The organism is Rhizobium sp. ZK1, assembly GCF_047782645.1.
Classification (GTDB): Bacteria; Pseudomonadota; Alphaproteobacteria; order Rhizobiales; family Rhizobiaceae; genus Rhizobium.
Genome location: NZ_CP180586.1, coordinates 2,605,257 through 2,662,200 on the forward strand (window position 1 = coordinate 2,605,257; position 56,944 = coordinate 2,662,200).

The window sequence follows — 56,944 nt, forward strand, 5'->3', positions numbered from 1 at the left end:
GCGGATCGTGCCGGTTGCCTGCGGCGTGACCGCGACGGAGCGGATCGCGTCGCCCGTGCCGATCGCGTTCAGCCGGTCGTTGACGACGCCCTGTACTACGGCCTGGGTGACGACGAGAACGGAAGCATTGCGCCCACCGCCGCCTTCGCCGTCGTTACGACGACCCTGCCCTTGCCCCTGGCCGCCCTGACCTTGGCCGCCGCCCTTCGCCTGATCGGCCGCTTCATCGGTCTTGGGAGCAATCCTGGAGACGAGGTTGTCAGGAATTCCGGCATTGCGCATCGCATCGCTCGCCTCGGGCACAAAGTATACCCACGCGGCAAAGCCGGCGATAATCACGACAACGCAAAGTAAAAACTGCTTCCAAAAGGGCATTCACGTCTCCGGAGGGACTCGAGGTTAGACCAGGGTCGGTCGAAAGAGGCGTTGCGGGACAACCAGTCCCGTCAGGTGCGACAATATCGCACCTTTCCCCGGCCGGCAGCAAGCGTAACCACCCGTCATTACAGAATTGTAATATCAGCAAAGATTGAAAATAACCCGCCCGCTCACTTTTACTTGAGCGATGCCAGGAAGCAGTTCCAGCGGAAATGTGCAGCGATTTTGCGCCCGAAACTCGCAAGAAAGGAGATAGTCCCTCCGGGTTCGAAGAATGCGGAAATCGCCTAGATACGCCTCTCCCGCCGCCACGTGCCGGGCGACACCCCGTGCAGCGCCGTGAAGACCCGTGTCAGGTGGCTCTGATCGGCAAAACCGCAGGCGACCGCGATCTCGGCGATGGAGGCCGTGCCGAGCAGCATCTGCCGCGCCTTCTCCGCCCGGTATTCCATGAGCCAGCGATGCGGCGTGCGGCCGGTCGATCTCTTGAAGGCGCGGATGAAATAGCTGGTCGACAACCCGCATTGCGCCGCGACATCAGATATCGTCGCCTCCCGCGCCGTCAGCGAGGCAAGGAACCCGGTCGCCATGTTGAGCTGACGCCCCGAAAGCCCGCTGCTGCGTTCGACCGGCAGATTGATCTTGCCATAACGCGTCACCAGATGCGCCTGCAGCGCCAGCAGGACATGATCGATGAAAAGAGCGCTCGCATGCGCTGGCTGGCTGAGCGCCGGCAGGAGTGCCATTGCGAGCCCTTGCACGACCGGATCAAGCTGACCCTGCCCGCAATCGAGCCCGTTAAAGCCGGAACGCCCCGCCTCGTAGCTGAAATCGGAAAGCCCCTGCCGGGTTATATTGAAACGCATATTGTCGAAGGAGGAGCGATGATGGCAGCGCCACTCCTCCCCGAGATCGGTGATCGCCAGCGCTCCCGCCGGATGGCCACCGTCGTGGATGAGCCTGCCGCGGCGCCAGAGGCGATGGTTGTCGAAGGGTTTCAGCTGCGCGATCACGCTGAAAGCCTCCGCCTGGGGAATCGGCCCGCTCTCGTCATGATCGGCGCTGTTGCTGCGCATGCGCACGATCGACACCGCACCGGCTTGAAGCAATGAAATCTGTGGCCGAGACGCCAATTCAATCACCCCCGTTTTCGAATTGCCTCCCGCTGTCCCAATGACATCATTTCCCCTGAAAATCCACTGGGAGAATTGAAACGGCAGCCCTGTCTCCGGGGTGCCGTCCGCTTTGGTCATGGTGCTTCGCAGATTCAGGCCGCTTCCTGGAACGCTTTCTCCAATGTTGCGACATCGAGCTTGACCATCTGCAGCATCGCCTCGGTCATCTTCTTCGCATTGCCCTTGCGCTGACCGCTCATCATCTCGGCCAGCGCCTTGGGCACGATCTGCCAGGAAAGACCCCAGCGATCCCTGAGCCAGCCGCAGTGTTCTGCCGTACCCCCGTTGCCAAGGAACCCATCCCAGATACGGTCGACCTCCGCCTGATCTTCGCAGATGACCTGTACGGAATAGGCATGGTTGAACGGTTCGAACGGCCCGGCCTTCATGGCCATGAAATTCTGGCCGCCAAGCTTGAACTCCACGATTTCGACACTGCCTGGAGGGCCGCTCGGCGTTTCTGCCGGCACGGTGGTGATGTCGCCGTTTGCGGAATTGGGCACAAGCGAAACGTAGAATTCCACCGCCTCGCGGGCGCCTTCGGCAAACCAGAGATGTGAAATGACCTTGACCATGAAACATCCTCCTTTTGGTCGTCGTTCATGGCTCTAGGACGCATGAGCCCCGACAATCCCGACAGGGCCGCGAAAAAAATCCCGGGTGCCTCTTTGGCTACTCCGACACCTTTCCGACCACCTCTGCGCCCCGAGGCAATTTTTGACAAAAGAGGGTAGAAACCGACAATCTGATTTGGCTTTTGCCAAGTAGGTTCGCCGTCGAATCGCGACCTCTCACTCGCGGGGAAGCGATGCACCACAAGCTTCTGCAGCGGCCGACTGACAGCCGATTCCTGCCTTCAAGGCCTCATGACCAGGGAGAACGATAATGTCCAAATATCTTGAAGTCCTCACGCCCCAGAACAGCCAGCTGATCTTCATCGACCAGCAGCCGCAGATGGCCTTCGGCGTACAGTCCATCGACCGCCAGACTTTGAAGAATAATGTCGTCGGCCTCGCCAAGGCCGCCAAGACCTTCAAGGTGCCGACCACCATCACCACGGTCGAAACCGAGGCCTTCTCCGGCAACACCTATCCGGAACTGCTCGCCGTCTTCCCCGAAAACACGATTCTCGAACGCTCCTCGATGAACTCCTGGGACGACCAGAACGTCCGCGACGCCCTGGCGAAGAATGCCGCCAACGGCCGCAAGAAAGTCGTCGTTTCAGGCCTCTGGACGGAGGTCTGCAACACCACCTTCGCGCTCTCCTGCATGCACGACACCGATTACGAGATCTACATGGTCGCCGATGCCTCGGGCGGCACGTCGGCCGATGCGCATAAATACGCCATGGATCGCATGGTCCAGGCCGGCTGCGTTCCCGTCACCTGGCAGCAGGTTCTGCTGGAATGGCAGCGCGACTGGGCACGCCGCGAAACCTATGACGCCGTCACCACCATCGTCAAGGAACATTCCGGCGCTTACGGCATGGGCGTCGACTACGCCTATACCCACGTCCACAAGGCGCCCGAACGTGTCAAGCATGGTGAGCGCATCGGCCCGAATCCGGCCAAGTAAACTTCATCGGCGGGAGCGGCTTCTCTGCCGCTTTCGCTTTCCTGCATGACGAAGTGAATAGAGCCCAAATGAAAATCTATCTCCTCTCCCTTGGAGCCGGCCTTCTCGTTGGCATTGTCTACAGCCTGCTGAACGTCCGTTCGCCGGCCCCACCGGTCGTGGCGCTTGTCGGCCTGCTTGGCATTCTGGTCGGCGAGCAGGTCATCCCATTCGCGAAGACCTTGATCAACAAGGAGCCTGCGGCCGTCTCGTGGCTGAACCAGATAAAGCCGCACATGTTCGGCCACCTGCCGAAAGGCAGCGCACCTTCCGACGCAAAGCCTTCTGACAAGGTCTGATACCCGCTTTCGCTCGAGGACGAAGACTATGGAAAACGCAACTGCCGACCTCATCCTGCATCATGGCCTGATCACCACGCTCGACCGCTCCAATCCGACAGCCAGCGCCGTCGCCGTCAAAGACGGCAGGTTCCTCGCCGTCGGCCACGATGCCGAGATCATGGCGCTCAAGGGGCCGAATACGAAGGTGGTCGACCTCAAGGGCAAGCGCGTCCTTCCCGGCCTCATCGACAACCACACGCACGTCATCCGCGGCGGCCTGAACTTCAACATGGAATTACGCTGGGATGGCGTTCGCTCGCTCGCCGACGCGATGGACATGCTGAAACGCCAGGTGGCGGCAACACCTGCGCCGCAATGGGTTCGTGTCGTCGGCGGCTTTACCGAGCACCAGTTTGCGGAAAAGCGCCTGCCGACGATCGAAGAGATCAACGCGGTCGCGCCGGATACCCCTGTCTTCATCCTGCATCTTTATGACCGCGCCCTTCTGAATGGCGCCGCCCTTCGCGCCGTCGGTTATACCAAGGACACCCCGAACCCACCCGGCGGCGAGATCACCCGAGATGCAAACGGCAATCCGACTGGCCTGCTGCTTGCCAAACCGAATGCCGGCATCCTCTATTCGACGCTCGCGAAGGGTCCGAAACTGCCCTTCGATTACCAGGTCAATTCCACCCGCCATTTCATGCGCGAACTGAACCGTCTGGGTATTACCGGCGTCATTGACGCAGGCGGCGGCTTCCAGAACTATCCCGACGATTACGCCGTCATCCAGAAGCTCGCCGACGAAGGCCAGATGACCGTGCGTCTCGCCTACAATCTCTTCACCCAGAAGCCGAAGCAGGAGAAGGAAGACTTCCTCAACTGGACCGCTTCGGTGAAATACAAGCAGGGCAACGACTATTTCCGCCACAATGGCGCTGGCGAAATGCTGGTCTTTTCCGCTGCCGATTTCGAGGACTTCCGACAACCGCGCCCCGACATGCCACCGGAAATGGAAGGCGAGCTGGAAGAGGTCGTGCGCGTGCTCGCCGAAAACCGCTGGCCCTGGCGTCTTCACGCCACCTATGACGAGACGATCAGCCGCGCGCTCGATGTGTTCGAAAAAGTCAATCAGGATATCCCGCTCGAAGGCCTCAACTGGTTCTTCGACCACGCCGAGACGATTTCCGAACGGTCGATCGACCGGATCGCAGCCCTTGGCGGCGGCATCGCCGTGCAGCATCGCATGGCCTATCAGGGCGAATATTTCGTCGAGCGCTATGGTGTGGGTGCGGCCGAAGCCACCCCGCCGGTCGCCCGCATGCTGGAAAAGGGCGTCAAGGTCTCCGCCGGCACCGATGCGACCCGCGTCGCCTCCTATAATCCCTGGGTGTCGCTCTCCTGGATGATCACGGGCCGCACTGTCGGCGGCATGGCAATCTATCCACGCGCCAACTGCCTCGACCGCGAGACGGCGCTGCGCATGTGGACCGAAAACGTCACCTGGTTCTCCAATGAAGAAGGTAAGAAGGGACGCATCGAGAAGGGCCAGTTCGCCGATCTCATCGTGCCGGACAAGGATTTCTTTGCCTGCGCCGAAGAGGAAATCTCGTTCCTCACCTCGGAGCTCACCATGGTCGGCGGCAGGATCGTCTATGGATCAGGCACTTTCGCCAGCCTCGATGAAAACCCGGTCCCACCCGCCATGCCGGACTGGTCGCCGGTGCGCAGCTTCAAAGGTTATGCCGCCTGGGGCGAACCAGAAGGTGCCGGCAAGAACTCGCTGCACCGCCGCCTGATCTCGTCCTGCGGCTGCGCCAATGATTGCAACGTCCACGGCCATGCCCACGCCAATGCCTGGGGCTCGCAGGCGCCGGTCTCCGATCTCAAGAGCTTTTGGGGCGCGCTCGGCTGCGCCTGCTGGGCCGTCTGAGGATCGATCCGATGCATGCCCTTGAAATCCGACTTGCGTCCCTCGCCCGTCCTCTCTTCGGCGCGCAGTGGATGCGCTTCATCGCCCATCTCGGCCTCTGCGCCGCCTATCTGCAGGGCGGCCTCAACAAGCTCACGGATTTTCCGGGCGCGATCGGCGAAATGACCCATTTCGGCCTGTCGCCCGCTCCGCTTTTCGCCGTGTTCGTCATCATCATGGAGCTTGTAGCCTCACTCATGATTCTCATCGGCCTTTTTCGATGGCTGGGCGCGCTCGCCCTCGGCGCCTTCACGCTGCTCGCCACCTTCCTCGCCCTGCGTTTCTGGGAATTACCCGTGGGAATGGAGCGCTTCATGGCTGCCAATTCCTTCTTCGAACATCTGGGCCTCGTCGGCGGCTTCCTGCTCGTCGCCTGGCTCGATCTCAGGGAAAAAGCATAAGGCAACCTGCACCAAAGCATCACTTCCGCTGACCCCTGCAAACATGTTTTCTGGCCGTGTCAGCACCACGGTGCAACCCATCCGCCTCAGGGCACAGATCCTCCCAACCCCAGCATAGGACAAATTCAATGCCGACGATCACCACCAAGGACGGAACGACGATCTATTATCAGGATTGGGGCAACGGTCAGCCGATCCTCTTCTCCCATGGTTGGCCTCTGTCGGGCGATGCCTGGGAAGTCCAGATGCTCTACTTTGCCCAGCAGGGCTACCGCGTTATCGCCCATGATCGCCGCGGACACGGCAAGTCCTCCCAGCCGTGGAACGGCAACAATATGGATCAGTATGCCGATGACCTCGCCGAACTCATCGAGAAGCTCGACCTCAAGAACCTCATCATGATCGGCCATTCCACCGGCGGCGGCGAAGTCGCCCATTATATCGGCCGCCATGGCACGAGCCGCGTCGCCAAGGTCGTGCTCGTCGGCGCCGTACCGCCGCTGATGCTGAAGACGCCTGAAAATCCCGAGGGCACGCCGATCGAGGTCTTCGACGGCATCCGCAAGGGCACGGCCGGCGACCGCTCGCAATTCTACCGCGACCTCACCATCCCCTTCTACGGCTTCAACCGCGACGGCGCCAAGGTCAACGAAGGCCTGCGCGAAACCTTCTGGCTGATGGGCATGGCCGGCGGCATCAAGGGCCATTACGATTGCATCCATGAATTCTCCGAGGTCGATTACAGCGAAGACCTCAGGAAGATCGACGTTCCGGCCCTGCTCATCCACGGCGATGCCGACCAGATCGTGCCGATCAAGGCAGCCGCCGAAAAGGGCATCAAACTTCTGAGGAACGGCACGCTGAAGGTTTATCCGGGTGCCCCGCACGGCCTCGCCCAGACGGAAGCCGACAAGTTCAACGCCGACGTCCTCGCCTTCATCAAGGCGTAAACCTCGAACGTACCGAATGAACGGCCGGCCAGGCCGCAGGAGATCGCATATGCTTCGTCTATCGTTAGCCCTTGTTGCCCTTCTCGGCTTGGCCGGCGCCCCGGCGCTGGCCGCCTCACCGCAATTCGGCGTCGGCGCGCAATATGACACGACCCATGTCTATGTCGCCCCCGGCGACGTGGACGCCTTTGCCAAGAGCTTCCTCGCCACCTTCGGCGGCACCAGCACCAAGCAGGTGACCGCAACGGTGACGCCGACGCCGAGCAGCACCACGTCGCAGCTTCTGCAGACGCCGGTTGGTACCGTCTCGCTCTTCGGCTTCAAGACGCCGATCCCCTACCCGTTCGGCGCCGAACGCACAGGCTATCTCGTCACCGATCTCGACAAGGCGGTCGCCGCGGCAAAGGCGGCCGGCGCCGATGTCATCGTCTCCGCTTTCCCGGATCCGATCGGCCGCGACGCCGTCATCCAGTGGCCGGGCGGCGTCAACATGCAGCTTTACTGGCATACAACCAAGCCAGACTATCCCGCCTTCACGACAGTCCCGGAAAACCGCGTCTACGTGTCGCCTGACCGTGTCGCAGCCTTCACCCACGCCTTCCTTGCCTTCTCGCATGGCAAACTCGTCTCCGACGATAAGAAGGCGCCTGGCGTCGAAATCGGCCTGCCGGACACGACATTCCATCGCCTGCGCATCGATTCCATCTTCGGCCGCATGACGGTGCTCGTCACCGATGGCCACCTGCCCTTCCCCTATGGCCGCGAGATGACGGGATATGAGACTGCCGATCTCGACGCGACGCTCCGGAAGGCTAGGAATAGCGGCGCCGAAATCCTCGTTGCGCCCTATCAATCCGGCGACCGCCGCGCCGCCATGGTGGAATTCCCGGGTGGCTATATTGCCGAAATCCACGCCGTCGCAGCAAAGTAACCAGACAAAACGATAAGAGGGAAAACGATGCGTCCAGCCCTGCCCGTACTTCTGAGCCTCACCGGCGGTTATGTCGATACAGCCGGTTTCCTGGCGCTCGGCGGCCTCTTCCCCGCCCATGTCACCGGCAACTTCGTGACATTGGGTGCGGCACTGACCCACGGCACGACGGGCATCATCGCCAAGCTTCTGGCGCTGCCGGTCTTCTGTCTGACGATCCTCCTGCTGCGCTACCTCACGCACAATGTGCCGCCCGGCGACGAGAAGGGCCTGCGCATCCTGCTCGTCATAAAGCTTCTCTTCCTGATTGCCGGCGGCGCCTGCGCCATCTGGCTTTCCCCCTTCGCCAATCCCGATGGACTGCCGCTGGTCGCAACCGGCATGCTGCTCGTCATCGCCATGGCGATCCAGAACGCCGCCCACCGCATCCATCTCGGCGCCTCACCGCCGAGCACGCTGATGACCGGCACTACGACGCAAATCATGATCGACCTAGCCGACCTCGCCCATGGCAGCGCCGGCGATCAGGCAAAGCCCGTAAAGAGCCGACTGTCGCATATGGTGGTCGCCGTCTTCGCCTTCGCGCTCGGCTGCGGCCTTGCCGCCCTGCTGTATGCCACGGTCGGCACCTGGTGCTTTGCGCTACCGCCGCTCTTTGCGCTGGTTTCGGTCTGCCTGGCTTTCGCCGGCCCGCAAACGACCTGAAGTATCCCGCGCAAAACGATGCAGCGGTTTTGCGATGACGACATGTGTCAAACAAGGACTTGAGGATAGCTGAGCCGCTGGGAATGAAAGCAGAACAACTTTCTGGTCTTTCCTTCCCGAATCACTACATTACGCGGCATGAGCAATAGTTTCGACGATATGCCCTTCTTCGATGAGGAACCGGGCGATGCGCCGCGCAAACCGCAACAGCCTGCAGCACCTGCCCCAAGGGCGCCGGCTGCCGGCGGCGGCATTGCCGCCCGCGCCATGGCGGCTCGTGATGGCACTCGCCCCGATTATCTCGCCGGCCTCAACCCGGAACAGCGCGAAGCGGTCGAGACGCTGGAAGGTCCCGTCCTTGTGCTTGCCGGCGCTGGCACCGGCAAGACCCGCGTTCTGACCACCCGTATCGCCCACATTCTTTCGACCGGACGCGCCTTCCCCTCGCAGATCCTCGCCGTGACCTTCACCAACAAGGCCGCTCGCGAAATGAAGGAGCGTATCGCGCTTCTCGTCGGCGGCGCCGTTGAAGGCATGCCCTGGCTCGGCACCTTCCACTCGATCGGCGTCAAGCTCCTGCGCCGCCATGCCGAACTCGTCGGCCTGCGCTCCGATTTCACCATCCTCGACACCGACGATGTGATCCGCCTCATCAAGCAGATCATCCAAGCCGAGGGGCTCGACGACAAGCGCTGGCCGGCCAAGCAGTTCGCCGGCATGATCGATACCTGGAAGAACAAGGGCCTCGGGCCGGCCGATATTCCCGAAGGAGATGCGCGCGCCTTCGCCAATGGCCGCGGCCGCGACCTCTACTTCGCCTATCAGAACCGCCTGTCGACGCTGAACGCCTGCGATTTCGGCGACCTCCTGATGCATCCGATCGCGATCTTCCGCAAACAGCCAGATCTCTTGAAGGAATATCACCAGAAGTTCCGCTACATTCTCGTCGACGAGTATCAGGACACCAACACCGCCCAATATATGTGGCTGCGGCTTCTCGCCCAGCGTGCCAAGGGCGAGCCGCAGAATGTCTGCTGCGTCGGCGACGACGACCAATCCATCTATGGCTGGCGCGGTGCGGAAGTGGACAATATCCTCCGCTTCGAAAAGGATTTTCCAGGCGCCAAGGTCATCAAGCTGGAGCGCAACTACCGCTCGACGGCCCATATCCTCGGTGCCGCCGCCCATCTCATCACCCATAATGAAGGCCGCCTCGGCAAGACGCTCTTCACCGACCGCTCCGATCCTGACGACGTGAAGGTGCAGGTCCATGCCTCCTGGGATTCCGAAGAAGAAGCGCGTGCCATCGGCGAGGAAATCGAGCGCCTGCAGCGCGGCGACGCCGACGGCAGGAAACATCTGCTGAACGACATGGCGATCCTCGTTCGCGCCTCCTTCCAGATGCGCGAATTCGAAGACCGCTTCGTCACGCTCGGCTTGAACTACCGCGTCATCGGCGGTCCGCGCTTCTACGAGCGCCTCGAAATCCGCGATGCCATGGCCTATTTCCGCCTCGTCGCCCAGCCAGCCGACGACCTCGCCTTCGAGCGCATCATCAATACGCCGAAGCGCGGCCTTGGCGATACGACGGTGCGCGCGCTTCACGATTATGCCCGCGCCCGCGACATTCCGATGCTGGCGGCCGCCGCCGACATGATCGAGACGGACGAGCTGAAGCCGAAGGCGCGCAAGGCCCTTTTCGACGTGATTCAATCTTTCCGCCGATGGCAGGAACTGCTTGAAAACACACCACATACCGAACTTGCCGAGCAGATCCTCGAAGAGTCCGGATATACCGACATGTGGAAGAACGACAAGAGCGCCGAAGCGCCGGGTCGCCTTGAAAACCTCAAGGAACTCATCCGTTCCATGGAAAGCTTCGAATCCATGCGCGGCTTCCTGGAGCACGTCTCGCTCGTCATGGATGCCGAGACCAACGAAAATCTCGACGCCGTCTCTATCATGACGCTGCACTCGGCCAAGGGCCTGGAATTCGACACTGTCTTCCTGCCCGGCTGGGAGGAAGGCCTCTTCCCACACCAGCGTTCCCTCGACGAATCCGGTCGCGCCGGCCTGGAGGAAGAACGCCGCCTCGCCTATGTCGGCATCACCCGCGCCAAGCACCGCTGCCACATCTGGTTCGTCTCCAACCGCCGCATCCACGGCCTGTGGCAATCGACCATTCCCTCGCGCTTCCTCGACGAACTGCCGGAAACCCATGTGGAAGTGGCCGAGATGGAGCAGAACTATGGCGGCTACGGCCGCGGCGGCGGTTACGGCCAGTCGCGATTCGACAAGGCCGATCCCTTCGCCAATTCCTATTCGACTCCAGGCTGGAAGCGCGCCCAGCAGAACAAGACCGACGCCACCCGCGACAACTGGGGCACCCGCTCCGGCCATGCGGTGGAGCGCATCGGCTACGGTGAAAGCGGCCCGCGCGGCCGCACGATCGAGGGCGAACTGGTGGCGAAATCCACCGCCACCGAACCCTCGCGCTTCGCCCTCGGCGACCGCGTCTTCCACATCAAATTCGGCAACGGCTCGATATCCGGCATCGAAGGCAACAAGCTGACGATCGACTTCGACCGCGCCGGCCAGAAGCGCGTGCTGGACGGGTTTGTGGAGCGGGTCTGACCGCTCCACTGCGTCGGTACCTTGTCCGGAATCACAGGCCCAGCAGCCCGCAGTTCTCCAGATGACAAAACGCCGCTTTGACCCGACTCGCAAACAGGCATAGCCCGGTCACTGCCCGCCCATGAAAGGCAGGCTTCACAAGACCTTCAGAGGAGGTTCAAGTGACCAGTGTTTCAGCTCTGGGCAGCACGCTGACCCAGTACAAAGCCCCCCTCAATCCCCTCGACAAGAACGGTGACGGCGTCGTCTCGGCAGACGAGCTCGCCGCTGCCTCCCAATCCTCAACGGCCAGTACCGCGGGCGATGATGGTTCGTCAGGCTCCGATATCGTCCAGAAGATCACAGCCGATATTCTGGCGCTCATGCTCTCACTCCAGAAGAGCGATGACAGCGATGGCCAGTCCGGCACCGATGACATCAGTGACGAGTCCAAGGGAGCGCTCTCTGCCCTGGATTCGAACGGCGACGGCAAGTTGACCACATCGGAAATTCTTGCCGCCGACCCGCAAAAGATTGCCGCCACCGGCGGTGACGATGATGACAGCGGCCTGATGGCCAAAGTCCTGACCGACATGCAGACCGCACTTCGCGCATACCAGACGACCTACGGCAGCTCGCCCGCTGCAAACGGCGAGAGCGACCAAACGGCCTGATGCAATGAGGCTCTGCCGGGGGAGCCTCGCTGAACAGGCCGCAAGCAACCTTCGCCGCAGGCACCATTCGTTCTGACCCACGGCAAGCTCCTCAGAACACCGAGCTTTCTTGTCGGCCTTTTCGACCGCGTGGATACCCTGTAAATGACCTGCAGCTAAAGGCATTCACTCCAGGCTTCACCCGATTTTCCGGCGAGACATCCGATGACGACCATACCAACACTCCAAACCGAGCGCCTGATCCTCCGGCCTCCTGCAATGGAAGACTGGCCGGACTACCACGCGCTGATGATATCCGATCGCGCCCGATATATGGGCGGCCCGCATTCGACCAAGGCCGCCTGGGGCATGTTCTGCCATGACGTCGCCCTATGGGAACTGATGGGTCACGGCGCCCTGATGATGGAGGACCGGGTTTCAGGACAATGCCTCGGCCAGGTCGGCATCAATCACGGCCCGCTGTTTCCCGAGAAAGAACTGGGCTGGCTTGTCTATCCGCAAGCCGAAGGCAAAGGTTACGCCTATGAGGCAGCCGTTGCCTTGCGCGACTGGGCCTTTACGGTTCGTGGCCTGAAGACGCTGGTGAGCTATATCGCTGCTCCCAATGTGAGGTCGATTCGGCTCGCCGAGCGGCTGGGCGCAGTGCCGGATGTAACGGCGGCGCGCCAGGATGGCGATTCCGACGATCTGGTCTTCAGGCATTCGGCTCCTTAGCGCATGCACAAATCCGAAGGAAAAACGCGAAATACTTGCCACTTTCGCGTATTACGCGAGCGCCATGGGAAAAATACGTTGATGCAGCCATCTGACACTCTCGATACGAGAAATAGCACTTGCGCCTTGCCCCCCGGAAATCCACTAGTTGATTGTGCTGGTATCGGTCGGCATTTTGCGGTGCGGTATGCGTAAGGGATAGCTTGATGAAGGCGTTGCTGCTGGTCGATATTCAGAATGGCTTCTGTCCCGGAGGCAACCTGCCGGTTCTGGATGGCCATGAGGTCGTTCCCGTCGCCAACAGCCTCATCGACAGCGGCAAATACGATCTCATCGTCGCCTCGCAGGACTGGCACCCGGCTGACCACGGCAGCTTCGCGTCCACCCATCCCGGCAAGACCCCTTTCGAGATGGGCGAACTTTCCGGCAAGCCGCAGATGTTGTGGCCGGATCACTGCGTGCAATACACGCGCGACGCCGAGCTGCACCCCGAGCTCCACTCTGCCCAAATCGACCTCATCCAGCAGAAGGGCGAAAACAAGAACGTCGACAGCTATTCCGCCTTCCGCGACAACGATCAGTATGCCCTGACAGGCTTGGCCGATTTCCTGATCGATCAAGGCGTCACCGAACTCGACGTCTGCGGGCTTGCGACCGATTATTGCGTAAAATTCTCTGCGCTCGACGCGCTGGAGCTGATCCCTGGCGTCAAGGTCCGCTTTGTCGAGGACGCAAGCCGCGGCATCACGCCCGACGGTGTCGCTGCAGCCATCGACGAGATGCGTGCAAAGGGAATCGATATCGTCAAGAGTGCCGATATTTTAAGCGGTTAAGCGGTCATCGCCGCCCTATTTCAGCAGATAAGCGTCGAATGTCTCATCGCTTCCGGCAGTCGGCCCGAAGCGTTTCAGCAGGCTCGTCGCATCCTTAAAAGCAGAAATATTCTCCGGTGTCAGAGACAATTCCCAGACGTAACTCTCGTGCACTGAGATCGGCGCGGCAACTTGGTCAAGCCGTTGCGAAAGAAGGATGACGACGGGCACACCCTCACTTTGCCGCAAATGGTTGGCGGTCTGCAGTATATCGGCAAGGCTGAGCGACAGGCGCGCGTTGCGGGTAAATCGTACTGTGTTGCCAAAACGCTCTTCGCGCATGAGATAGGTGTGATTGGAGATGTAATAGGGCAAAGATTCCACGAGGTAATCGGGATCCGCGATGATAATCGCATCCTTGAGATCGGCGCGCGATTGCATGAGTGCGCCGAAATCTTTGCTTCGGCTCAACGGTGTGTCGGCGATAATGGTTTGATAGACCTTTTCGAAACCGGATATGACCTGCAGCGACAGCAATATCAGGAAGCACAACTGCCCAATCCTTGTAATGCGGCCAGTTGCGTCGTCGCCAGCAATGCCCGGCATCCCGAGTCGGGAGCATGAAGTCAAGGCGGTTATCGCGATCATGAAGACCAGCCAGAGCGCCTGGTGCCTGTATCCGCCCGGATAGACGAAGGTAAAAAGCAGGCCGAGTCCGAGCAGCACAAGCCCCGAGGCGATCATCGCCGGCGGCCGCTCCGCCAGCCCCAACAGGCTGCCATAGAGGAGAACGGACATCAGCGACGCCAAAATGCCATAGAGAGCCGGGTGTGCATATATCAGATCCAAAACACAGGCGGGATAAAACGCCATAAAATTGGAGCCGGGTGCGACGACAGCGCGAAGAGCGAGCGAGACGAGATTCTGTCCGCCGAGATCGATCGTGGCGGCATCGTTGAATGTCGGATAGACCGTCAAGATGCATAGGATGACGCCGACCGTAGCAATGCCAGCACTCGTTGCAAAAGCCCGCCAGTTCGCTACCGCCGGCATTTGTCGCTCCTGAACGAGATCGAAAACCGGTAGGCGAAGAAACCGCCAATCAGGATGATTGAATGGACGTTGGTGCTCGCCAGCAAAGCAAACAACAGGCCGAGCAATAATCCGTTGCGCTTCCCCTTCTCCCAGCTCACCGCGATCAGGAAGACGAAGAGCATGCTGATGCCGTAATTTCGCGACATCGCCGCATATTCGAAAATCAAAAAGTTGCCGAACAATGCCAGCAACACTGTGGGAAGCGGAAGTTCCAGCCTGAAAACAAGAAGATAGCCGGAAATCGTCGCAATCGTCAGCGCGAGAATCTTCAGGATGACAGGCGAACCGACCACGCTGTAGCCGGCGCGCAACAGGATGTGCCAGAGGGCAGGATGTCCGTCGCCGCGTACATGGCGAAGCATGTCGAACAAGTTCTCGCCCTGAAGGGCAAACGACAATGCGCGAACCTCATCGCGCCACACGGCTTCGGACCAGCAAAGCGTTGACGCCAACGCAAACCAGACGACAAAGATCAGCGTCTTGCCGACTGTAGCTGAACGGGAACCATCGATATCAGAGAGAATTGCACCAACCAACGCGAAACCTGCTGTACGAAAGTGCTAGCACGATACCGTTGCGGCGATAATTTAGCGTTAAGTAAAGAGCAGACCCAAGCAGCCTTTGGCGACCTCTAAAATTTCTCCTCCCTCTCGAGAAGGTGAATGTCGTCGGCCACATCTTCCATCCTCTTCAGAAATGCGGCCCGCGCATCTCTGATGCCTCGATTGTAGAAGTACGGCCCGATCTTCTCGGCGAAAAAGTCGAGCAGGAATTCGGCCGGCAGCACGCCGATCGGGTCGAGTTCCCGATCGAAATATTGGCGGATGTGCGAAACGATCTCCGCCTTTTCTTCCTTCGTAAATTCGATCTTCTTCATTGTCTCCCTCACCTCGCCGGTGACGCAAACCGGTAACGCTTCAGCAAAATCGATTGGTGAATCAAGGAAATTCAATTGCCGCAGCGGGTGAGACACCATAGAGGGAAATTTCAATTCCAACAGGACCAATCCCATGAAACGCGCCGACTTTGTCGAAGGTTTGCGGGGCGGATTTGCCGTGGCGCTCGCTTCTGCTCCCTTTGGAGCGCTGTTTGGCGCCCTTGCTGCCGAGCAGGGCATGTCGCTCTCCGAACTCACCTTCATGAGCGCCACCGTCTATGCAGGCGCCAGCCAGTTGGTCGGCATTGAGCTCTTCGGCCATAATGTCCAGGCTTGGGTGATCGTTCTGTCCATCCTCGCCGTCAACTTCCGCCACGTGCTCTATTCGGCGGCGATCGCCCGCTACATCAGGCATTTCACGGCACTCCAGAAGTTCTTCACCTTCTTCCTTCTAGTCGATCCGCAATTTGCCGAAACCGTCAAGCGCGGCGAGGCAGGTCAGCCCGTCACCTTCACCTGGTATCTCGGCTTCGGCATCATCATCTACATTCCCTGGGTTCTCATCAGCCTGATCGGCGGCATGCTCGGCGCCTTGATCGGCGATCCGAAAATGATCGGCCTCGATATCCTCCTGCCGGCCTATTTCCTTGGCATCGTGCTCGGCTTCCGTAAACGCGACAATTTCCTGCCCGTGGCGCTGACGAGCGCTGTTGCCTCGGTCATCGCCTATCATTTCGTCGGCTCCCCCTGGCATGTGAGCCTTGGCGCTGCGGCCGGCATCATTCTTGCCGCGTTGATGCCTCTGCCTGCCGAGGAGCCGGATCTCGAAGCCGACGCCCTCAACACCGAAAATCACGAGGTCTGAGATGGAATTCGATCTCCACATGGCTCTCGTGATCCTGGCCGCCGCAGTCGCGACCTTTGCGACTCGCATCGGCGGCTACATCATGATTACCAAGATGAAACGCATCCCGCCCCGCATGGAAGCGGCGCTGAACGCCGTGCCGGCAGCGGTCCTCACGACGCTCGTCGCCCCCGCCTTCTTCATCGGCGGTTGGGATTCGAAACTGGCGCTCGCCGTCGCCCTCGTCATCGGCCTGCGCTTCTCGCACACCTGGATGCTCGTGGCCGCCTGGATCATCGTGATGATCTGGCGGCACACGATCGGTCTTTAAGTCAGACGCTCGATTCCAACCGCTCAGTATTCCAGCGGCAGCGTCGCATTCTCCAGCCATGCCTTGACGTCATGGTCGTGGATCAACGGCATCAGCGCCTCGCGTGTCTGGCGGTGGTATTCGTTGAACCAGTGCAGCTCGTCATGCGTCAGCAATTCGGGAATGACGATGCTGCGATCGATTGGGCAGAAGGTTAGCGTTTCAAAGCCGAGCATCGGCATATCGCCGCCTTCGATGGCTTCAGCCTCCCGCACATAGATCAGGTTTTCGATGCGGATGCCGAAATGACCCGGCCGGTAATAACCCGGCTCGTTGGAGAGGATCATGCCCGGCAGCAGTTCCTGTGTCGAAAGCCGCGAGATGCGCTGCGGCCCCTCGTGAACCGAGAGATAGGAGCCGACGCCATGACCCGTGCCATGTGCGAAATCGGCCCCTGCCCGCCACAACGCGATGCGCGCCAGCGGATCGAGGTCGCAGCCGCGCGTACCCTTGGGGAAGCGCGCCGTACTGATCTGGATCATGCCCTTCAACACCAGCGTGAAGAAGCGCTTGTGCTCTTCAGTGACGACGCCGATACCCACCGTGCGGGTGATGTCGGTCGTGCCGTTGGTGTATTGCGCGCCGGAATCAATCAGGAAGAGCTCGCCCGGCTGGATATGCCGGTCGGTCGCCGTCGTCACCCGATAGTGCATGATGGCCGCATGTTCGCCAGCACCCGAGATCGTGTCGAAGGAAATATCCTTCAGCGGGTTCTGCATGCTCTCGCCCAGCTTAGCACGAGCCGCTTCCAGCCGCTCGGCGGCACCGATCTCGGTAATCGTGCCGGGCTTGCTCTGAGAGAGCCAATAGAGGAATTCGACCATGGCAGCGCCATCCTGCAGATGCGCGGCCGCCGAACCGTTGATCTCGACGCTGTTTTTCACCGCCCGCGGCAGCTTTGCCGGATCAGTGCCCTCGACCACCTCGCCGCCCGCCTTGCGGATGATCTCGGCAAGCGCATAGGAGGCGATATCGGGATCGATGAGGATACGGCCGCCACCCCTGGCGACTTCGGCGAGCTTTTCGTCCAGCAGCGATGGCGCAAGCTGGCTGGCGATCTGCGCAAGATAAGCTTCCGGCTCGATGCCGGTCTTGCGCTTGTCGAGGAAAATCTCCGCCTTCCCGTCGGCATGGATGATGGCACGCGCCAGAGGATGCGGCGTATGCGGCACGTCGGCGCCGCGGATATTGAAGATCCAGGCGATGGAGGACGGATCGGCAATCAGCACCGCTTTGAGGTTCTTCTTGCCGAGATCGGCGGCGATCGTCGCGATCTTGTCCTTGGCGAGGATGCCGGCCTGCGCGACGTTCTGGATGACAACAGGCCCAAGCGGCTCTGCCGGGCGATCTGTCCACAGCTTGTCGAGCGGATTATGCGGCAGGAAGACGAGCGAACCGCCGATCTCGGAAAGCGCCTTTTCGAGCTTGCGCACCTCCGCACCCGAATGCAGCCAAGGATCGATGCCGAGTCGCAGCCCGTTCTTGCCATGCGCCGGCAGCCAGACATGCGGCGGCTCGTTGACGAGATCGCCGCCGGTAAAGACTGCGCCGTCCACCTGTTCGGCGAGCTGAGTCACGTAACGTCCGTCGACATAGACGATCGCTTCAGTCCGGGTGATCAGCGCGATGCCCGCCGAGCCGGTGAAGCCCGTCAGCCAGGACAGCCGCTCGGCACAGGCCGGCACATATTCGCCGTTGAATTCATCGGCGCGCGGCACGAGAAACGCATCGATGCCGAGCGCATCGAAACTGGCGCGCAGCACGGAAACCCGTTCCCTGCCGAACTGCGGCGTGGAGGTGACTTCGAAAGACTGGAACATGCTGAAAACCCGAATGAATGAGACGAATCCGGTTAATGGGATAGCGGCCATGTTAGCGAATTTTCAGTCATTGGGGAGAAAAAGCGACGCAAAGCGCCTGGAAGCTGCCAGCCGCCCATTAATTTGGCAGAAATGTGTCTCGATGTGGGAAACTGGCACGCTTCATGCATTGCGCGCATGGCTCCCATGAAACAAACCCTCTGCCGCCGCATGACGGAATAGCTATATACAGCGCATCGAACGGTTCGCGACGAACCACCAACAAAGGATTTTTTGAAATGACCGCCTCTCTCTCGCGCTTCGCTTACAGCAGCCCGGTACAGGCTGGCGAACGCCAGACTGTGCGTCATATCATCGGCGCCCGCCGCCCGCAGCATGAGGACAGCCTCAAGGTGCTTGCAGCCGGCCAGCGTTCCACGCGCCACAAGGGCGCACCGAGCTACGCATTCTGAGCTTAAAGCCTTTCCGATCCTCCTCCCTCCACCGGAAAGGCCTATCGGAATGCAGTAGAGCCCGCTCGAGCATCTCCTCCTCCTTCGAGCTCGCGGGCATGACCGGATTTAAACGCCGGTTTAAGGCGGTGTCACTGACACCGCCTTTTTTCTGCCTGTATTCCTGGGAAAACGCGCGTAGAAGAGATCAGGGACGATCCAGATGGATCGTCACCCAGCCGTTGCGCCAGATGGTACGCACATGGCGAAGCTTGGCGCCATTATAGGCGGCCAGCACCTTCCAGCGCTGCGAGGCGAGAATGCCGGACAGGATTACCGATCCGCCCGGCGCCAGATTGGTGACGAGCTGCGGCGCCATCTTGATCAGCGGCCGCGCCAGGATATTGGCAATGATCAGGTCGAACGGCCCATGCTCGGAAAAAGCCGTCGAGTGAAAGCCCGGTGCCGTCACAGTGCTGATGCCACTGGTGATGCCATTGCGGCGAACATTCTCGGCCGCGACGCGCACAGCGATCGGGTCAATATCAGTCGCGAGTACAGGAATATTGCGGAGCTTGCGAACGGCAATCGCCAATACGCCGCTGCCGGTTCCGAGGTCCAGCGCATTGCGCACCGTGCGGGCACGAAGCACCCGATCGATCACCTCCAGACAGCCAGCGGTCGTGCCGTGATGGCCGGTGCCGAAAGCCTGGCCGGCATCGATCTCGATGGCGATATCTCCTGATCGCACCTTGTCGCGGTCATGCGAGCCATGCACGAGGAAGCGCCCCGCCCTGACGGGCTTCAGCCCCTCCAGCGACTTGACCACCCAGTCCACATCAGGAATGACCTCGCGCAACAACGCAGCATCCGGAAATGTCTCCTTCAGCGCCTCCTCGATGCGAGGGCGCACCTCCGCCTCGTCCGCCGTCATCATGTAGACGGAGGCTTCCCAGATATCCTTCTTTTCGTCGACCTCGGTGGTGCCGATGGCAAAATCTTCTTCGCCGAAGACCTCGCTCAAGAGGTCGAGGATTTCCTCGGCCTGCTTTTCAGTCGTCGACACGTAAAGGCGGATTTCACTCACGATAGGCGATCTTTCAGGTTGCGTCGCCCGCTGCCGGTGTATGTGCTTTCAGCGGCCGGTCATCCCTTGGCGACGAGATTCTCAAGCTTCTTTATCGCCGTATCCGGATTTTCGCCATAGGAGATCGTTCCCGCAAAACGCCCGGCAGAATCAAGCAGGAAGACCGAGGCCGTGTGATCCATCGTATAGTCGCCGTTGGGATTGTTCTCGTCGACCGGCACCTTCTTGGCATAGACGCGGAAGCCCTTGATCACGTCGGCGATCTTGTCCGGCGGACCGGAAATGCCGGTGATGCGCTTGGAAACGTTGGAGACATATTGGTTCATGATCTCGGGCGTATCGCGCTCGGGATCGACGGTCACGAAATAGGCCTGCAGCTTGTTGCCCGAGGGATCGACCTTCTTCATCCAGCCGTTGAGCTCGAACAGCGTCGTGGGGCACACTTCGGGGCAATGCGTGAAGCCGAAGAACAAGGCGGTGGGCTTGCCCCGCAAAGCCTGCTCCGTGATCGGCTGGCCACTCTGCGATACCAGCGTGAACGGCACGCCGAACGGGCCCTCGGCCACCACATTCCGCGTGCGGCTCTGATCCAGAGTGAACCAGCCGAGAACGCCGGCAAGCGCGAGCACGACGACCCAGACGGCGATACGGAAATTCTTCATGGTATAATCCTTAATGGCTCGGGTGCCCCACCCGTCTCGTCCGCGTGATTATAGTCGCGATCGTGAGCACGCAATTCAAGAATGCGTTTTCTCACCCGTGATTAATTGTCCCAGCTTGATGAATGCCAAATGTGGGCAAACGTGCTGAGAAAAACACGTACAAAACGAATTATCGCGCCTTTCTAACGGCTTGCGGCAACCATCCCGAAGCAGTCCCAGGAAATACATCGTTAGGGAAGGCTTAATTGCGGATATCTATATTTAGTAATGCATACAGTGCTTCGGCACTGTTCCGACATGATGTCGGCCGGGGCATGAACCGGATCAGCATAAAAATTGAGGGAACTGAAAACCGCCTGGGGCGGAGGGTGGCTTTATGACAAATTCGACGGTTCGCAGAAACCTTTCGGTCGGCCAGCGGCTCTGGACGCTCGGCGGCGCTGCCTTCATCGGCTTCGGCTCGATGCTCGGTATCGGCTGGTACGAGAACATGCAGGTCGATATCAGCTTGCGCCGCGCCAGCGAAATCCAGCAGAGCATCGACAGCATCAACGACATGCGCGTCGCCGGCCTGACGCTGGTTCTCGCCGCAATGGACACGATCGTCGACAAGGACGAGAAGACCATCCAGCCCGAGCGCCTGAAAGTCATTGCCGACTCGCTCGCAACCCTTTCCGGCGGCTCGAAGGAAATGGGCATGATCGCTGAGGAGTTGAAGGCCGGCGACCTGCTGAAAAGCTACGATTCCGACGTCGGCGCGCTTCGCCAGGCCATCCAGGTGGACCTCAAGGCGCTTGTCGAACAGGGCGCGTCCGATGCCGAATTCGACAAGATCGACGATCGTATCGACTCTGAAGGCGAAAAGCTCGCCGCCACCCTCGACAAGTTCGCCAGTGACGGCACCGTCGTTGCCCGCGAGCGCATCGAAAGCGCCAACGAGACCTCCCACAGCTCGCTGGTCATCCAGATCGCGCTTGGCGTCATCGCCATCCTCACCATGGCTGCGCTGCAATATATCCATGGTGGCTCTATCCGCCGCGGCATCGTCACCGTGCGCGAAAGCATGCTGCGCATTCTGAATGGCGACCTGACGAGCAACGTCGCCGGCAAGGAACGCGGCGACGAGATCGGCGAAATGGCCCGCGCTGCCGAAAGCTTCCGTCTTGCCGCCATCGAAAAGATCGATCTGGAAACACGCACCGAGACCGACCGCCAGCGCAGCGATGCCGAGCGTCGCGAGCGCGAATCTGCCAAGCTTGCAGATGCGGAGGCGCTGAGCGCCGCCGTCACGGCTCTTGGACAGGGCCTCACCCGCCTTGCCAACGGCGATCTGACCGCAAGCATCGACCAGCCCTTCCGCGACGAATTGGAACGGCTGCGTCAGGACTTCAACCAGACGGCTCTGCGCTTGCGTCAGGCAATGGGCGATATCGCCCTGAACAGCACGTCCATCCAGGCAAACAGCAGCCAGATGCGCGCCGCCGCCGATGACCTCGCCAAGCGCACCGAGCAGCAGGCAGCCTCGCTGGAAGAGACCTCAGCGGCTCTGGACGAGATCACCTCCACCGTGCGTAACGCCACCAGCCGTGCCGAGGAAGTCGGCCAGATGGTCGCTCACACCCGCCAGAACACGGAGAAATCCGACGCCATCGTCGGCGATGCCATGGCCGCGATGGAGCGAATCGAAAACGCCTCGCGCGAAATCGGCACTATCATCAACGTCATCGACGAGATCGCTTTCCAGACGAATCTGCTGGCTCTGAACGCCGGTGTCGAAGCAGCGCGTGCCGGCGAAGCCGGCAAGGGTTTTGCGGTCGTCGCCCAGGAAGTGCGCGAACTGGCCGGCCGCGCAGCCGGAGCAGCCAAGGATATCAAGGCCTTGATCAGCAAATCCGGCACCGAAGTCAAAATCGGCGGCGAGTTGGTGACCGCTGCCGGCGAGGCTTTGCGCCAGATCGGCGAAGATGTTCTGCGCATCGACGGTCATGTTAAATCAATCGTAACCTCTGCGCGCGAACAATCGGTTGGACTGAACGAGATCAATACAGCCATCAGCCAGATGGATCAGGTGACGCAGAAGAATGCGGCCATGGTGGAAGAAACGAACGCCGCCAGCCACACTCTCGCAACCGATGCGGAAAACCTGACGCAGCTGGTACGGCAGTTCAATATCGGCGAGGGCATGAGCGCCCGTCAAACGCCGCGAGAAGCCTCCGCAGCCTCGCATCCGAAACCCTCACCCGCACGGAGCCTCATCGGCAAGGTCGCGGGCGCATTCACGGGCGGCGCAGCCGCCAGGACACTCTCCTCCTCTCCGGCCGGGGACAACTGGGAAGAATTCTGATCATGAACAACAACAACGCCATCAAGCAGTCGGGTGCCTATCTCGAAATCGTTTCGTTCCATCTGGGCGATCAGGAATTCTGCATCGACATCATGGCCATCCGCGAAATCCGCGGCTGGGCACCGGTGACGCCGATGCCGCATACCCCGCCCTACGTCCTCGGCCTCATCAACCTGCGCGGTGCGGTGATCCCGGTCATCGACATGGCCTGCCGCCTCGGCATGAAGATGACGGAACCGTCAGAGCGTTCCGCCATCATCGTCACCGACATCGCCGGCAAGCTGGTCGGCCTGCTGGTCGAACAGGTCTCCGACATGATGACCATCAAGAGCGAAGACCTTCAACCGGCGCCGGAAATCATCCCGGAAGCCCAGCGCGCCTTCTGCCGCGGCATTGTCGCGCTCGAAAAGACCATGGTCTGCTTCCTCAACCTCGATACGGTCATTGCCGACGAGCTGGCCCGCGAAGCTGCCTGATCTCTTGGTCTATCTGGAATTCGAAGGCCCGGCTCGTCCGGGCCTTTTCATTGCGGCTTCCCATTCTTCCAAACCACATCCTGCCCATAGAGCGGAATGGTCGAAATCGACATCTTCGCCGAACCATCCGTCACCTGTCGCGAATGGGCGAGATAAATCAGCGTATTGTTGGCCTTGTCGTAAATGCGATTGACCGCCAGCACCTTCCAGATGAGCGACATGCCCTGGCGGAAAACCTCGCTGCCATCCTTGGACAAATCGATATTGCCGATTTCAATCGGCCCCGTCTGACGGCAGGCGATGGAATTGTTGGATGGATCTTCGAACCAGTTGCCATTCTTGAACCGGTCGATCAGGCTGCGGTCGAAATAGGTGACATGGCAGGTGATGCCTTTCACCTCGGGGTCGGAGACCGCCTCGACGATGATGTCATTGCCGATCCAGTCGACCCCGACCTTGCCGACGACTTCAGCTGAGGTCGCGCCCGCGGAAGCCGCGAGGAATATTGAGCCAAGGAAAAGATTGCGAAACGTGGACATGGCAACTCCCGTGTTGATCCCGCTAAGATAAGAATGGCCGGAATCTTTGCAAGAAAACGTGGGGGCTCAGGCCTTACGGCAGGTGCAGGGCTCGTAGCCCGCTGCCGTCAGCCTGCCGGGCTTCATGCCGATGACGGCGGGAATGGCGGCAACCGTCGAAGCCTTGACGGCCCTCGCCATCTCGAGCGCGGCTGCCGCACAGACGGCCGCATCTTCAGCCGCATTATGGTGGACGAAGCGCAGGCCGAGATGATCAGCAATCAGGTTCAGCCGGTGCGACAGGAAATGCGGCCAGATGCGCTGCGCCATCTTCAGACTACAGAGATAGGTCAACTCCGGATAGGACTGCCGGTAGAGATCGAGGCTCGCCCGCCAGACACTGAAATCGAAAGCGGCATTATGGGCGATCATCGTCGCCCCTCGGAAATCGTCATGGAACTCGTCCATGACTTCAGGGAATTCCGGTGCATCCTCCACATGCTCAGGGCGGATGCCGTGAATGGCGATATTCATACCCGAAAAGCGCATGTCACGCGGTCGGATCAGCCGTTCCTCAACCCGCGTCACCTGTCCGTCCTCGATCCAGGCAAGGCCGACCGAGCAGGCACTGCCGCGCTGTTCGTTGGCTGTCTCGAAATCGATGGCGATGGTTTTCAAGGTCAAACATCCGAATCGTCTGCTCTTCCGGAATACCCATAGCCGCATCCGAAGGCAAATTCCGGCCTGTTGACATCTGCACGCAAATGGAGAAACTTCCGCGCATGATCAACTCTGTGGCCCATACCTTTCATCTTATTGCCACGACCCTTGTAGGGTGCGCGGGAGCGATGGTGCGTCACTAGCAGTCCGATCATCCCGAGAACCCTGCCGAGGAAAGCAGGGTTTCGGAAACTCCGCTCTCCTCTTTCAAACCCCAAGGAGAGCATGATGTCAGCCAATCAGGACACCCCACCCGAAAAGCCTTATCTGAAGGGCCTCAGCGTTCGCGCGTTGCGCGTGAGCGATGCCGAAGCCGTCACCGAACTGATGAACCTGCCGGGCTACCGCGCCGGCACGCTGCGCCCACCCTTTCAAAGCATCGACGCGGTGCGCAAGCGCATGGAAAACCCCTCGCCCGGTGCGCTCAATCTCGTCGTCGAACTCGATGGCAAGGTCGTCGCCAATGGCGGCATGACCCGCTTCGAAGGGCGGCGACAGCACGCCGCAAGTCTCGGCATGGGTGTGCATGACGATTTCACCGGCCGCGGCATCGGCACCGTTCTGATGGCCACCATGCTCGACGCCGCTGACAATTGGCACGACATCAAGCGGATGGAACTGACCGTCTACACGGATAACACAACGGCCATCCGCCTCTATGAAAAATTCGGCTTCGAGAAGGAAGGCCTGCTGAGGTCGTTCGGCTATCGCGACGGGCAATATGTCGATGCCTATACGATGGCGCGGCTGAGGGCTTGAAACAAAGAGGCCGGCGTTTGCCGCCGGCCCGCTCCTATCCGCCAATCAGCGCCAGCCACTCGTCCTCGTCCATCGTCTGGACGCCGAGTTCGCGGGCCTTGTCGAGCTTGGAGCCGGCGCCCGGGCCGGCAACGACGATATCGGTCTTCTTGGAGACGGAACCCGCCACCTTTGCCCCGAGGCCTTCAGCCCTCGCCTTCGCCTCTTCACGGGTGAACTTTTCCAGCGAACCGGTAAAGACGACGGTCTTGCCGGCTACCGGGCTACCCGCTGTCACCGGCTGTTCGGCCTCCTGCGGCGTTACCTCGTCGAGCAGGCGGCCGATCACCTCGATATTGCGGGGCTCCTTGTAGAATTCGACAATGGCCCGCGCGACGACCTCGCCGATGCCCTCGATGGCGTTGAGGTCGTCCCAGGCGTCGCCGGAAAGCGCCGCCGCCTCCTTCATTGCCGCAGCAAAGGCCTCGTAAGTGTTGTAGGAGCGCGCCAGCAGCTTCGCCGTCGTCTCGCCCACATGACGAATACCCAGCGCATAGATAAAGCGGTGAAGGGCAATACTGCGCCGTTCGTTGATCGCCGCGTAAAGCTTGCCGACGCTGACCTTGCCGAAGCCGTCGATATTCTCCAGCTTGGTGATCGACTGCTGCTGGCGCTTCTCCAGCGTGAAGATATCGGGCGCGGTGCGGATCTGCAGCGCCGGGTCTTCGCTCTCGAAGAAGAAGTCGATCTGCTTGGAGCCAAGTCCCTCGATATCGAAGGCGTTGCGCGAGACGAAGTGCTTCAGCTCTTCCGTCGCCTGGGCACGGCAGATGAAGCCGCCGGTGCAGCGGGTGACGGAATCGAGCTTGCCGGTCTTCTCGTGCCGCTCACGCACCGCATGTGAACCACAGACCGGACATACCTTCGGAAACTGATAAGGCTGCGCATCCGCCGGCCGCTTTTCCATGACGACATCAAGCACCTGCGGGATGACGTCGCCGGCGCGCTGCACTATGACGGTATCGCCGATGCGGATATCGTGCTCCTCCTCGCGGATGCGCTCGCCGCTATTGCCGATGCCCTTGATATAATCCTCGTTGTGCAGCGTCGCATTGGTGACGACCACGCCGCCGACGGTAATCGGCGTCAGCCGCGCGACCGGCGTCAGTGCACCGGTGCGGCCGACCTGGATATCGATCGCATCGACGATAGTGAGAGCCTGCTCGGCCGGGAACTTGTGTGCCGTCGCCCAGCGCGGGCTGCGTGAGCGGAAACCAAGGCGCTGCTGCAGTTCGAGGCTGTCGACCTTGTAGACGACACCGTCGATATCATAGTCGAGATCTGGCCGCTCAAGACCGATCTCGCTGTAATGGGCAAGGATATCGTCGACTGAACTCAACCGCTTCATCAGCGGATTGACCGGAAAACCCCAACTTCTGAAGGTCTCGACCATGCCCATCTGCGTATCGGCGGGCATGTCCGACATCTCGCCCCAGGCATAGGCGAAGAACCTCAATTTGCGGCTCGCCGTCACCTTCGCATCGAGCTGGCGCAGCGAGCCAGCGGCCGTGTTGCGCGGGTTGACGTAGGTCTGCTTGCCTTCGGCTTCCATCTGGGCGTTCAGCGCCATGAAGTCGCTCTTGGCCATATAGACCTCGCCACGCACTTCCACGACGGATGGAACGCCCTTCGGCAACTCGTTCGGGATTTCCTTGATGGTGCGGATGTTGGCCGTGACGTTCTCGCCCGTCGTGCCGTCGCCGCGCGTGGCACCCGTCACCAGCCTGCCGTTCTCGTAACGGATCGACATGGAAAGCCCGTCGATCTTCGGCTCGGCCGTGAAAGCGATGGAATTATCAGGCAGACGGCCAAGGAAGCGATAGACGCTGGCAACGAAGTCGCGCACGTCCTCCTGCGAGAACGTATTGTCGAGCGACAGCATTGGCCGCGAATGGACTACGGGCGCGAAAGTATTGGATGGCTCGACGCCGACGCGGCGTGACGGACTGTCCTCGCGGATAAGTTCCGGGAAACGTGCCTCGATCGCATCGTTGCGCCGCTTCAGCGCGTCATAGTCCGCGTCCGAAATCTCCGGCTGATCCTTGCCGTGGTAGAGCGCGTCATGATGCGCGATTTCCTTGGCCAGCCGCCCCAATTCGGCAGCGGCGTCTTCAAGGGTCAGGTCCTCAACAGCGACGGATTCGGTCGACATGCAGCTTCACTCCAGAGAATCTGCAATGGTTTTAGAGCAAAATCCCGCGATTGAAATAGTACCAACGTTCGGAAATCATGGCTGCGCGTTGCGTAGCCTTATGGCGCTGACATGCAACGTGGTGTCCCGCAGCGCCTTCAAAGGCATCAGGCTGTCAACGACCCTAAGCTCGATGCCGCGCAGAGCAAATTCGCAATCGAGCCTGGAAATAGCCGTGAGCGCCAGCGGCACGACGGCCTTGCGAGACACCCACATTCCCGCATCCTGCAAATCCTCGAAGCTCTCCGTCGGCATCTCGTAGCGATGGATGCACCCAGCCTCCAGGCGCGCCAGCCAGCCGCGTTCGATATAAGCCGCGCCGCGCCATCTGCCCAACAGCTGCCGGTCTTCTTCCGATGTCTCCGGCTTCGCCCATATCAGGATGCGCGGGCAGTCACGCGGAAAGAGATACATGAAGTCATTGACATCATCGATCGCCCAGACAAGCGGCCCATTCAGCCACTCCCTGCCCGGCGGGCGCTCGGAGGCGATACGCACCGGTCGAGGCTCGAAAATCGTAATGGCGGGATCGTTGCTGAAATGGAAAAGCCGCATGGGATGCAGGACCTCGCCGCGGGAGTAAGGCCTGATAGCGCAGTGCCGAAGCCTTGTCACCAGCAGCGGATATCTAGCCGTTGCCCGCCAGCAACCGTGCAGCCGCCGCCCTCGCCTCTTCCGTGACGGAGGCACCGGCGAGCATACGGGCGATCTCTTCTCTGCGGTCCTTCTCGGCCATGGTGGCGACGCGCGTGGCGATCTTGTCGGAGCCCTCGCCGGACGGTCCCTTGGAGATCAGGAGATGCGTGGCAGCACGTGCTGCCACCTGCGGCGCATGGGTGACGGAGAGAACCTGTACACGGTCAGAAAGCCGCTTCAGCCGCTGGCCGATCGCGTCCGCCACGGCGCCACCGACACCGGTGTCGATTTCGTCGAAGACGAGCGTCGGCGCCGAGCCGCGGTCTGCAAGCGCCACCTTGAGCGCCAGCAGGAAGCGTGAGAGTTCACCGCCGGAGGCGACCTTCATGATCGAGCCTGGCCGCGTACCCGGATTGGTCTGGACGTGAAATTCGACGACATCGATGCCTTCGGCGGTCGCCTCCTCCGCATCGGTGGTGATCTCCACCATGAAGCGGGCGCGCTCGAGTTTCAGCGCCGGCAGCTCCGCCATGACGGCCTGCGCCAGCGCATCGCCGGCATGGTGACGCTTTTCGGACAGCGAGCGAGCCGCCGCATCGAAACTCGCCTTGGCGGCGGCCACTTCTGCATCGAGCTTGGTAAGCCGCTCCTCGCCGGCATCGAGATCGGCCAGATCGCTGATCATGCGCACGGCGAGCGCCGGAAGCTCGGTGACGGGAACCGAATATTTGCGGGAGGCGGCGCGCAATGCAAAGAGCCGCTCCTCGACGCGCTCCAGTTCCTTCGGATCGTATTCCGTCTTGCGCAGTGCCGCTTCCACTTCCATCTGCGCGTTCGAAAGCTGGTCCAGCGCCGCATCGAGCAGCGCGACGGTGTCTTCGAGCAGGCCAGGCGCCTCATGGCTCTTGCGCTCCAAGCGGCGCACCAGCGAGGCGATATGCGGCACGGGAGAGGCATTGCCGTTCAGGAACTCGGAAGCCTCGGCAATATCGCCGGCAATGCGCTCGGCCTTCATCATCTTCTGGCGGCGGTCGGCAAGCTCGTCTTCCTCGCCATCGCGCGGCGAGAGCTTTTCCAGCTCTTCGACGGAAGAGCGCAGATAATCCGCCTCGCGGGCCGCGGCCTCGACCTTCTCGCGGTGCTTCTTCAGCGTGCGCTCGCTATCGCGCCACTGGCGGTAAAGCGCGCCGACGGTCTGCACATCCTCGCTGATGCCCGCAAAGGCATCGAGCAGCGTTCTGTGGGCATTGGTATCGACCAGCGCGCGGTCGTCGTGCTGGCCGTGGATCTCGACCAGCATCTGGCCGGCCTGACGCATGAGCTGCACGCTCACCGGCTGGTCGTTCACATAGGCCTTGGTGCGGCCGTCTGAGGATTGCTGGCGGCGGAAGATCAGGTCGCCTTCGTCGTCGATGCCGTTTTCGCGCAAAAGCTTCCGCGCGCCGTGATCCATGCCGACATCGAAGACGGCCGTGACCTGACCCTTGTCCTCTCCATGGCGCACGAGGCCGCCATCACCCCGCCCGCCAAGGGCCAGCGACAGACTGTCAAGCAGGATGGATTTGCCGGCACCGGTCTCACCCGTCAACACGGAAAGGCCGGTCTCGAAGGCAAGGTCCAGCCGCTCGATCAGGACGATATCGCGGATCGAAAGCTGGATCAGCATTGGCCTCAGGAACCGAGAAGGAGTTTCTTGCCCGCTGCAGCGATCCACGAACCCTTGTTTTCACGCGGCTCCGCGCCACCCGACTGCAGCAGCTTGTAAGAATCAGCATACCACTGACTGTCTGGATAATTGTGACCGAGAACGGCAGCCGCCGTCTGCGCTTCGTCGACGATACCCATTGCATAATAGGCTTCGACAAGACGGGCGAGCGCCTCTTCGATCTGATTCGTGTTCGGATATTTCTCGACCACGATGCGGAAACGCGAGATCGCGGCGAGATATTCCTTACGCTCCATGTAATAGCGGCCGACCTGCATTTCCTTGCCGGCGAGCTGGTCGCGCGCAAAGCGCATCTTGGCCTGCGCGTCATCGACATATTCGGAATCAGGATAATTGTCGACGACGGCCTGCATGGCGTCGATGGTCTTCTGTGCCGCACGCTGGTCCTGCGTCACGTCGACGATCTGCTTGGAATAGGTAAGACCGACGAGATACTGCACGTAGGCGGCATCCTTGGACTTCGGATACTGCGCCATATAACGGTTGCCCGATGCGAGCGCGTCATCGAAGCGGCCCTGGCGATATTTGACGAAGGTGCTCATCACGAGCGCCTTGCGTGCCCATTCTGAGAAGGGATTCTGCGCGTCGATCGCGTCGAACTTGCGTGCCGCCTCAGCCATGTTACCGGCCTTCATGTTGGCGAGGCCCTGCGTGTAGAGCACATCAGGCGGATCGGTTTCGAGGCCGAGCTTGGTGATGTCGATATCCGGGTCCGACTGGCAGCCGGAAATCAAGGCGCCTGCGCTCAGCACCATCACGGATGCGAGCAAAGCGCGCGCTGTCTTCATCATCATGTCAGACCTTGCATAAGCCATTCGAAAGAATCCCACCGCCGCCGTCCACTCCACAGCAGCCACGCCTAGCTGGCGTTTCTAGCCACAAATGTGCATCGAGAGCAACGCAATGATCACGCATTAACGCATTTTTGTGGCAGCACTGCCGAGAATGTCAGGCTTTTCACGGCATTCAAAGCGGTGACAGCTAAATATATGCCGCAAAACATCTATCGCGCGCGATCCGCCCCTTCCCCACAAAAAAACCGCCCCCGTTGGGAGGCGGCCCTGGCCTTAATTGGTATACTGGAGGTCATGCCGACCAGGGGGCGAATTCCGGAGCGCTGACTGCAATGAACTCGCGAACGGTAACGCGCTGGCGCGGTATCGACGTCTCGACCACTTCATAGGCCGTGGGATCGCTGAGCAATGCCTTGAGAGCGTTGGCGTTCATCTTGTGGCCACCGCGATAAGAACGGTAGCAGCCGATGAACTGTGCGCCGGCAAGCGCCAGATCTCCGACAGCATCGAGCGTCTTGTGACGCACGAACTCGTCCTTGGCGTAGCGCAGACCTTCGACATTGATGACAGTGTTGTCATCGGAGATGACGACGGAGTTTTCGAGCGAAGAGCCGAGAGCATGGCCCGAAGCCCAGAGGCGCTCGACATCGCGCATGAAGCCGAAGGTGCGCGCACGCGACAGCTCGGTCTTGAAGACGGTGGCGGTGAGATCGCCTTCCCATTTCTGGCGGCCGATCAGCGGGCATTCGAAATCGATCTCGACTTCAAAGCGCGTGCCGTCATAGGGGCGGAACTCGCTCCAGGAGCCACCATGCTCGATACGAACCGGCTTGGTGATGCGGATGTAGCGGCGCTTGACGCCGAGGGAAACGAGACCGACTTGTTCGATAGCTTCGACGAAGGGAACCGAGCTGCCATCCATGATCGGCATTTCGGCGCCGGTGACTTCGATGACGACATTGTCGAGGCCGAGCGCATAAACGGCTGCCATGACATGTTCGATCGTCGCGACGGAATGGGCCGGCGAGAAGCCGAGAACGGTGCAGAGATCGGTATTGCCGACCTGCGAGGAAACGGCCTTCAGTTCGGTGACGTCGCCGTTGTCATGCACGCGCTGGAAAATAACGCCGGTACCGGCTTCGGCCGGATTGAAGGTGATCGAAACGTCGGCACCAGAATGAACGCCGATACCCGAAAGAGTTACCGGACGCGATACCGTCGTCTGAAAGCCCAACAAGCCAAGTCCCATAAAATTCTGCCTTTATTCTTCCGCACCCGTCGCTGCCAGCCGGTCCGGTGTTCTTCTACACTGCCCGGTGCCGCTTAAAGCAGACTCTTGGAGCAGTTCGCTTGCTTCATACTTACGTGGAGGCACGCCGCAATCCAAATCACTGTTCGTTTCGGTTTGTTACGAAAATCTCGGTGCCAAAAACATCTAGAATTCAAGCACCTAGAAATGCAAACGCCCAGGATTTCGGCCCCGGGCGTTTTCTGTGGAGAAGTGTTCCTCTCAGTTCGACTGACGGCGCAGGAATGCTGGGATTTCCAGCTGGTCGTCTTCCTGCATCATGCGGGCCTGCGGAACGGCACGACCCTGGTCGTCGAGGTTGCCGCGACGCGGTGCGTAGAGGCTTGCCTCCGGCGACAACGGACGGCGCTGCTGCGAGGAGGCAGCCTGCGCAGACGTCATTTCCGGAGCGACTTCCTCTTCGCGGCGGCCGAGCGAATTGGTGATTCGCTTCAAGAGACCCATCGGGCCGCGCTCTTCCTGGACATGCGAAGCAGCAGGCTGCGAGCGATGATCGATCTCGGCCTGGACAACCGGCGGGAAGTCCTCGACCTTGGGCATGCGGACCTGTTCGGGCGCCTGGCGGATGACAGGCTCATGACGGACCGGCTGCTGCATGACCGGCTGCGGAGCCGGCTGGTGCATGACGGGAGCCGGCTGTAGCGGGGCCTGACGCATGACCGGAGCTGCTTCCGGTGCAGGAGCGAAGATCTTGCTCTGCGGACGGAAGGTTTCCTGCATCACCGGCTGCTGCTGGACAGGAGCAGCGGCACGCGGGGCCGGAATTTCCAGTTCACGTTCCATCTCGACTTCAGCCTGGCGGATGGTCTGTGCAATCTGGTCGGCCTTCGGTGCCTGCATGACTGGAGCAGGCTGAACTGCGGCCGGTGCCGGAGCAACGGCCGCGGAGGGACGGATAGCGGGCTTTGCGGCCGGCTGGAACCCACGGTCGGCAGCCTGGTTCATCGCACGGTCGATGCCGGTGGCGACGACCGAGACGCGGATGATGCCTTCGAGCGATTCGTCGAAGGTTGCCCCGAGGATGATGTTGGCGTCCGGATCGACTTCTTCGCGGATGCGGGTTGCAGCTTCGTCGACTTCGAACAGCGTCAGGTCGCGACCGCCGGTGATGGAGATCAGCAGGCCCTGTGCGCCCTTCATCGAAGTTTCGTCGAGCAGCGGGTTGGCGATCGCCGCTTCGGCGGCCTGCATGGCGCGGCCCGAACCGGAAGCTTCGCCCGTACCCATCATTGCGCGGCCCATTTCGCGCATGACCGAGCGGACGTCGGCGAAGTCGAGGTTGATGAGACCTTCCTTCACCATCAGGTCGGTGATGCAGGCAACGCCCGAGTAGAGAACCTGGTCGGCCATGGCGAAGGCGTCGGCGAAGGTCGTCTTGTCGTTGGCAATCCGGAAAAGATTCTGGTTCGGAATGACGATCAGCGTGTCGACCGACTTCTGCAGTTCCTGGATGCCGGATTCGGCCAGACGCATGCGGCGTCCGCCTTCGAAGTGGAATGGCTTGGTGACCACACCGACCGTCAGGATGCCCTTGTTGCGGGCGGCCTGCGCGACGACAGGAGCAGCGCCAGTGCCGGTGCCACCGCCCATGCCGGCGGTAACGAAGCACATATGCGTACCGTTCAGGTGGTCGATGATCTCGTCGATGCACTCTTCGGCAGCCGCGCGGCCGACTTCCGGCTGCGAGCCGGCGCCGAGGCCTTCGGTGACGTTGGCGCCGAGCTGGATGATCCGCTCGGCCTTCGTCATGGTCAGCGCCTGGGCGTCCGTATTGGCAACGACGAAGTCGACGCCCTGGAGACCGGCGGAGATCATGTTGTTGACAGCATTGCCGCCGCCGCCGCCAACGCCGAACACGGTGATGCGCGGCTTCAGCTCGGTGATGTCAGGCTTCTGCAGCTTGATAGTCATGGTACCTGTTCCTTCTCTCTCTGGCCGCATCGCCACGCCGGCCAATTCACTCAATTTCAAAAGCTTTCCTTCAGCCACTGGCCCATGCGGGCGATGCGGCTGTTATTACCCCCAAGCGACAGGAGCAGGCTGCTCTGTGACGCATGTGTTTCCATGTCCGCGACCTGCGGATAGATCATCAACCCGACGGCCGTCGAAAAGGCCGGACCCTTGGCCGCCGTCGGAAGACCCGATACACCCATCGGACGGCCGATACGAACGTTGCGGGCCAGGATGCGCCGCGCCACTTCGGCAAGGCCGGTCAGCTGGCTGGCGCCGCCCGTCAGCACGACGCGCTTGCCGACGATCGGGCTGAAGCCCGAGCGCTGGATGCGGTCGCGGATGAGTTCCATCGTCTCCTCGATACGCGCCGAAACGATGCGCGAGACGAGAGCCCGCGGCACCTGGCTCGGCTGATCCCGGTCATCCTCGCCGATCGGCGGAATGGAGATCAGTTCACGCTCATCGGAAGAATTGGTCAGCGCCGAAGCATGAACCACCTTCAAACGTTCAGCATCCTCGATCCGGGTGGAAAGGCCGCGTGCGAGGTCGGTCGTCACATGATGACCGCCGAGGCCGACAGCATCGGTATGAACAAGCTTGCCTTCGGCAAAGACCGAAATCGTCGTCGTGCCGCCGCCCATGTCGATGGCCGCACAACCAAGTTCGACTTCATCGTCGACGAGTGCGGCAAGACCGGATGCATAAGGCGTTGCAACGATTCCTTCCACCGAAAGATGCGCTCTGTTGACGCTGAGCTCTAGATTTTTGAGTGCCGAGCGTTCCGCCGTCACGACATGCATGTCGACGCCGAGCGCATCGCCATACATCGCCAGCGGATCGCGGATGCCGCGTTCGCCATCGAGCGAGAAGCCGGTCGCCAGCGAATGCAGAACCGCGCGGTCCTGGCGCAGCGACTGCTGGCAGGCGGCCGAAAGCACCTTTTTCAGGTCGTTCAGCTCGACTTCCTGACCACCGAGATCGATGGTCGCCGTGTAGATGTCGCTGCCGAGACGGCCGGCCGTCAAGTTGACGATCAGGCTTTCGACGGTGAGGCCCGCCATGCGCTCGGCCGCATCGACAGCAAGACGGATGACGCTTTCCAGTGCGTCAAGATCGGCGATTACGCCGGTCTTGATGCCGCGCGAACGCTGATGGCCGATGCCGATGATCTCGATATTGTGCGTGCGGCCCGGCAGGATCTGGCTTTCCTCACGCGGCGTCAGCCGGCCGATCATGCAGACGACCTTGGTCGAGCCGATATCGAGCACCGAAACGATATGCGACCGCTTCGACGAAAGCGGCTTCAGGCGCGGCAATCCAAAATGGGATGAACCGAACAAGCTCATATATTCTGCCCCGCCTTCTTCAATTCCTTGGTGCGCATCGTGACCGCGGCCTGTCGGCGGGCTGCCGCCTCGGGCGTCAACTGGATCGTCGTGCGATCCGGCAGCCTGAGATCGACTGCAGCGATATCACGCTCCAGGAGCTGCTGTTCCCTGTCGAATTTCGAAAGCGTCGCGAGCGCCTGGTCGAGATCATCTTCCGGCAGCTTGACGACGACGCCATTATCCATGTGCAGGTCCCAGCGACGGCCGGAAACCCAGACATAAGCCTTCACGCGGGCCTTGACGTCGGGCCACTTGGCGAAGGCGTCCTCGATGGAGGCAGCAGCCGTTTCGGCATCACGGCCGACGACGAGCGGCAGGGTCGAAAACTTGTTGTCGCGAAGCGGCGCGATCACGCTGCCGCTCTTCTCGATCAGCGAAAGCTCCTGACCGTGCTGCCAGATGGCATAGGCATTGCGTTCAGAGAGCTTCACCTCGATGGTCTTCGGATAGACCTTGCGGACTTCGACATTCTCGACCCAGGGAAGGCGTGCAATCTTCTGGCGCGCGGCATCGATGTCGAGAGCGACAAGCGACGTCGCGCCATCGAGGCCGAGAAGCTGCAGGATCTCGATTTCGGAAGTCTGGTTGTTGCCGGAAACCTTCACGTCCTCGATGGCAAAGCCGACAGCGCTTGTGGTCGCCTGGGCGACGGCTTCCGTATGACCGCCGAGCGACATACCGTAGAGACCGGTCGCAGCCAGGAAGCCGAGCGCCGAAACCGTGCCCGTATAGGCCGGAATATGAATGCGGCCGGTACCGAGGCTGACGAGGAAGCGCACGACGCGGCGCAGCGGACGTGGCAGCACGCGACGTTCGTCGGCTTCCACGATGGGAAGCGCGGCATAACGGCTGGGGCGCCCTATCCTTTTGACTGTCAACGCAAACAAGACGCGTCCTCCACCATCCACCGGAGAAATGCACCAAAGGAATATCCGGCATGGCCGGCCATTTCGGGCACAAGGGAGGTTGGAGTCATGCCCGGCTGGGTATTGACCTCCAGCCAGATAAGCTCGCCGTCTTCGGAGAAACGATCGTCGTAACGAAAGTCGGACCGACTGACGCCGCGACAACCGATTGCTTGATGCGCCCTTAACGCCAATGTTTGTATTTTTTGGTAAATTTTCGGTGAAATTTTAGCCGGCAAGACGTGTTTTGAGCCACCCGAAGCATACTTGGAGTCGTAATCATAGAAATTGTGGCCCTGAGGCACCACCTCGATGACATCCATGGGTTGATCACCCATGACGCCGCAGGTCAGTTCGCGACCATGGATATAGCGCTCCACAATGACTTCCTCGCCGTAGCGCCATTCGGCCGAACCGATGACCTGCGGCGGGTGCGCCTGATCCTCCCCGACGATGACGACACCGAAGCTGGAACCCTCGCGCACCGGCTTCACCACATAAGGCGCCCTCATCGGATGCTCCGATGGAAACGAGAAGCGGTTCAGCACCTGCGATTCGGCAACCGGAACGCCGGCAGCGGCAGCCACACGCTTCGCCCGGCCCTTATCCATGGCAAGCGCGGAGGCAAGCACGCCCGAATGCGTATAGGGGATCTGCAGATATTCGAGGATGCCCTGAATGGTGCCGTCCTCGCCGAAAGGCCCGTGCAAGGCATTGAAGACAACATCGGGCTTCAGAGCGGAGAGCTTTTCGGAAATGTCGCGCTCGACATCGATACGCGTCACCTTGAAGCCTTCATTTTCGAGGGCGTCGGCACACGCCTTTCCCGAGGAAAGGCTGACAGGCCTCTCCGAGGAAAACCCGCCCATCAGGACAGCTACGCGCTCGCGACTCATCAACACCCCCAAAAATAACTTTCACCCTGCAGTATCGAGGCTTGCGCGAAGCTGGTCTGCGCGCTTCGTGGCCTTTGTCTGACTTGGGTGCATTAGAGCATCATTATGGTTAACGAACCGTTTACTTTCGTTAACTCCGCCTTGTCGCATACTTCATTTTTCTGCCCTTGCGGCCGTGCGAATATCGCAGCGAACAAGCCGCAAGGGCGATTAAAACGAAAAACCCGCGCGGAAAAACCACGCGGGTTCAATGGCATGCCTCACTGTCTTGCAGTCAGTCTTTATCGCCGAAGAATTTCCAGACGAGGCCGCCGATCGCACCGCCCGCAAGCGGCGCGATCCAGAACAGCCAGAGTTGCTGCAGCGCCCAGCCGCCGACGAAAAGCGCCTGCCCGGTCGAACGCGCCGGATTGACGGAGGTATTCGTCACGGGGATCGAGACGAGGTGAATCAGCGTCAGCCCGAAGCCGATCGCAAGCGGCGCAAATCCGGCGGGTACCCGGCTGCTTGTCGATCCCAGGATGATGATCAGGAAGAACATGGTCAGCAGAACTTCGATCAACAGTGCCGAAAGCAGCGAATAACCGCCCGGAGAATGTTCGCCATATCCGTTGGCCGCAAACCCGCCGAGCTCGAAACCCGCCTTGCCGCTGGCGATGAGATAGAGCGCTGCGGCAGCGACGATGGCACCAACCACCTGTGCGAAGACATAAGGAACGAGGTTAGCCGCGGGAAAACGTCCAGCAGCCACAAGGCCGAGAGAGACGGCGGGATTGAAATGGCCGCCGGAAATACCGCCCACGGCATAGGCCATGGTGAGGACAGTCAAGCCGAACGCCAGCGCCACGCCGGCAAAACCGATGCCAAGTTCAGGATAGGCGGCCGCGAACACAGCACTGCCGCATCCGCCGAAGACCAGCCAGAATGTGCCGAAAAACTCGGCAGCAAGACTTTTTTGCATGTGCCCCTCTATTCCCTCAACCAGAGATTTCTTATCAATCGATTACAATTTGATTCCGGTCAAGTTGGCGGCCAGCCTATGACAAGCTTGGCGCAAGAGTGAAAAAACGCCGAGCCTGGGAGACGGAGCCTCCGTCGAGGCAAACCGGTCACACCGGCGGATAATGTCGTTCGCGTCATATTCTTGCGTATCCGGGCATTTTCTCAGCCTTAAAATTGCGTTAAGAGCGGCGGCTCCCAAGCAAATCGATAAAATACTGATTGGAATGAACATGACAGAAGCGATCTCCGTATCGCCGAGCCCTTCGACCAGCGCGCAGGTCAATTCTCCGGCACGCGTCCTGATTGCCAGCCTCATCGGCACCACCATCGAATTCTTCGACTTCTACGTATACGCGACGGCAGCCGTCATCGTTTTCCCGCACCTCTTCTTCCCCTCAAGCGATCCGACCTCCGCACTCCTGCAGTCGCTCGTGACCTTCTCGATCGCCTTCTTCGCCCGCCCCTTCGGCGCCGTGGTCTTCGGCCACTTCGGCGACAAGGTTGGCCGCAAGGCGACGCTCGTGGCCGCCCTCATGACCATGGGCCTGTCGACCGTCGTGATCGGCATCCTGCCGGGTTATGATGCGATCGGCATCGCCGCTCCGTTGCTGCTCGCGCTGTGCCGCTTCGGCCAGGGCCTCGGCCTCGGCGGCGAATGGGGCGGCGCCGTGCTGCTCGCGACGGAAAACGCACCTCCCGGCAAGCGCAGCTGGTACGCCATGTTCCCGCAGCTCGGCGCGCCGATCGGCTTCATCCTCTCCTCCGGCTTCTTCCTGATCCTGGCGGAGACCATGAGCAACGAGGACTTCCTGGCCTATGGCTGGCGCATTCCCTTCATCGCCAGTCTCGCGCTCGTCGCCGTCGGTCTCTATGTCCGCCTGAAGATCGCCGAAACGCCGGAATTCCAGAAGGCTGTCGAAAAGCACGAGCGCGTCGCCGTTCCCATCGCGACCGTCTTCCGCGGCCACCTGCGCAGCCTTATCCTCGGCACGTTCATCGCAGTCGCCACCTTCGTGCTCTTCTACCTGATGACGGTCTTCACGCTGTCCTGGGGCACGACGAAACTCGGCTATTCGCGCGAGCAGTTCCTGGTCATCCAGCTCGTCGGCGTCGTGTTCTTCGGCCTGACGATCCCGCTCTCCGGCTGGCTGTCGGATCGCTACTCGCGTCGCCTGATCCTGATCCTGACGACGATCGCCATCGCCGTCTTCGGCTTCTTCTATGCGAGCCTGCTGACGGCAGGCCTGACCGGCGCGGTTCTATGCTCGATCATCGGCCTCGGCCTGATGGGCTTCACCTATGGTCCGATCGGCGCTGCCCTGGCAGCTCCCTTCCCGACCATGGTGCGCTACACCGGCGCCTCGATGACCTTCAACCTCGGCGGCATCTTCGGGGCTTCGCTTGCTCCCTATATCGCCACCTGGCTCGCAACCAATTACAGCCTCAACTATGTCGGCTACTACCTCGCCGCCTCGGCTGCGATCTCGCTGATCTGCATCCTGCTGTCGGGCCGCGAAGAAGTCTGAGCCACTTACCATCTGAACAAAAAGCCGCGCCGCCCGCCGTCGCGGCTTTTTTTATTGATGCAGCCAGCGCTTCCGGTTAGCCAAGTCCTCTACGGGCGAACAGGGAGAAGATCATGCGATGCCTCGTCACCGGCGCAGCCGGCTTCGTCGGCGGTCCGCTTGTCGAACGGCTGCACAGAGAGCGGATTTGCGACGTAACGGTCACGACACGTTCCGCGACATCAGCCTTCCCGTCCGATATCAGGCATTTCCCGGTCGATATCACCGAGAAGACCGACTGGACGGCAGCTCTGGACGCCGTCGACGTCGTCGTCCATCTCGCCGCCCGCGTTCACATCATGAACGATCGTTCGGCCGATCCGCTGGCGGACTTCCGCCGCGCCAACACCGCTTCCACCCTGAACCTTGCCGAACAGGCCGCCCGCGCGGGCGTGAAACGATTCGTCTACATCAGCACCATCAAGGTCAACGGCGAAGAGAACGACCGGCCGTTCAGGCACGACGACACGCCGAAGCCCCTCGATCCCTACGGCATCTCCAAGATGGAAAGCGAAATCGGCCTGCGCGAGATCGCCGCCCGCACCGGCATGGAGGTTGTCATCGTCCGCCCGCCGCTGGTCTACGGTCCCGGCGCGCGCGGCAACTTCGCGCTGCTTGTCGGGCTTGTCCGCAAGAAACTGCCGCTGCCCTTTGCCTCGCTGAAAAACCGCCGCACGCTGGTCGCAGTGCAGAACCTCGTCGACCTGATCATCACCTGCATGCGCCATCCCGCCGCCGCCGGCGAAACCTTCCTTGCCGGAGATGGCGAGGATCTTTCGACGCCCGCGCTGATCGAAGGCATTGCCGCAGGTCTCTCCGTCAAACCGATGCTGCTGCCCTTCCCGCCGTCCCTGATGCACATGGCAGCCAGGATCACCGGAAAGGAAGCCGTCTATCAGCGTCTCTGCGGCTCGCTGCAGGTCGATATATCCCACGCCCGCGACGTGCTGGGCTGGTCGCCCGTTGTCACGCCGGGCGAAGGCCTTAGGCTTGCGGCGCTCTAGTACTACAGTTGCGTTTGATGCCTTGCTTTGTAGTGAGAAAGCATTGCGGATGCTTGATGCCTGCGTCGCCAGAGTGACCATGCCAAGATGAGGCGAACTCTAATCGGGGGCTGTAGCAGGAGGCGTTTGATCAGATAGCGGATCTCTGCGACGCTGGGCACGAAGGCCATGGTGTTGGTCAGGCGGCGATTGGCGGGTTTGGACTCGTTTCGTTCGGTTTGCCAGCAGCGGTGCGGCGTAGATCGGCGCCGAGTTTGGCGAGGAATGCAGCGGCTGCCATGACGAGCGTCATGTGCCGCTTCCAAGCATGCCAGGATCGCGCTTCGCAATGATCCAGGCCGAGATCGTCCTTCGCACGCTGGAAGCATTCTTCCACGGTCCAACGCAGCCCGGCAGCGCCCGCCAATTCGCTCAATTCGGTACCGGCGGGCGCAAAGACAAAGTAATAGGCGCGCGCATCGGGTTCGCGTCGGCTGCGCCGGATCAGAAGCCAGCGCTCCCATTGTGGATCCGGGCGAGAGCTGAGAGGAATACGGGCCCAATCATAAAGCCGAAGACCCTTGGCACCTTCGCCTGCTGCATGGCTCTGCCAAACCTCCGGTTTCAACTCATCAGCCATCGTTTCGGGATCGGTCTGCTCGATCCCTTGCTCACGCACAAAGCGCAGGCAATGATTGGAGCGCACTGCCAGAACATAAGGCTGGCCACGGCTTTCCAGCATCCGGCGCAGCTTGGAATCCGAACCATAAAGCGCATCCGCCAATACCCAGGCACAAGGCACGCCGGCATCCAGCGCATCGGCAATGAGCTTGGCTGCAATGGCCGGTTTGGTCGCGAAGGCTTGGGACTGGGGGACATGAGCCGAAGCACGGCGGGCTTCATCCTCGGCCCACTCCTTCGGTAGATAAAGTTGCCGATCGATCAGGGTCTGACCGTAGCGGCTTGCATAGGCAAGGAAAACACCGATCTGACAGTTCTCGATCCGGCCGGCCGTGCCGGAATATTGTCGTGCGACACCGACTGAATGGGCGCCTTTCTTCAGGAAGCCGGTCTCATCGACCACAAGAACGCCGTCCGCGTCACCGAGAGACTCTATTGCATAAGCGCGAACCGTATCGCGCAATGCGTCAGCATCCCAATGGCTGCGCCCCAGCAGCGATTGCATCCGATAAGGGCGCTCCAGTCCTGCCTGTTCCGCCATCAGCCAGCCAGTCTTGCGCTCTACTCCCGACAACAACCCATCCAGAAAGGCACCGCACGATGCGCGCAATTCTCGGCGACCAAAGACCGAGCCCAACCGCACCTTCAAGGCATCGAGCTCACGATGCCACGCCAGAACCGACCCGGACCAACCCGCAACCGACATTGAACTTCCCTCCCGCCAAATGCGGGAAGTGAATCATGATTTCCGGTAAACCGCAACTGTAGTATTAGAGCATGTCGCGCAAAAGTGTGCAGCGGTTTTGCGACAACGACATGCGTCAAACAAGGAGTTAAAGCGTGCCAAGCGGATCTGAAAGATCGCACACGCTTTGAAGCTTACTCTGACGTCACGCCTTGAAAGGGGCGAACCTCACGGTCGGGCATGAAAAGGCCGAGACGCTTGATTTCCCATTCGAGCTTGATGCCTGACATTTCGAAAACCTTGCGGCGCACTTCCTCGCCCAGATATTCGAGATCGTAGCCCGTCGCCTGCCCCATGTTGATCATGAAGTTGCAGTGAAGCGACGACATCTGCGCGCTGCCGATGACCAGACCACGGCAATCCGCTTCATCGATCAGCTTCCAGGCCGAATGACCCTCGGGGTTCTTGAAAGTCGAGCCGCCGGTCTTTTCGCGAATTGGCTGTACCGTCTCGCGGTGATTGCGCACGGCATCCATTTCGGCGCGGATCTTGGCACGGTCGTCGGCATAGCCCTCGAACAGCACCGAGGTGAAGATCAGATCATCCGCAGCATCAGAGTGGCGATAGGAATAGCCCATCTGGGCATTCGTCAGGACATGCTTGTTGCCCTTCCGGTCGATTGCGCGGACCTCGACGACGCGATCCTTCGTCTCGGAGCCATTGGCGCCGGCATTCATGCGAGCAGCACCGCCGATACCGCCGGGAATACCGTAATAGAATGCGAAACCGCCAATGCCGTTGTCCATCGCCATGGCCGCCACATGCTTGTCCGGGCAGATGGCGCCGGCAAGAATGCGGTTTTCGCCGGCGAGTTCGACAAAGCCGAAGCCCTTGGCCGACAGGCGCAGCACGACGCCCGGAATGCCGCCATCGCGCACCAGGATATTCGAGCCGACGCCGACCACCGTCAGCGGCACTTCATCCGGCAATATCTTCAGGAAGGCGATCAGGTCTTCCTCGTCATGTGGCTGGAACATCAGCTCGGCCAGACCGCCGGCGCGGAACCAGGTGACGCGATCCATGGGGGCATCCGGCGTAAGTCGGCCGCGAATGTCCTTTACGCCTTCTCCGAGAGAGGCAAGAAGCTTTTCCCCGTTAACCTGTTTCATGCGGACTTTCCTGAAAGGTCTTGCAACTGCTTCGGCAGCGCTGCTGCCCAATATGTAATGCTACCAGCCCCTAACAGAACCACAAAGTCCCCGGGCTTTGCAATCTCTGCCACCATCTGAGGTAGAGCTTCCGCCGAAGGAAGGAAACGTGCATCACGATGGCCACCCGATTTGATGCGGGAAACGAGCGATTCCGAATCCGCTCCCTCGATCGCATCCTCACCCGCGGCATAGACCGGCGCGATGAAAATGCTATCGGCATCGTTGAAGCAGGCCGCGAATTCCTCGAAGAGGCTCGACAGGCGTGTGTAGCGGTGCGGCTGGTGCACCGCGATGATCCGGCCCTTGCAGGCTTCGCGGGCGGCGCGCAGCACCGCCTTGATCTCGACCGGGTGATGGCCGTAATCGTCGAAGATCTGCACGCCGTTCCATTCGCCCGTCAGCGTGAAGCGACGCTTCACACCACCGAAGGAGGCAAGCCCTTTGGCGATATCCTCGCGGGAGATGCCAAGCCGGTTGGCCACGGCTACGGCCGCAGTCGCATTCGAAATATTGTGACGGCCAGGCATCGGCATGATGAGATCGTCGAGCCGAATGACCTGCCCCGTGCGGCGGCGGCGGATTTCGACATCGAAGATCGAGCGCGTGCCGTCGATGCGCACATTCATGAAGCGCACATCGGCCTGCGGGTTTTCACCGTAGGTGATGACCTTGCGGTCCTCTATACGGCCGACCAGCGACTGAACCTCGGGATGATCGAGGCACATGACGCCGAAGCCGTAGAAAGGCACATTCTCGACGAACTGCCGGAAGGCGGCGCGAACGGCATCGAAATTGCCGTAGTGGTCGAGATGTTCGGGGTCGATATTGGTGACGACGGCCACATCGGCCGGCAGCTTCAGGAAGGTACCGTCGGATTCGTCCGCCTCGACCACCATCCACTCGCCCTCGCCCATGCGCGCATTCGTGCCGTAGGCATTGATGATGCCGCCATTGATGACGGTTGGGTCCAGCCCGCCGGCCTCGAGCAGTGTGGCGACAAGCGAGGTGGTCGTCGTCTTGCCGTGCGTGCCGCCAATGGCGATCGCATTGCGGAAGCGCATCAGCTCGGCCAGCATTTCGGCGCGGCGCACGACCGGCAAGAGCTTTTCGCGCGCGGCAATGAGTTCCGGATTGCTCTTCTTGATCGCGGTAGAAACGACGACGACTTCGGCATCGCCGAGGTTTTCCGCCCTGTGGCCGACGAAAACCTCGATGCCTTTGTCGCGCAGGCGCTGGACATTGGCACTGTCGGATTGATCCGATCCCTGCACCCTATGGCCGAGATTATGCAGCACCTCGGCGATACCGCTCATACCGATACCGCCGATGCCGATGAAATGGACAAGGCCTATCGCCTTTGGCAGCTTCATGCGCGTGCCCCCTTGAATTCTGTAACTGTCTTGCCGGCGGCAATAGCCTCAACCATGTCGGCAAGCAAGTTCGCCGCGTCAGGTTTTCCCGCACGCTTGGCGGCAACAGCCATGCCGGCAAGCTTTTCCGGATCGTTCATCACATGCGTCAGGATGGACGCGATATGCTCCGGCGAAAGCTCTGACTGGGCGATCACCTTGGCTCCGCCGGTCGCCGCAAGCGCTGCGGCATTGGCCGCCTGATCATGGTCGAGCGCATGCGGATAAGGCACCAGCACGGCCGGACGGCCAATGACCGAGATTTCCGAAACCGTCGAGGCGCCCGAACGGCAGATGACCAGATGCGCCTTGGCAAGACGCTCCGCCATGTCGTTGAAAAACGGGGCAATATCCGCAGCCATCTGCAGTTGCACCACGCACCCGCGCACCGTCTCCATATCCTCAGGGCGAACCTGCTGGGTTACCCTCAGCCGCGCGCGCAGCGCATCGTCGAGCAGGCTGATCGCCGTCGGCATCGCCTTGGAGAAATATTGCGCGCCCTGGCTGCCGCCGAAGACGACGAGATTGAACGGCTCACCGGGATGCGAAGGCACATAGGGCTGCTCGGCCGCGGCAAGGATCGCCGGGCGCACGGGATTGCCGGTCGCGACCGTCTTGTCGGAAAATGGTCCGCCGCTCTCAGGCAGGAAACCGCCGGCAATCGCCCTGACGCGCGGCGCCAGCGCCTTGTTGGCGCGGCCCATAACGGCATTCTGCTCATGCAGCATCGAGGGAACGCCGAGGCGCGTGGCGGCGAGCAACGGCGGCACGGTCGGATAGCCGCCGAAGCCCACGACGATCACAGGCTTCAGCCGCTGAATCAACCGCTTTGCGGCGCGCATACCGGTCCAGAGCTTCCAGAGCGAGCGGGCAACGGCGACCGGGTTCTTCGAACCGATCGTCGCCGACGGCACAACATGGATTTCATCGGCCGGGAACTTGCCGGCATAGCGCTCCGCACGGCTGTCGGTGACGAGATGCACGGAATAACCGCGCTCCCTAAGCTTGAAGGCCAGCGCTTCTGCCGGAAAGACGTGGCCGCCGGTTCCCCCGGCGGCAAGAAGGACGATGCCCTTGCTCATAATTCCCTTACTCCGCCGGCATGCCGTGCGGCACGCGGAAGAGGCTCCGGTCCTGCGCACGTTTTTCCGGGCGATGGCGCGTCAGCGCCAGAATGAAGCCGGCCGTCACGCAGATCGCCACCATCGACGAACCGCCATAGGAAATCAGCGGCAGCGTCATGCCCTTGGCCGGCAGCAATTCGAGATTGACGCCGATATTGATGATCGACTGGATACCCATCTGCAGCACGAGCCCGGCGACGGCAAAGCGGTTGAAGTCGTTGCGTTCGCGGTAAGCATGCGACAGGCCGCGCAGCACCAGCACAGTGAAGATGGCAACGAGTGCGATACAGAAGACGATGCCGAATTCCTCGGCCGCAACCGAAAAGATGAAGTCCGTATGGGCGTCCGGAATGATGCGCTTGACGATGCCCTCGCCCGGACCCTGGCCGAACCAGTCGCCACGGATGATCGCTTCACGGGCAGTATCGATCTGGAACGTATCACCTTCGCCGGTCAGGAACTTGTCTATTCGGCCTGCCACGTGGGGGAAGACATAATAGGCGGTCACCAGGCCTCCCGCACCGCCCGCACCCAGCACGATGATCCAGAGCCACGGCATGCCCGCCATGAAGAACATGCCGCCCCACACCGCCGTCGTCAGGATCGTCTGACCAAGGTCAGGCTGCGCGACGAGAAGGGCTGCTACAATGCCGAACAGAATGATGGCGAAGAGATTGCCCGGAATTTCTGGCTGGCGGGCATGCTCGGCAAAGAGCCAGGCGCAGACCACGACGAAGGCCGGCTTCATGAATTCCGACGGCTGGATCGAAACACCCGCAAGCGTGACCCAGCGGCGGGACCCCTTGACCTCGATGCCGAAGAACAACGCCAGAAGCATCATGGCGAGTGCCACGATCAGCAGGATGATCGCTGTGCGCCGCACCTGGCGCGGCGTCAGGAAGGAAAGGCCGAGCATCACGCTGATCGACGGGATCATAAAGGCCGCGTGGCGCTTGACGAAGTGGAAAGGCTCCAGGCCGATACGCTCGGCAACCGCCGGCGAAGCGGCAAATGAAAGCATGAAGCCGATGCCCATCAGGAACAGGAACAAGGCCAGGAAAAAGCGGTCGATGGTCCAGAACCAATCGGCCAATGCTCCACGTTCCGCGCGGCTCACCATGTCATTTGCCTCCTGTTGCCGAATTGATCAGCATCGTCACGCCGTCAAGGGCGGCCACATGGCCGACAAAGGCATCGCCCCTGACTTCAAAGTTCTTATATTGATCGAAGCTTGCGCAAGCCGGGGATAACATCACAGCCAAAGGGTCGGCCTCATCCCTTTCGGCATCCGCCGCCGCATGCACGACTGCCCGCTCCAGCGTCCCTGAAATTTCGTAAGGCACCGCCTCGCCAAGCGTCGCGGCAAATTCCGCCGCCGCCTCGCCGATCAGATAGGCCTTGGCGATGCGCGGGAAATAAGGTGCAAGCGTGGTGATGCCGCCGGCCTTCGGCAATCCGCCGGCAATCCAGTAGATGCGATCGTAGCTCGAAAGCGCCGGTGCTGCAGCATCCGCATTGGTCGCCTTGGAATCATTGACGAAGACAACATTGCCGCGCCGGCCGACCGGCTGCATGCGGTGCTTGAGGCCGGGAAAGGATGCCAAACCCGCACGGATCTCCTCGGCGGAGACGCCAACGGCAAGGCAGGCAGCGACCGCAGCAGCGGCATTCTGCGCATTGTGGCTGCCGCGCAACGTCTGTATGCCGTCGAGATCGACGAAGGGCAGCATCGCCCCACTTGCTGCCTGGATGAGCTTGGTGCCTTCGGCGTAGATACCGTCAGCCAGCACATTGCGGCGGGAAATCCTCACCACCTTCACCCCTGCCCGCTCGACGCGGTCGGCAATCAGCACCGAAAAGCTGTCATCGACGCCGACGATGGCGACATCGCTGCCGGCGACAAGCCGTTCCTTGACATCGGCATAGTGCTGCATCGTGCCGTGGCGATCGAGGTGATCGGGCGTCAGGTTGAGCAGGATGCCGGCGGACGGATTGAGCGTCGGCGCAAGGTCGATCTGATAGGATGAGCATTCGACGACGAAATAGCGCTCGGCCTTCGGCGGATCGAGCGTCAGCACGGCCGTGCCGATATTGCCGCCAAGCTGTGTATCGCGGCCGCTCGATTTCAGGATATGGGCAATCAGCGCCGTCGTCGTCGACTTGCCATTGGTGCCGGTGATGGCGATGAACGGGCAATCGGGAGCATGCGCGCGGCGCTCGCGCACGAAGAGCTCGACGTCGCCGAAGATATCGACACCCGCGGCACGCGCGAGATCGACGGTCCAGTGCGGTTTCGGATGGGTGAGCGGCACGCCAGGCGAAAGCACGAAAAGCGTCTGCGCGCTCCAGTCGATCGTACGCAGATCGGCAGTAACGATACCGTCTGCCGCAGCCTTCGCGACACTGTCAGGATTGTCGTCCCAGCCCGTGACATCGGCGCCACCGGCAACCAGCGCCTTGGCCGTCGCGAGGCCCGAGCCGCCGAGACCGAAGAGAGCGACCTTTTTTCCTGCAAGCGTCGTGACGGGGATCATGACCGCCTCACCGCAGCTTCAGCGTGGAAAGACCGATCATGGCAAGGCCGACCGCAATGATCCAGAAACGGATGACCACCTGGCTTTCCGTCCAGCCCTTCTTTTCGAAGTGATGGTGGATCGGCGCCATCAGGAAGACGCGCCGGCCGGTCATCTTGAAGAAGCCGACCTGGATGATGACCGACAGCGTCTCGATGACGAACAGACCGCCGACAATCGCCATGACGATCTCGTGCTTGGTGGCAACGGCAACCGTGCCGATCGTGCCGCCGAGCGCGAGCGATCCGGTGTCGCCCATGAAGATTGCGGCCGGCGGAGCGTTGAACCACAGGAAGCCGAGGCCCGCGCCGATAACCGCCCCGAGCACCACGGCCAACTCGCCGGTGCCGGGCACGAAATTGATCTGCAGGTAATTCGCAAAGACCGCATTGCCGGCGAGGTAGGCGATGATGCCGAACGCGGCAGCGGCAATCATCACCGGCACGATGGCGAGGCCGTCGAGACCATCGGTGAGATTCACGGCATTGCCGGCGCCGACGATGACGAAGCCGCCGAAGACAACGAACATGATGCCGATATTGATCATGAAGTCCTTGAAGAACGGGAATGCGATCGAGGAGCCGAAAGTCGAGCCGGCAGGGCCGGAGGCCAATGCCGTGCGCATCATGAAATAGACGGCGATGCCGGCGATGATGAATTCGATGCCGAGGCGCGCCTTGCCGGAAAAGCCCTTATGGCTCTGCTTCGTAACCTTGAGATAGTCGTCATAGAAGCCGATAGCGCCAAAACCGAGCGTCACGAGCAGGGTGGCGACAACATAGACGTTGGAAAGATCGGCCCAGAGCAGCGATGCCCCGACAATGCCGGCGAGAATCATCAAGCCACCCATGGTCGGGGTGCCGGCCTTCTTGAAATGCGTCTGCGGCCCGTCTGCGCGGATCGGCTGACCCTTGCCCTGCCGGATGCGCAGCGAATTGATGATAGCAGGCCCGAAGAGGAAAACGGTGAGAGCGGAGGTGAAAAGCGCGGCACCCGCACGGAAGGTAATGTACCTGAACAGATTCAGAAATTTGAAATATTCCGACAGTTCAACCAGCCAAATCAGCATTCAAAGCCCCTTTTCCCCGATCATAGATCGCGTTGCGTGTCTGAAACTGGCGGGTACTTGTCAAGGAGCGCGGCAACAATCTTGCCGAAACCGATCCCCAAAGACGACTTCACCATCAACACGTCGCCAGGTGCGACCGAGTTCAAAACGAATTCCAACAATTCTTCCGTCGTCTCGCGATGCTCGACCGCGACGCTCTCCGGAAGCGAGCCCTTCAGCGCCACCATCTCGGGCCCCGCGAGCCAGACATGTTCCAGACCGGCAGCGAGCAGCGGACCTGCGAGATCCGTATGGACCTGCTCGGCAAACTCGCCCATCTCCAGCATGTCGCCGAGAACGGCGATGCGGCGGCCCCGGCCGGTCGGCTCGGCCGATGCCAGCAGCGCGATCGCCGCGCGCATGGAGGCCGGATTGGCGTTATAGCTTTCATCGATCAGCGTGAAGCTGCCATTGCCGATCGGCAGCCTGTAGCGCTTGCCCCTGCCCTTCTCCGGCTTCAGCGTCGCGAGCGCGTCGATTGCCTTGTCGAGGCTGGCGCCGACGATCGTTACAACGCCCAACGCTGCCAGCGCATTTTCAGCAATGTGGCGGCCCGGTGCGCCGATGCGCACTTCCTTGGTCTCGCCACCGACAGTCATCCAGAGCGTCGAGCTTTCGTCCGAGCCGTTGAACTCGGCAAGGCGGAATTCCGCCTTGGCATGCTGGCCAAAGGAATGGATCTTCTGGATGCCGAGCGCCTGGGCGGTCTGCTCCAGGAAACTGAACTGCTCATTGTCACGGTTGAGAACGACGTCACCGCCCGGCTCCAGGCCTTCGAAGATCTCTGCCTTGGCGGCAGCGATTTCCTGGACGTTCTGGAAATTGCCGAGATGGGCCGGCGCGATCGTCGTGATGACGGCGACATGCGGGCGGATCATCTTCACCAGCGGCCGGATCTCGTCCGGATGGTTCATGCCGACTTCGAAGACACCGAAATAGGTGTCGATCGGCATGCGCGCCAAGGTCAGCGGCACACCCCAGTGATTGTTGAAGGAGGCGACCGACGCATGCACCTTCCCCGAGGGAGACAGCACATGGCGCAGCATCTCCTTGGTCGTCGTCTTGCCGACCGAACCGGTAACGGCAATAATCTTTGCCCGCGAGCGCTCGCGCGACGCCTGCCCCAGCTTGCCGAGGGCAGCAAGCACGTCCTCGACCACGATCATCGGCACAGTCAGGCGCCCCATGGCCGGCAGACGGCCTTCGCTGACGACGAGCAGAGCCGCACCATTGGCAACGGCCATCGAGGCAAAGTCATGCCCGTCGACACGGTCGCCCTTGATCGCGAAGAAAGCCTCACCCGGCGCGATCGAGCGGCTGTCGATGGAAATGCCGGTAATGCCCTGCGGCAGCGAACCGAAGGGACGGCCCGCCATCGCGGCAACCATGTCTTCGGTGGTCCAGAGCCAGTTCATGGTACCCGCTCCTCCAAAGCCTTGCGCACTTCGGCATGATCGGAAAACGGCAGCGTGACGCTGCCGACCGTCTGCCCCTCTTCATGTCCCTTGCCGGCAACGATCAGCGTATCGCCGGATTTCAGCTGCAGGACCGCCTCGCGGATCGCCTTTGCACGGTCGCCGATCTCGGAAGCGCATTTCGCCGCCGCCATGATCTCGGCACGGATCGCCGCCGGCTCTTCCGAGCGCGGATTGTCATCGGTGACGATCACGACATCGGCAAGCCGGCAGGCGATCTCGCCCATGATCGGTCGTTTGCCGCGGTCACGGTCGCCGCCGCAGCCGAACACGACGATGACGCGGCCCGTCGTGAACGGACGCACCGAGTTTAGCACATTTTCCAGCGCGTCCGGCTTGTGGGCGTAATCGACATAGGCAAGCGCGCCATCCTTGGTATGGCCGACCAGCTCCAGGCGGCCGGACGCGCCCTGCAGCTTTTCGAGCGCGGCCATCGCGAGCTTCGCCGGAACACCCGTGGACATGGCAAGGGCCGCGGCAACCAGCGCATTGGCGATCTGGAAATCGCCGGCAAGCGGAATATCGACCTCGAAGATCTCGCCTTCGGCATGGATTTCCGCAACCTGTTTGTGGCGGAAATGCTCGACGCGCTTCAGCGTCAGATAGCTGCCCTTGCGCCCGACCGTGCGAACGTCATGGCCCGCAGCCGTCGCCACCTTGATCGCCTGCTCAGACCATGGATCATCGGCGAAGATGATGGCGGGCGAACCCTTCGGCAGCACCCGGTCGAAGAGGTGCATCTTGGCGGCCATATAGTCTTCGACCGTCGGATGGTAATCCATATGGTCGCGGCCGAGATTGGTGAATGCGGCGGCGGCAAGTTTCACGCCGTCGAGGCGATACTGGTCGAGCCCGTGGCTGGAGGCCTCCATAGAAGCATGCGTGACGCCCTCGTCGGCGAGTTCGGCAAGCAGCTGGTGCAGCGATACGGTATCGGGCGTCGTCAGCGAGCCATATTCGTTGCGCGTCGGCGAAACGACGCCGGTCGTGCCGATCATGGCGGCAGCGTGGCCGGCATGCGCCCAGATCTGCCTGACGAAGGAGGCAACCGAGGTCTTGCCGGCGGTACCCGTCACCGCGACCATCGTCGCCGGCTGGCGGCCGTAGAAACGCGAGGCGGCAACGGAGAGGAAACGGCGCGGTTCGGCAACGACCAGAACCGGCGCGCGGGTTTCGACTGCGTGCGATGCGATGACGACGGCAGCACCCTTGGCAACAGCATCGGCAATGAAGCCTGCCCCATCGGCCTTGGAGCCGGCAATCGCCACGAAAGCCATGCCGGGCGCGATCTTGCGGCTATCGGAAGACAGACCGGAAATCTCCAGCACGCCGGCCGGCCCATCGAGTTCAGCTTTGAGTTCCGGAAACGCATTTCCGGCGAGGTCCCGCAATTTCATCGAATGCACTTCTCTGGTTCAGGTCGACCGCCCCTTACGAATCGACACCGATATTGATTCACACTCAATAAGACACCAACAAGGCCGAGCCGTCTTCGCCGAATTCCGGTTCGACACCGAGGATGGGGGCTGCACGGCGCACGATGTTCTTGACCATGGGTGCCGCCGTATAGGCGGCGATACGCTGATGCTGTTCGCCATCGAGCGGTTCATCGCAGAAGGTCAGCACCACATATCTTGGATTGTCGATCGGGAAAGCCGCCAGAAAGGCGTTGAAATTCAGATTGCTGGCGTAGCGTCCGTTGACCACCTTGTCGGCCGTACCGGTCTTGCCGCCGACATTGAAACCCGGCACGTCGGCGTTGCGGCCGGAGCCCTTTTTGCCGTTGAGCTTGAACAGATAGCGGATATCGTCGCTCGTGCTCTTCTTGACGACGACCTCGGCCACTTCATCGGCCTGCTCGCGGCTGCGCGGCAGGAAAGTCGGCTCGATCAACTTGCCGCCGTTGATGAGGGCGGCACCGGCAACCGCCGTCTGCAGCGGCGTGGTTGCCACACCATGGCCGAAGGAGATCGTGATGGAGTTGATCTTCTTCCAGACACGCGGCTGGCTCGGCATCTTCACTTCCGGCAACTCGGTCTGCATCTTGGTCAACAGCCCAAAACGCGTCAGATAATCCTTCTGCATTTCCATGCCGACGATATCGATCATTCTCGCCGTGCCGATATTGGAAGAATACTCGAAGATTTCCGGAACCGTCAGCCAGCGGCGCTGGCCATGAAAATCGCGAATCGTGAAGCCGCCGATGCGGATCGGGTTGGTGGCGTCGAAACTGTCTTTCAGGGAAACCTTGCCGCTGTCGATCGCCATAGCGGTCGAGAAGGTCTTGAAAGTCGAGCCCATCTCGAACGTTCCGTTCGACATGCGGTTCAGCCAGCCGTCCTTGGAACCCTCCTGCGGATTGTTCGGATCAAAATCCGGTGCAGACGCCATGGCGAGCACCTCGCCCGTATGGGCATCAAGCACAACGGCGCCGGCGCCCTTGGCCTTGTAGTTGACCACGGCATCGGCAACGACATCGCGCACGATCGCCTGCACACGCACATCGATCGAAAGGCGCACCGGCTCCAGCGACTGGTTGCTCGTCATGCCGACCGAGGCAAGATCGGCAAGCCCCTGGTCGTCTATATATTTCTCCATGCCGGCAACGCCGCGGTTGTCGATGTTGACATAACCGAGGATATGCGCAGCCGTCGCGCCACCCGGATAGAAACGGCGTTTCTCCGGCCTGAAACCGATGCCGGGAATGCCGAGCGCCAGGATCTGGCTCTGCTGCTTCGGCGTCAGTTGGCGACGCAGCCAGGCAAAATGCGAGGTGCGGTTCGAGAGCTTCTTATAGGTGTCCTTGGCGTCGAGATCGGCAAGCACCGTCTGCAGCTTCTCGACGGCCTCGTCCGTATCGACGATCTTGTTCGGTTCGGCAAACAGCGAAACGGTCCGGATATCGGTTGCCAGCACTTCGCCGTTGCGGTCGATAATATCGGGGCGCGATGCCATCAGCCGATCGGGCGGCAGGATGGACGAGACCGATTCCGGCTCCTTCATCGCATATTCGACCATACGGGCGCCGATGACGGCATAAAGGGCGGTAAAGCCGACGATGAGCAGGCCGACGCGGCTCTTGGCCTGCCCGGCCTTGCGCTTGCGCGAGCCTTCGATTGCCATGCCGGAGGGGGCGCCGAAACGATTGTAGACGCCGGCGGAAAAATGCGCCTGACTCTTCAGTACCATGATGCGGGAAAGAAAGGACATTATTCCACCGCTCCCGTTTCGATCTGGTCCGCGTCTTCGGCCTCTCGCGGCGCCGGCATCGGGATCGGCTGAGACTTGGCAGCAACACCCAGCTTGGCGCCTGCCTTGGCGTCTCCAGCCTTGGCTTCAGTAACGTCAGGCGGAGGAACCTGCGACTTCAGCATCGGCAGCTCGCGCGCGTGGGCAAGTGCGGTCGAATCCGTCGGTTGCAACTGCAGCTCGCTGTTATAGGCATTGACGAGGCGCTCCAGCCGGTTCGGCTGCGACTGCAGCGCCCAATCGGCCTTCAGGAGGTCGATCGTATCCTTCTCCAGCTTGATCTCCGCTTCGAGGCGCTGAACCTCCTCGAGCTTCAGCTCGGCGCGGTGCTTGATCGTGTAGGTAACGGCGGCTGCCGCCGTCATGACGCCGATGAGCACAAGATCGAACGTTCTCAGCATATCAACCTCCAAGCTTTCCGAGACTGGCAAGATTCGGGAATCCGAAGAGCGACATGTCCTCGGCCTCGGCGGGTGCAATGGTACGCTGGCCGGCGCGCAGCTTGGCGGAACGGGCGCGCGGATTGGTCTCGGCTTCTTCCTCGCTGGCCGAAACCATCGACTTGCCGACAGGCTCGAAGGTCGCGGCCCGCTCATGCGCGATCGGCAGGTGGCGGGAGCCGGATGCCTTGCCGGCCCGATCGGAGAAGAACTTCTTGACTATACGGTCCTCCAGCGAATGGAAGGTGACGACAACGAGGCGACCGCCGGGTTTCAGGACCCGCTCGGCGGCAAACAGCGCCTGCGCCAGTTCGCCAAGCTCGTCATTGACGAAGATGCGCAGCGCCTGGAAGACGCGCGTTGCCGGATGGATCTTGTCCTTCATCTTGCGCGGCGTCACCAGCTCGATGAGGCCGGCAAGATCACGCGTCGTCTCGAAAGGTTTTTCAACGCGGCGCTTTTCGATGGCATGCGCAATGCGCGGCGCCTGGCTCTCCTCGCCGAGATAATGGAAGATGCGGATGAGATCGGCCACCTTGGCGCGGTTGACGACATCGGCTGCAGAAACGCCCGCGGCCGACATGCGCATGTCGAGCGGGCCGCTCTTCTGGAAAGAGAAGCCGCGCTCGGCCTCATCGATCTGCATCGAGGAAACGCCGATATCCAGCACGACACCATCAAGCCCGCTATCGGGCGCATGATCGGCGAGCTGCGAGAATTGCGAATGGATGAGCTTGAGATGACCGCCATGCGCGGCGACGAGCGCCTGGCCGGCTGCAATCGCCGTCGGATCACGATCAAGCGCGATCACATCGGCGCCGGCATCGAGAATGGCGGACGTATAGCCGCCGGCACCAAACGTACCATCGAGGATGACTTTGCCGGAAGAAGGCTCCAGCGCCGCAAGCACTTCCTTGAGAAGAACCGGAATGTGGCGAACCGGTCCGCCACCGGCTTCAGTTGAACCTCCGCCAGAATTCGCCACCATTCCGTTCCCTCGTTCATTCAGGAACGCCTGCCCGCCAGCTTGCGCCCCCCTCGTGCCTGCGCCTGTGCGGCCGCGAATGCTTGCGGCTGCCAGAGCTGAAAGTGATCCGCCCGACCGACAAAGGTCACTTCGTCCGAAATGCCGGTGAAGTCGCGAATGAAATCCGTGACCATCAACCGCCCCTCGGCGTCGAGCTTCATGAAGACCCCACCCCCATGAATGAGAAGCGACATCTCGTTTGCCTCCGGCGAAAACGGGTCTTCCGCCGCAATCTGCCGCTCGAACCTCTCCAGAAGATCCGAACCGCCGACACTGATCGCCGGAAACACAAAGTCCTGGAAGCAGTAAAGCTCCTGAACGTTGCGCTGCGCCAGCACGGAACGAAACGCCGCCGGCACGGAAACCCGCCCCTTGGTATCGATCCTGTTGGTCGCATGCGAAAGGAAGCGGCTCATGACACGAAACATCCGTTTCCGAAAGAGCCCGGGAAACCTTTTGCCGCCCGATACCCTCAAAGTCAGGCACAGCTTCGCAAGCCGAAAGAACCAAGGTCCTCCCGACGCTTCCGATCCGGAAGGCGCCTTTGCTTTGCGATGAATGGGCAGATGATTGCCCTGATGCAGTGCGCATTTGGGATAGCATGGGACCATATGGGCGTCAATGGGATGAGCCCATTTTGAGGTGGGCGCAGTATCAAACATTTATAAGCTGTTAAGTTTAACAAAGGGTTAGGAAAGCGATTCTCTAACGCCACCCAAAGCTCCCCGGGTGAACAGGAGATCCGGCCGGGCAAGATCCGTGAGACCTCGCCTCTATTTCAGACATTTCAATGGCTTGATAGGAAGGAAATCGGATTTTGCGGCAAAGCGGACGCCGGAAAAGGTAATCGCCAGTTGGCCTGTAAGCCGGGTTCTGTATGGCTCCGGCGAACCGGAACGTGGCAGCCATTCATCTGGGACAGCGCTTGCACGCTGCCTCACGCAACCCACCCGGATGACTGACCCAGAAACAGGCCGGAAGGCTTTCGCCAACCGCGTCATCCCTATTCGGTTTTGCTCCCGGTGGGGTTTACCGTGCCATATCCGTTGCCGGAGATGCGGTGGGCTCTTACCCCACCCTTTCACCCTTACCTGTCATGACAGGCGGTTTGCTTTCTGTGGCACTTTCCCTGAGGTCGCCCTCGCCGGACGTTATCCGGCACCGTGTTTCCGTGGAGCCCGGACTTTCCTCACCCTACCGCCTTTCGGCATTGGTAAAGCGCGGCTGCCCGGCCAACTGGCAGGGGCTCCCTTAAACGAGGAAGCCCGCAAATGCCAACGAAATATGGGGGATAGGCTTAACGGAAATAAGGTGCGAAATCCGTGGCGTAGCCCTGGTCCTTGATTCTGCCT

52 protein-coding genes, 1 other RNA gene and 1 pseudogene (2 of these 54 only partly in view) are annotated in these 56,944 nt (G+C 60.9%); 19 read left to right on the forward strand and 35 right to left on the reverse strand.

The features are described from left to right. The 3 genes from ACK9YZ_RS13505 to ACK9YZ_RS13515 form a co-directional block, all read right to left on the reverse strand. Positions 1-375, reverse strand: the start of a protein-coding gene (locus ACK9YZ_RS13505; RefSeq protein WP_416064167.1) for an efflux RND transporter periplasmic adaptor subunit. The gene continues 837 nt to the left of window position 1, outside the view; the window shows 375 of its 1,212 coding nt (coding positions 1-375); it begins with the start codon at positions 373-375; its stop codon lies beyond the left edge, outside the window. A 290-nt stretch (positions 376-665) separates the two neighbouring features. Beyond that, the gene (locus ACK9YZ_RS13510) at positions 666-1,454 is read right to left on the reverse strand and encodes a helix-turn-helix domain-containing protein (RefSeq protein ID WP_416064168.1); all 789 of its coding nucleotides are present in this window, start codon (positions 1,452-1,454) and stop codon (positions 666-668) included. A 191-nt stretch (positions 1,455-1,645) separates the two neighbouring features. Next, positions 1,646-2,128, reverse strand: coding sequence for a VOC family protein (locus ACK9YZ_RS13515; RefSeq protein WP_416064169.1), 483 nt, complete (start codon positions 2,126-2,128; stop codon positions 1,646-1,648). Positions 2,129-2,438: 310 nt separating this feature from the next. On the opposite strand from ACK9YZ_RS13515, the gene ACK9YZ_RS13520 reads away from it, so the two are divergent. From ACK9YZ_RS13520 to pncA, 11 genes are all read left to right on the forward strand, one after another. Further along, positions 2,439-3,128, forward strand: coding sequence for a hydrolase (locus ACK9YZ_RS13520; RefSeq protein WP_216755180.1), 690 nt, complete (start codon positions 2,439-2,441; stop codon positions 3,126-3,128). Positions 3,129-3,196: 68 nt separating this feature from the next. Beyond that, on the forward strand, positions 3,197-3,466 hold the full coding sequence (locus tag ACK9YZ_RS13525) for a XapX domain-containing protein (RefSeq protein WP_216755181.1): 270 nt from the start codon (positions 3,197-3,199) through the stop codon (positions 3,464-3,466). 28 nt (positions 3,467-3,494) lie between these two features. Continuing rightward, entirely contained in the window at positions 3,495-5,381 is a 1,887-nt protein-coding gene (locus ACK9YZ_RS13530) for an amidohydrolase (protein ID WP_416064170.1), read from the forward strand. A gap of 11 nt (positions 5,382-5,392) precedes the next feature. Then, positions 5,393-5,821 carry a DoxX family protein gene (locus tag ACK9YZ_RS13535; RefSeq protein ID WP_416064171.1) on the forward strand — a complete coding sequence of 143 codons (429 nt, stop codon included), beginning with the start codon at positions 5,393-5,395 and terminating at the stop codon, positions 5,819-5,821. Positions 5,822-5,949: 128 nt separating this feature from the next. Then, positions 5,950-6,771 carry an alpha/beta fold hydrolase gene (locus ACK9YZ_RS13540; RefSeq protein WP_216755184.1) on the forward strand — a complete coding sequence of 274 codons (822 nt, stop codon included), beginning with the start codon at positions 5,950-5,952 and terminating at the stop codon, positions 6,769-6,771. A gap of 49 nt (positions 6,772-6,820) precedes the next feature. Beyond that, complete coding sequence (locus ACK9YZ_RS13545) at positions 6,821-7,702, forward strand: glyoxalase (RefSeq protein ID WP_416064172.1); 882 nt, start codon at positions 6,821-6,823, stop codon at positions 7,700-7,702. 27 nt (positions 7,703-7,729) lie between these two features. Next, positions 7,730-8,407 (forward strand): YoaK family protein, encoded by a 678-nt coding sequence (locus ACK9YZ_RS13550; RefSeq protein WP_416064173.1) that lies wholly within the window; start codon positions 7,730-7,732, stop codon positions 8,405-8,407. 138 nt (positions 8,408-8,545) lie between these two features. Beyond that, positions 8,546-11,041, forward strand: coding sequence for an ATP-dependent helicase (locus tag ACK9YZ_RS13555; protein ID WP_416064174.1), 2,496 nt, complete (start codon positions 8,546-8,548; stop codon positions 11,039-11,041). 161 nt (positions 11,042-11,202) lie between these two features. Further along, a complete protein-coding gene (locus ACK9YZ_RS13560) occupies positions 11,203-11,694 on the forward strand; it encodes a hypothetical protein (protein ID WP_216755188.1) in 492 nt (163 codons plus the stop codon). A 204-nt stretch (positions 11,695-11,898) separates the two neighbouring features. Then, on the forward strand, positions 11,899-12,408 hold the full coding sequence (locus tag ACK9YZ_RS13565) for a GNAT family N-acetyltransferase (protein ID WP_416064175.1): 510 nt from the start codon (positions 11,899-11,901) through the stop codon (positions 12,406-12,408). A 206-nt stretch (positions 12,409-12,614) separates the two neighbouring features. Further along, positions 12,615-13,241 carry a bifunctional nicotinamidase/pyrazinamidase gene (gene pncA, locus ACK9YZ_RS13570; protein WP_416064176.1) on the forward strand — a complete coding sequence of 209 codons (627 nt, stop codon included), beginning with the start codon at positions 12,615-12,617 and terminating at the stop codon, positions 13,239-13,241. A 15-nt stretch (positions 13,242-13,256) separates the two neighbouring features. Here the strand turns inward: pncA and ACK9YZ_RS13575 are convergent. After that, positions 13,257-14,713, reverse strand: a pseudogene (locus tag ACK9YZ_RS13575) (hypothetical protein). 233 nt (positions 14,714-14,946) lie between these two features. Then, complete coding sequence (locus ACK9YZ_RS13580; protein ID WP_416064177.1) at positions 14,947-15,192, reverse strand: DUF2164 domain-containing protein; 246 nt, start codon at positions 15,190-15,192, stop codon at positions 14,947-14,949. Positions 15,193-15,325: 133 nt separating this feature from the next. Between ACK9YZ_RS13580 and ACK9YZ_RS13585 the strand changes: the two genes are divergently transcribed. Together ACK9YZ_RS13585 and ACK9YZ_RS13590 are read left to right on the forward strand one after the other, a co-directional pair. Continuing rightward, the gene (locus ACK9YZ_RS13585; RefSeq protein ID WP_216755192.1) at positions 15,326-16,057 is read left to right on the forward strand and encodes an AzlC family ABC transporter permease; all 732 of its coding nucleotides are present in this window, start codon (positions 15,326-15,328) and stop codon (positions 16,055-16,057) included. A 1-nt stretch (position 16,058) separates the two neighbouring features. Next, entirely contained in the window at positions 16,059-16,367 is a 309-nt protein-coding gene (locus ACK9YZ_RS13590) for an AzlD family protein (protein WP_183803456.1), read from the forward strand. A gap of 23 nt (positions 16,368-16,390) precedes the next feature. Here ACK9YZ_RS13590 and ACK9YZ_RS13595 read toward each other — a convergent pair whose 3' ends face one another. After that, positions 16,391-18,226, reverse strand: a complete 1,836-nt coding sequence (locus ACK9YZ_RS13595; protein ID WP_416064178.1) for an aminopeptidase P family protein — start codon at positions 18,224-18,226, stop codon at positions 16,391-16,393. Between the two features lie 278 nt (positions 18,227-18,504). On the opposite strand from ACK9YZ_RS13595, the gene ACK9YZ_RS13600 reads away from it, so the two are divergent. Further along, complete coding sequence (locus tag ACK9YZ_RS13600; RefSeq protein WP_018115709.1) at positions 18,505-18,678, forward strand: hypothetical protein; 174 nt, start codon at positions 18,505-18,507, stop codon at positions 18,676-18,678. Between the two features lie 187 nt (positions 18,679-18,865). Here ACK9YZ_RS13600 and ACK9YZ_RS13605 read toward each other — a convergent pair whose 3' ends face one another. Beyond that, on the reverse strand, positions 18,866-19,744 hold the full coding sequence (locus ACK9YZ_RS13605) for a 50S ribosomal protein L11 methyltransferase (RefSeq protein ID WP_416064179.1): 879 nt from the start codon (positions 19,742-19,744) through the stop codon (positions 18,866-18,868). A 59-nt stretch (positions 19,745-19,803) separates the two neighbouring features. Beyond that, on the reverse strand, positions 19,804-20,406 hold the full coding sequence (locus ACK9YZ_RS13610; protein WP_416064180.1) for an SCO family protein: 603 nt from the start codon (positions 20,404-20,406) through the stop codon (positions 19,804-19,806). A gap of 376 nt (positions 20,407-20,782) precedes the next feature. Between ACK9YZ_RS13610 and ACK9YZ_RS13615 the strand changes: the two genes are divergently transcribed. After that, positions 20,783-22,750, forward strand: coding sequence for a methyl-accepting chemotaxis protein (locus ACK9YZ_RS13615; RefSeq protein ID WP_216755196.1), 1,968 nt, complete (start codon positions 20,783-20,785; stop codon positions 22,748-22,750). 2 nt (positions 22,751-22,752) lie between these two features. Then, positions 22,753-23,226 carry a chemotaxis protein CheW gene (locus ACK9YZ_RS13620; protein ID WP_216755197.1) on the forward strand — a complete coding sequence of 158 codons (474 nt, stop codon included), beginning with the start codon at positions 22,753-22,755 and terminating at the stop codon, positions 23,224-23,226. A 47-nt stretch (positions 23,227-23,273) separates the two neighbouring features. On the opposite strand, the gene ACK9YZ_RS13625 is transcribed toward ACK9YZ_RS13620, so the two are convergent. After that, positions 23,274-23,765, reverse strand: a complete 492-nt coding sequence (locus ACK9YZ_RS13625) for a CreA family protein (RefSeq protein WP_216755198.1) — start codon at positions 23,763-23,765, stop codon at positions 23,274-23,276. 66 nt (positions 23,766-23,831) lie between these two features. After that, positions 23,832-24,422, reverse strand: a complete 591-nt coding sequence (locus ACK9YZ_RS13630) for a 3'-5' exonuclease (protein ID WP_416064181.1) — start codon at positions 24,420-24,422, stop codon at positions 23,832-23,834. A gap of 270 nt (positions 24,423-24,692) precedes the next feature. Here ACK9YZ_RS13630 and ACK9YZ_RS13635 point away from each other — a divergent pair, with 270 nt between their 5' ends. After that, positions 24,693-25,223 carry a GNAT family N-acetyltransferase gene (locus tag ACK9YZ_RS13635; RefSeq protein ID WP_416066739.1) on the forward strand — a complete coding sequence of 177 codons (531 nt, stop codon included), beginning with the start codon at positions 24,693-24,695 and terminating at the stop codon, positions 25,221-25,223. A 34-nt stretch (positions 25,224-25,257) separates the two neighbouring features. Here ACK9YZ_RS13635 and ligA read toward each other — a convergent pair whose 3' ends face one another. From ligA to aqpZ, 10 genes are all read right to left on the reverse strand, one after another. Further along, positions 25,258-27,414: an NAD-dependent DNA ligase LigA gene (gene ligA, locus ACK9YZ_RS13640; protein WP_416064182.1), complete on the reverse strand. Its 2,157-nt coding sequence runs from the start codon at positions 27,412-27,414 to the stop codon at positions 25,258-25,260. A 75-nt stretch (positions 27,415-27,489) separates the two neighbouring features. Beyond that, a complete protein-coding gene (locus ACK9YZ_RS13645; RefSeq protein ID WP_416064183.1) occupies positions 27,490-28,008 on the reverse strand; it encodes a DUF6886 family protein in 519 nt (172 codons plus the stop codon). A gap of 73 nt (positions 28,009-28,081) precedes the next feature. Further along, positions 28,082-29,755, reverse strand: a complete 1,674-nt coding sequence (recN, locus tag ACK9YZ_RS13650) for a DNA repair protein RecN (protein WP_216755203.1) — start codon at positions 29,753-29,755, stop codon at positions 28,082-28,084. Positions 29,756-29,760: 5 nt separating this feature from the next. Further along, the gene (locus tag ACK9YZ_RS13655; protein WP_216755204.1) at positions 29,761-30,630 is read right to left on the reverse strand and encodes an outer membrane protein assembly factor BamD; all 870 of its coding nucleotides are present in this window, start codon (positions 30,628-30,630) and stop codon (positions 29,761-29,763) included. 271 nt (positions 30,631-30,901) lie between these two features. Further along, positions 30,902-31,858 carry a UDP-3-O-acyl-N-acetylglucosamine deacetylase gene (gene lpxC, locus ACK9YZ_RS13660; protein WP_183731057.1) on the reverse strand — a complete coding sequence of 319 codons (957 nt, stop codon included), beginning with the start codon at positions 31,856-31,858 and terminating at the stop codon, positions 30,902-30,904. A 261-nt stretch (positions 31,859-32,119) separates the two neighbouring features. After that, positions 32,120-33,829: a cell division protein FtsZ gene (gene ftsZ, locus ACK9YZ_RS13665; RefSeq protein ID WP_416064184.1), complete on the reverse strand. Its 1,710-nt coding sequence runs from the start codon at positions 33,827-33,829 to the stop codon at positions 32,120-32,122. 56 nt (positions 33,830-33,885) lie between these two features. After that, a complete protein-coding gene (ftsA, locus tag ACK9YZ_RS13670; protein WP_113324938.1) occupies positions 33,886-35,217 on the reverse strand; it encodes a cell division protein FtsA in 1,332 nt (443 codons plus the stop codon). Next, positions 35,214-36,146: a cell division protein FtsQ/DivIB gene (locus ACK9YZ_RS13675; protein WP_416064185.1), complete on the reverse strand. Its 933-nt coding sequence runs from the start codon at positions 36,144-36,146 to the stop codon at positions 35,214-35,216. The genes ftsA and ACK9YZ_RS13675 overlap by 4 nt, the downstream gene beginning before the upstream one ends. Next, the gene (locus ACK9YZ_RS13680) at positions 36,134-37,060 is read right to left on the reverse strand and encodes a D-alanine--D-alanine ligase (protein ID WP_416064186.1); all 927 of its coding nucleotides are present in this window, start codon (positions 37,058-37,060) and stop codon (positions 36,134-36,136) included. Before ACK9YZ_RS13680 ends, ACK9YZ_RS13675 begins: the two co-directional genes overlap by 13 nt. Before the next feature lie 274 nt (positions 37,061-37,334). Then, positions 37,335-38,021, reverse strand: coding sequence for an aquaporin Z (aqpZ, locus tag ACK9YZ_RS13685; RefSeq protein ID WP_216755209.1), 687 nt, complete (start codon positions 38,019-38,021; stop codon positions 37,335-37,337). 271 nt (positions 38,022-38,292) lie between these two features. Here aqpZ and ACK9YZ_RS13690 point away from each other — a divergent pair, with 271 nt between their 5' ends. Both ACK9YZ_RS13690 and ACK9YZ_RS13695 read left to right on the forward strand, forming a co-directional pair. Beyond that, positions 38,293-39,588, forward strand: coding sequence for an MFS transporter (locus ACK9YZ_RS13690; protein WP_216755210.1), 1,296 nt, complete (start codon positions 38,293-38,295; stop codon positions 39,586-39,588). A 113-nt stretch (positions 39,589-39,701) separates the two neighbouring features. Continuing rightward, a complete protein-coding gene (locus ACK9YZ_RS13695; RefSeq protein WP_416064187.1) occupies positions 39,702-40,631 on the forward strand; it encodes a UDP-glucose 4-epimerase family protein in 930 nt (309 codons plus the stop codon). 178 nt (positions 40,632-40,809) lie between these two features. On the opposite strand, the gene ACK9YZ_RS13700 is transcribed toward ACK9YZ_RS13695, so the two are convergent. The 15 genes from ACK9YZ_RS13700 to ACK9YZ_RS13770 form a co-directional block, all read right to left on the reverse strand. Then, on the reverse strand, positions 40,810-41,997 hold the full coding sequence (locus ACK9YZ_RS13700; RefSeq protein ID WP_216755744.1) for an IS701 family transposase: 1,188 nt from the start codon (positions 41,995-41,997) through the stop codon (positions 40,810-40,812). A 173-nt stretch (positions 41,998-42,170) separates the two neighbouring features. Beyond that, entirely contained in the window at positions 42,171-43,145 is a 975-nt protein-coding gene (murB, locus tag ACK9YZ_RS13705; protein ID WP_216755212.1) for a UDP-N-acetylmuramate dehydrogenase, read from the reverse strand. Further along, positions 43,142-44,557, reverse strand: coding sequence for a UDP-N-acetylmuramate--L-alanine ligase (murC, locus tag ACK9YZ_RS13710; RefSeq protein ID WP_416064188.1), 1,416 nt, complete (start codon positions 44,555-44,557; stop codon positions 43,142-43,144). Before murC ends, murB begins: the two co-directional genes overlap by 4 nt. Next, complete coding sequence (murG, locus tag ACK9YZ_RS13715) at positions 44,554-45,678, reverse strand: undecaprenyldiphospho-muramoylpentapeptide beta-N-acetylglucosaminyltransferase (protein WP_216755214.1); 1,125 nt, start codon at positions 45,676-45,678, stop codon at positions 44,554-44,556. Before murG ends, murC begins: the two co-directional genes overlap by 4 nt. A 7-nt stretch (positions 45,679-45,685) precedes the next feature. Beyond that, positions 45,686-46,840 carry a putative lipid II flippase FtsW gene (gene ftsW / locus ACK9YZ_RS13720; protein WP_216755215.1) on the reverse strand — a complete coding sequence of 385 codons (1,155 nt, stop codon included), beginning with the start codon at positions 46,838-46,840 and terminating at the stop codon, positions 45,686-45,688. Position 46,841: 1 nt separating this feature from the next. After that, on the reverse strand, positions 46,842-48,254 hold the full coding sequence (murD, locus tag ACK9YZ_RS13725; RefSeq protein ID WP_416064189.1) for a UDP-N-acetylmuramoyl-L-alanine--D-glutamate ligase: 1,413 nt from the start codon (positions 48,252-48,254) through the stop codon (positions 46,842-46,844). 7 nt (positions 48,255-48,261) lie between these two features. Continuing rightward, a complete protein-coding gene (mraY, locus tag ACK9YZ_RS13730) occupies positions 48,262-49,362 on the reverse strand; it encodes a phospho-N-acetylmuramoyl-pentapeptide-transferase (protein ID WP_183731091.1) in 1,101 nt (366 codons plus the stop codon). 20 nt (positions 49,363-49,382) lie between these two features. After that, positions 49,383-50,816, reverse strand: coding sequence for a UDP-N-acetylmuramoylalanyl-D-glutamyl-2,6-diaminopimelate--D-alanyl-D-alanine ligase (locus ACK9YZ_RS13735; protein ID WP_416064190.1), 1,434 nt, complete (start codon positions 50,814-50,816; stop codon positions 49,383-49,385). Next, the gene (locus tag ACK9YZ_RS13740) at positions 50,813-52,273 is read right to left on the reverse strand and encodes a UDP-N-acetylmuramoyl-L-alanyl-D-glutamate--2,6-diaminopimelate ligase (RefSeq protein ID WP_416064191.1); all 1,461 of its coding nucleotides are present in this window, start codon (positions 52,271-52,273) and stop codon (positions 50,813-50,815) included. Before ACK9YZ_RS13740 ends, ACK9YZ_RS13735 begins: the two co-directional genes overlap by 4 nt. Before the next feature lie 64 nt (positions 52,274-52,337). Further along, positions 52,338-54,086, reverse strand: a complete 1,749-nt coding sequence (locus tag ACK9YZ_RS13745) for a peptidoglycan D,D-transpeptidase FtsI family protein (protein WP_216755219.1) — start codon at positions 54,084-54,086, stop codon at positions 52,338-52,340. Beyond that, positions 54,086-54,526 (reverse strand): hypothetical protein, encoded by a 441-nt coding sequence (locus ACK9YZ_RS13750; RefSeq protein WP_416064192.1) that lies wholly within the window; start codon positions 54,524-54,526, stop codon positions 54,086-54,088. Before ACK9YZ_RS13750 ends, ACK9YZ_RS13745 begins: the two co-directional genes overlap by 1 nt. Position 54,527: 1 nt before the next feature. After that, positions 54,528-55,553 (reverse strand): 16S rRNA (cytosine(1402)-N(4))-methyltransferase RsmH, encoded by a 1,026-nt coding sequence (gene rsmH, locus ACK9YZ_RS13755; RefSeq protein ID WP_416064193.1) that lies wholly within the window; start codon positions 55,551-55,553, stop codon positions 54,528-54,530. A 17-nt stretch (positions 55,554-55,570) separates the two neighbouring features. Then, positions 55,571-56,008, reverse strand: coding sequence for a division/cell wall cluster transcriptional repressor MraZ (gene mraZ / locus ACK9YZ_RS13760; protein WP_416064194.1), 438 nt, complete (start codon positions 56,006-56,008; stop codon positions 55,571-55,573). A 430-nt stretch (positions 56,009-56,438) separates the two neighbouring features. Then, positions 56,439-56,832: RNase P RNA component class A (gene rnpB, locus ACK9YZ_RS13765), an RNA gene on the reverse strand. A 57-nt stretch (positions 56,833-56,889) separates the two neighbouring features. After that, positions 56,890-56,944 carry the 3' end of an NAD(P)/FAD-dependent oxidoreductase gene (locus tag ACK9YZ_RS13770; RefSeq protein ID WP_416064195.1) on the reverse strand. It continues 1,121 nt past the right edge of the window, so the window shows 55 of its 1,176 coding nt (coding positions 1,122-1,176); its start codon lies beyond the right edge, outside the window; its stop codon occupies positions 56,890-56,892.

What these genes read in the sequence shown, in the direction of transcription:
- ACK9YZ_RS13510 (WP_416064168.1), bottom strand. Translation starts at nt 1,454, where the DNA reads ATGCGCAGCAACAGCGCCGATCATGACGAGAGCGGGCCGATTCCCCAG.
- ACK9YZ_RS13515 (WP_416064169.1), bottom strand. Translation starts at nt 2,128, where the DNA reads ATGGTCAAGGTCATTTCACATCTCTGGTTTGCCGAAGGCGCCCGCGAG.
- ACK9YZ_RS13520 (WP_216755180.1), top strand. Translation starts at nt 2,439, where the DNA reads ATGTCCAAATATCTTGAAGTCCTCACGCCCCAGAACAGCCAGCTGATC.
- ACK9YZ_RS13525 (WP_216755181.1), top strand. Translation starts at nt 3,197, where the DNA reads ATGAAAATCTATCTCCTCTCCCTTGGAGCCGGCCTTCTCGTTGGCATT.
- ACK9YZ_RS13530 (WP_416064170.1), top strand. Translation starts at nt 3,495, where the DNA reads ATGGAAAACGCAACTGCCGACCTCATCCTGCATCATGGCCTGATCACC.
- ACK9YZ_RS13535 (WP_416064171.1), top strand. Translation starts at nt 5,393, where the DNA reads ATGCATGCCCTTGAAATCCGACTTGCGTCCCTCGCCCGTCCTCTCTTC.
- ACK9YZ_RS13540 (WP_216755184.1), top strand. Translation starts at nt 5,950, where the DNA reads ATGCCGACGATCACCACCAAGGACGGAACGACGATCTATTATCAGGAT.
- ACK9YZ_RS13545 (WP_416064172.1), top strand. Translation starts at nt 6,821, where the DNA reads ATGCTTCGTCTATCGTTAGCCCTTGTTGCCCTTCTCGGCTTGGCCGGC.
- ACK9YZ_RS13550 (WP_416064173.1), top strand. Translation starts at nt 7,730, where the DNA reads ATGCGTCCAGCCCTGCCCGTACTTCTGAGCCTCACCGGCGGTTATGTC.
- ACK9YZ_RS13555 (WP_416064174.1), top strand. Translation starts at nt 8,546, where the DNA reads ATGAGCAATAGTTTCGACGATATGCCCTTCTTCGATGAGGAACCGGGC.
- ACK9YZ_RS13565 (WP_416064175.1), top strand. Translation starts at nt 11,899, where the DNA reads ATGACGACCATACCAACACTCCAAACCGAGCGCCTGATCCTCCGGCCT.
- pncA (WP_416064176.1), top strand. Translation starts at nt 12,615, where the DNA reads ATGAAGGCGTTGCTGCTGGTCGATATTCAGAATGGCTTCTGTCCCGGA.
- ACK9YZ_RS13580 (WP_416064177.1), bottom strand. Translation starts at nt 15,192, where the DNA reads ATGAAGAAGATCGAATTTACGAAGGAAGAAAAGGCGGAGATCGTTTCG.
- ACK9YZ_RS13585 (WP_216755192.1), top strand. Translation starts at nt 15,326, where the DNA reads ATGAAACGCGCCGACTTTGTCGAAGGTTTGCGGGGCGGATTTGCCGTG.
- ACK9YZ_RS13590 (WP_183803456.1), top strand. Translation starts at nt 16,059, where the DNA reads ATGGAATTCGATCTCCACATGGCTCTCGTGATCCTGGCCGCCGCAGTC.
- ACK9YZ_RS13595 (WP_416064178.1), bottom strand. Translation starts at nt 18,226, where the DNA reads ATGTTCCAGTCTTTCGAAGTCACCTCCACGCCGCAGTTCGGCAGGGAA.
- ACK9YZ_RS13600 (WP_018115709.1), top strand. Translation starts at nt 18,505, where the DNA reads ATGACCGCCTCTCTCTCGCGCTTCGCTTACAGCAGCCCGGTACAGGCT.
- ACK9YZ_RS13610 (WP_416064180.1), bottom strand. Translation starts at nt 20,406, where the DNA reads ATGAAGAATTTCCGTATCGCCGTCTGGGTCGTCGTGCTCGCGCTTGCC.
- ACK9YZ_RS13615 (WP_216755196.1), top strand. Translation starts at nt 20,783, where the DNA reads ATGACAAATTCGACGGTTCGCAGAAACCTTTCGGTCGGCCAGCGGCTC.
- ACK9YZ_RS13620 (WP_216755197.1), top strand. Translation starts at nt 22,753, where the DNA reads ATGAACAACAACAACGCCATCAAGCAGTCGGGTGCCTATCTCGAAATC.
- ACK9YZ_RS13625 (WP_216755198.1), bottom strand. Translation starts at nt 23,765, where the DNA reads ATGTCCACGTTTCGCAATCTTTTCCTTGGCTCAATATTCCTCGCGGCT.
- ACK9YZ_RS13635 (WP_416066739.1), top strand. Translation starts at nt 24,693, where the DNA reads ATGTCAGCCAATCAGGACACCCCACCCGAAAAGCCTTATCTGAAGGGC.
- ligA (WP_416064182.1), bottom strand. Translation starts at nt 27,414, where the DNA reads ATGTCGACCGAATCCGTCGCTGTTGAGGACCTGACCCTTGAAGACGCC.
- ACK9YZ_RS13645 (WP_416064183.1), bottom strand. Translation starts at nt 28,008, where the DNA reads ATGCGGCTTTTCCATTTCAGCAACGATCCCGCCATTACGATTTTCGAG.
- recN (WP_216755203.1), bottom strand. Translation starts at nt 29,755, where the DNA reads ATGCTGATCCAGCTTTCGATCCGCGATATCGTCCTGATCGAGCGGCTG.
- ACK9YZ_RS13655 (WP_216755204.1), bottom strand. Translation starts at nt 30,630, where the DNA reads ATGGCTTATGCAAGGTCTGACATGATGATGAAGACAGCGCGCGCTTTG.
- lpxC (WP_183731057.1), bottom strand. Translation starts at nt 31,858, where the DNA reads ATGGGACTTGGCTTGTTGGGCTTTCAGACGACGGTATCGCGTCCGGTA.
- ftsZ (WP_416064184.1), bottom strand. Translation starts at nt 33,829, where the DNA reads ATGACTATCAAGCTGCAGAAGCCTGACATCACCGAGCTGAAGCCGCGC.
- ftsA (WP_113324938.1), bottom strand. Translation starts at nt 35,217, where the DNA reads ATGAGCTTGTTCGGTTCATCCCATTTTGGATTGCCGCGCCTGAAGCCG.
- ACK9YZ_RS13680 (WP_416064186.1), bottom strand. Translation starts at nt 37,060, where the DNA reads ATGAGTCGCGAGCGCGTAGCTGTCCTGATGGGCGGGTTTTCCTCGGAG.
- aqpZ (WP_216755209.1), bottom strand. Translation starts at nt 38,021, where the DNA reads ATGCAAAAAAGTCTTGCTGCCGAGTTTTTCGGCACATTCTGGCTGGTC.
- ACK9YZ_RS13690 (WP_216755210.1), top strand. Translation starts at nt 38,293, where the DNA reads ATGACAGAAGCGATCTCCGTATCGCCGAGCCCTTCGACCAGCGCGCAG.
- ACK9YZ_RS13695 (WP_416064187.1), top strand. Translation starts at nt 39,702, where the DNA reads ATGCGATGCCTCGTCACCGGCGCAGCCGGCTTCGTCGGCGGTCCGCTT.
- ACK9YZ_RS13700 (WP_216755744.1), bottom strand. Translation starts at nt 41,997, where the DNA reads ATGTCGGTTGCGGGTTGGTCCGGGTCGGTTCTGGCGTGGCATCGTGAG.
- murB (WP_216755212.1), bottom strand. Translation starts at nt 43,145, where the DNA reads ATGAAACAGGTTAACGGGGAAAAGCTTCTTGCCTCTCTCGGAGAAGGC.
- murC (WP_416064188.1), bottom strand. Translation starts at nt 44,557, where the DNA reads ATGAAGCTGCCAAAGGCGATAGGCCTTGTCCATTTCATCGGCATCGGC.
- murG (WP_216755214.1), bottom strand. Translation starts at nt 45,678, where the DNA reads ATGAGCAAGGGCATCGTCCTTCTTGCCGCCGGGGGAACCGGCGGCCAC.
- ftsW (WP_216755215.1), bottom strand. Translation starts at nt 46,840, where the DNA reads ATGGTGAGCCGCGCGGAACGTGGAGCATTGGCCGATTGGTTCTGGACC.
- murD (WP_416064189.1), bottom strand. Translation starts at nt 48,254, where the DNA reads ATGATCCCCGTCACGACGCTTGCAGGAAAAAAGGTCGCTCTCTTCGGT.
- mraY (WP_183731091.1), bottom strand. Translation starts at nt 49,362, where the DNA reads ATGCTGATTTGGCTGGTTGAACTGTCGGAATATTTCAAATTTCTGAAT.
- ACK9YZ_RS13735 (WP_416064190.1), bottom strand. Translation starts at nt 50,816, where the DNA reads ATGAACTGGCTCTGGACCACCGAAGACATGGTTGCCGCGATGGCGGGC.
- ACK9YZ_RS13740 (WP_416064191.1), bottom strand. Translation starts at nt 52,273, where the DNA reads ATGAAATTGCGGGACCTCGCCGGAAATGCGTTTCCGGAACTCAAAGCT.
- ACK9YZ_RS13745 (WP_216755219.1), bottom strand. Translation starts at nt 54,086, where the DNA reads ATGTCCTTTCTTTCCCGCATCATGGTACTGAAGAGTCAGGCGCATTTT.
- ACK9YZ_RS13750 (WP_416064192.1), bottom strand. Translation starts at nt 54,526, where the DNA reads ATGCTGAGAACGTTCGATCTTGTGCTCATCGGCGTCATGACGGCGGCA.
- rsmH (WP_416064193.1), bottom strand. Translation starts at nt 55,553, where the DNA reads ATGGTGGCGAATTCTGGCGGAGGTTCAACTGAAGCCGGTGGCGGACCG.
- mraZ (WP_416064194.1), bottom strand. Translation starts at nt 56,008, where the DNA reads ATGAGCCGCTTCCTTTCGCATGCGACCAACAGGATCGATACCAAGGGG.